We start from the raw sequence: 45,144 nt of genomic DNA, 5'->3' as shown, positions 1-45,144 counted from the left end.
CGCGCGCCGGGGCTCCGGCGGGGGGGGCGGGCGGGGGCGGGGTCGGCCACACGCCCCACCCCCGCCCGCGCGCGGCGGGGGGTGTGGAGGAGCCCCCCCGCGCCGCGCGGGGGGGCCCGGTACCAGACCAGGTAGACGGCGAGGGCGACGGCCACCACCGCCCGGTCCAGCCAGATCCTGGCCCGCCACACCCAGAGCCCGGCCCGCCCGGTGCGCAGCCCCATGGCGTCACGTACGGCGCCGACGGAGCCCCGGCACGCCGTACGGACCCGTACCGCGGCCCGGCCCGGGCCGCCCAGCCAGGTCGCGAGCGCCACCACGGCGCCGGAGACGGCGATCATGCGGGCCGCCGTCCGCAGGAAGGCCGTCAGCGCGTCGAAGACGGCGGCCGCGGCGGGCTCCGGGACGCCGCCCGGTAGCCGGTCCAGATACAGGCTGCGGAAGACGGCGAGCGCCGGAGCGAGCAGCAGCGCACCGGCCGCCACCGCGAGGGCAGCGGTGACCAGGGCGCGCCTTCTGCGGACTGAGAGGAGGACGCCGCCCGCCGCGAGCAGCACGGTGACGTACGGCAGCCAGAGGGCGCCGGTCCGCAGCAGCCGGAAGGTGGTGCGCGCACGGCCCATTGCCGCGGAGTCCAGCACGGTCAGCCGGGTGTGCACCGTGGGGATCTTCGACGCGAGCGTCAGTCCGCTGTCCACGAGACGCTTCTTCGCGGCCTCCGTCACCGGGGACAGATCGATCGTGAGGGCGCTGCCCCGGTCGCTGGTCAGGGCCCGTACGGCGGCGGTGTGCGCGGTCCTGTTGAGCTGGACCCAGAGACCGGTGAACGCGTCGCTGCCGACGAAGTCCGCGACCGTGCGGTGCACCAGGTTCCTCAGCCCCGAGGTGATCGGCTGGTGGAGTGCGCCGATGGCCAGCTCGATCTCGGCCCGTTCCGCGGGCCCGACCGACTTGAGCAGTGCGTCGACGCTGACGTACTTCATGATGGCCTCCGTCGCCCGGTCGGTCACGGCGGACCGTACGGCGGGATCGGCGGCCAGCGGCCGCATCAGGGCGACATAGCGGCCGGTGTCGCCCACGACATCGCGGGTCCAGACGGCGACGGCCGAGACCGGGGTGAGGATCCCGGCGGCCACGATCAGCAGGACGGCGAGGAACGACCGCATCAGGCGGCCCGGCGGGCGCCGCTCAGGCGTCGCGGTCCGGGCCCGGAGCTCACCGGGCTCACCGAGTCCGTGGGTACCGTCGTCCGTCACGTATCCAGGGGAAGGCACCGGCCGGAAGCCCGCACTCCGGACGGCGCCATTCGGCCATTTCCGCCGCGCGCCCTGCCCGCACCGCGCCACCTGGCCTTGTCCCCGGGCGTCCGGGCGAGGCCGGATCCCGCACTGGCCGTTCCGCTGATCGCCCGGCGCTGGGACGATGGCCGGAAAACGGGAGGAACACATGGCAGAGGTCTTCATGCGCCGCCTGACCCGATGGCAGGCCGAACAGCAGCGGGAGGCCGTCGCGGACACCCATGTCGAGGTGTACCGGGGGCCGCGTGGCGAGGAGTTCCACGACCGCGGTCAGTTCCTGGAGCGCTTCGCCGAGGACATGCAGCGTCCCGGCTTCGACATGATGGTGGCCGACGGCCCGACCCTGGCCGGATGCGCGTACGGGTACGTCCTGGACCGGGACGGCGGGTTCTGGGAGGGCTTCCGGGGTGTGCTTCCGGAGGCGGTCGAGGAACTGACCGCGTCCGGGCAGGTGTTCGTCCTGGCCGAGCTGATGGTGCAGCCGTCCTACCGGCGGCAGCGGATCGCCACCCGCCTGGTCGGGCAGTTGCTGGTGCGTTCGCGGGCCGCGCTGGTCACGGCCCTGGTGGAGCCGGGGAACGAGGCGGCCAGGGGCGCGATGCGGCAGTGGGGCTGGACCCCCTTCGGCGACGTGCGGCCGAGCGAGCCGCCGGAACCGCTGGAGCCGGCCCGGCCGCGGCCCACGTACGAGGCATGGAGCCGGGCCATCGAACACGCGGGCAGCGCGGGGTAGGAGGCGGGGCGCGGGGCGGTCGGCCGGTGGCCCGGGGTTCTGGGCGTACGGGTGCGGGGGGTTCCGGGCGTATGAGCGGGGGGGGGCGTACGAACGGGGGTGCGGGGGGTTCCGGGGCGTACGGGTACGGAGGCAGGTACGGCTGCCGGGGTCGGCGGCTTCCGGGTCCAACTGCCGTGCTACAGCCAGCCGTTGCGCCGGGCCAGTGCACCGCCGGGCCCGGCCGCTGAGAGGCGGTGGCGCCCGGCCCGGCCGCTGAGACGCGGTGGCGCCCGGCCTCGCCTCCCCCGGCCTTCCCGCCGCTCCCGGGCTACAGCCCGGCGGCGGTGGCCGCCTCGCGGAACACCGTCTCCAGCATCGGACGCGTCAGCAGCCCGGTGTTCACATTGCGCCGGCTCGGGTGGTAGCAGCCGAAGAGCCTCAGCTCCTCGCGGCCGTCCGTACCGGCGAGCACCACCTGCGCGCCGTGGCCGAACACCGGTCGTGGCCGGGGCAGCACCCAGCCCGCCTCGGCCAGTACGGGCAGCAGGGCCTGCCAGCCGAATCCTCCGAGCACCACGACCGCACGCAGCCCGGGACGCAGCAGTGCCAGCTCCGCCGCCAGCCAGGGCCGGCAGGTGTCGCGCTCCTCGGTGGTGGGCTTGTTCTGCGGCGGCGCACAGTGCACCGGGGACGCCATCCGTACCCCGCGCAGGGTGAGGCCGTCGTCGGCGCCGGTCGCCGTGGGCTGCGAGGCGAGGCCGAGCGCGTGCAGCCCGGCGATCAGGAAGTCGCCCGCCGGGTCCCCGGTGAACATCCGCCCGGTCCTGTTCCCGCCGTGCGCCGCGGGCGCCAGGCCCACCACGGCCAGCGCGGCATCGGCGGGACCGAAGCCGGGGACCGGCCGTCCCCAGTACTCCTGGTCCCGGTACGCGGCCCGCTTCTCCACGGCCACCTGTTCCCGCCAGGCCACCAGGCGGGGGCAGGCACGGCACTCCACCACCTGCGCGTCCAGCGCACCGAGGTCGGCGCAGCCGGGTGCCCGCAAGGCGGGGAAGCGCCGGTCGTCGGCGCTCGGCTGCGGCTCTGACACTCCGTACTCCGACTCGGCCATCCCGCCACGGTACGGGGCCCCGGCCCACCTACCGGTCCCGGCGGCGCGGAAATCCTGTCGCGCACCCGGGAGACGTACCGCTACCCTCGCGTGGCTCGCGGTGACAGCCGGGCAGCCCGGACACTCAGCGGAATTTCAGCGGAAGAAGAGGCAGACGATGCGCCAGTTCCACGGATTCACCAGGTCGTCGTCCCTCTCTCCCACCCCCACTGAGGACCTCTGTGCCCGACACCCCGAATCCCGGCACCCCGAATGACGGAACTCCGAATGACGGAACTCCGAATCGCGGAACCCGGAATCCCGGAGCCACTCTCAACCTGGGCGTGCTCGCCCACATCGACGCGGGCAAGACCAGCCTGACCGAACGGCTGCTGCTCGACAACGGCGCCATTTCCGAACTCGGCAGCGTCGACGCCGGCAGTACGCAGACCGACACCGGCGACATCGAGCGGGAGCGTGGCATCACGATCCGTTCGGCGGTGGCGCCCTTCGTCGTGGGAGGTGTGGGAGGCCGCCAGATCAATCTGGTGGACACCCCGGGCCACCCCGACTTCATCGCCGAGGTCGAGCGGGCGCTCTCCGTGCTCGACGGTGCGGTTCTCGTGCTCTCCGCCGTCGAAGGCGTACAGGCGCAGACCCGTGTCCTGCTGCGGTCGCTGCGCCGGCTGCGACTGCCGACGCTGCTCTTCGTCAACAAGACCGACCGCCCGGGTGCGCGTACCGACAGCCTGCTGGCCGACATCCGCGCCCGGCTCACACCGGACGTCCTCGCCATGGCCACAGTGTGCGGCGCGGGCACCCCGGCCGCCCGGACGGCCGTACGGTCCCTGGAGCAGCCGGAGTTCCGCATGGCCGCCGCCGAGGCGCTCGCCGAACACGACGACGCCCTGCTCGCCCGGCTCGTGGCGGGCGAGCTGCCACCGGCCGACGAGGTACGGACGCTACTGGCCCGGCAGTGCGGGGCCGGAGTGCTGCACCCGGTCTTCTTCGGCTCGGCCCTGACCGGCGAGGGCGTCGCCGCCCTCACGGACGGCATCACCGCACTGCTGCGCCCGCCACGGCCCGCCCCGGAGCCCTCCGATCCCGCCCCGGCGGCCGGAACCGGCCCACGCGGCACGGTCTTCGCCATCGAGCGCACGGGGGCGGGCGAGAAGATCGCGTACCTCCGGCTCTTCTCGGGGGAGGTACGCGAACGGCAGCGCATCACCGGCATCCGCCGTGAACCGGGCGGCCGGCAGACCGAGTTCAGCGGCCGGATCACCCGTATCGACGTCGTGGGCGCCCCCGGCGGCCCGGACACCCGCGCGGCGCACGGCACCGCGGGCGGGAAGTCCGGCCGCGAGGCCCACGGCACCGCAGGCGGGAAGTCCGGCCGGCGGCTGACGGCGGGCAGTATCGGCCGGGTGCACGGCCTGCCCGGTATCCGGGTCGGCGACCAACTGGGCACATCCACGGACCACTTGGCGCAGCAGACCCACTTCTCCCCGCCAAGCTTGGAAACCGTCGTACGGGCATCGGTCCCCGGACATGAGGCGCGGCTGCACGCGGCCCTGCTGGCGCTCGCGGACGAGGACCCGCTGATCCGGACCCGGCCGACCGGTGGCGGCGCCACCTCCGTACTGCTCTACGGAGCCGTACAGCAGGAGGTGCTCGCGGCCCGGCTGGAGCGGGACTTCGGCCTTGAGGTGATCTTCGAGCCGGTCCGCCCGGTGTACTTCGAGCGGCCCGAGGGCAGCGGCGAGGCACTCACCGACGTCGGCCGGCACGGCCCGGACGCCGTCCTGGCGACGGTGGGCCTGCGCGTCGAACCGGCCCCGCCCGGCGCCGGTGTCACCTTCGCGCGCGAGACCGAGCGGGGCACGCTGCCCCGCGCCTTCCACCGCGCCATCGAGGAGTCCGCGCTGCGGACCCTTCAACAGGGCCTGTACGGCTGGGAGGTGACCGACTGCACGGTCACACTGACCCGGACCGGTTACGTGGCACCGCTCTCCGTCGCGGCACACTTCAGGCAGCTCACACCCTTGGTCCTCATGCGCGCACTGAAGCAGGCGGGCACCCGGGTCTTCGAGCCGTGCCAGACCCTGGAGGCGGAGATCCCGGAGGACACGCTCAACGTCGTCGTCAGCTGTCTCGCCCCGCTCGGCGCCCAGATCACCGGCTCCGCAGCGTCCGGCCCGTCCGGCTCGTCCTGGCTGGTCACGGCGGAGCTGCCGACCGGTCGCGTGCAGGAGTTCCAGCGGGCGCTGCCGGGGCTGACCCACGGCGAGGGAGCGGTCTGGTCCCACCCGGGCCGGGCCCGTCCCGTACGCGACCGGCCACCGTCCCGGCCCCGCACGGACGGCAATCCGCTGAACCCGGAGGAGTACCTGAGATTCCTCGCGGACCGGAGCCTTGCGGACTGAGTACGGGGCGGTGGGCGGGTGGGGACGGAGCCGTACCCACCCGCCGAACCACGGCACCGGCCCCTTCCGCTCAGCCTTCCGCCTCCTGCTCGGGGGTGTTCGACGCCGGCCGGGGGACGGTGTCGAGGGGGTGGCTGGACGCATTTCGCCCGGGACGAGTGGGGTTCGACGGGGGCTGGGCGGTGCGTTCCGGGTTGATGTGCCAAGGGATGTGGGTGGTCGGAAGGGGTGAGGGAAGAGGAGGCGGAGGCCCCAGGAACACCTCTGGGTTGCTCACTCCGGCGACCTCGGCCAGACCCTCAAGGTAGGGACGCGCCTCATGCTGGAGCACCTTGAGGTCGTAGCGGAATTCATCGTTGAAGGGCCACAGCGCCTCGTGCTGGTCCGGGTGGTGCTGGCCGTACCACTCGAGTTCGTGGTGCCACTTTGTGGTGAAAGGCCGTATGACCTTGTTGAGGAGGTCGGACGAGTAGTGCTCGACGGTCTCGACACCGTTGAGGGCCGCTCTGCCCGGGCCGGCAGGGCGGGTGACGTCACGCCGGAACGTGATCCAGGCATAGAGCGAGTTGATGGCCGCGCAGATCGAACCTCGTCCGTCCTCCAGCGGCTGGGCCACGATCCTGTCGGCCGCCTCATGAAAGAGCTTCTTTGCCAGGAGCCGCTTGTCGCCGTCGAATTTGATGGTGACTGTGCTCCCGGGGCCGCAGTACAACTGCGCCGATTCCAGGCGGAAGGAGTTGCGGTACAGGGCCCAGGCGATTGCCATCGCGGCGCCGGCCACCATACCTACAGCCATGAACTGGTTCTCAGCGCCCTGCCGGCTGATCGTATGGACTTCCATACCGACAAGACCGCCGAGCACCAGACCGGCTAAGCCCCAGCCCGCAGCCCGTACTGCGGCGGGCAAGCGAACTCGTATACGCGCCAACGTCCCCCCTCATGAACCGTGTTGTACGTACCGCTACCTCCCGAACGTATCTGCTCCAGGCAGAACGTGTCAGGGCTTCCTGACGGGCGTCTTCCCGGCTGCAGGGGTGGGGGGCTTCCGGCCTTGTGATACCCGTCAGGCGGGGGGCCGCGGTGGAACGACGAGGTCCGTGCCGGACAGTTCGGCCAGTGAGACGGCGACGGATCCGAGCGGCTCCTGGAGTGCGTCGAGCGCAGCGCGCATCTCGCCCGAACGTGCCCAGAGCCGTTCGTGCTCGACGGGGCTCATCCCGTCGGGACATGCGGCCTCGTGTATCTGGAGTGCCGTGTGCCAAGTGGAGAGAAAGGGGCGGAGGTGCGTGTTGGCGAGAGCTGAGGCGAGATGGGGAAGCGCTGCTCCGGTGGGGTTTTCCGCAGCCATGCGGTGCAGCACCTGGCGCGTCGTACCAAAAATGGAATGGAGCGAGTTGAGAGCCTCCCGCAGGGAGCCCTGATCCGGTTCGAGGGGTTGTACGCCCACTCTCGTGATCAGTTCGATTTGAAGGTCGAAGGCAGCTGTGCGCTCGGCCCGGCCGACACCGCTCATCCTTCTGTCCGTCACAGTGCTGGTGGAGGGGCTGTTGGCGGCGGGGACCGTGGACGTGGTGCTTCCAGCGAGTGCGGCCAGAGCATGGAGCAGAGCACGCCGGAGGTCTTCGTGGCGGGCCGGATCGGTGTCGTGGCGTCGCACCGCACGGGCGAGCAGTGGGTGAATGGTCCAGGCTGCTTCGCCGGTGACGGACGGCTGGACGAATCCTTCTCCCAGAAGTGTCTCCAGCGCCTCTGCGATCAGCTGGGGTGCTTCCCAGGGGTCGTAGGGGCTCACCGCCAGCAGCGCTTGTTCGATGACAGGCTGTGTGAGGGGAGCGGGGCAGGCGAGTGCCAGAAGCCGCAGGACATCGTCGGCGGGGCTCCGGGAATCGAGTGACCGGGTGAGCAACTGGGCCGTCAGTGGCCTTCGGCCCGATGGAAAGCGAGCGTCGGATGCTGGAGTGGGCACAGACAGAACGTCTGTGAGCGAGTTGTGCAAGCGGTTACGAATATGGCTGAAAGTGCCGGAAACCGTGAGCTCTGCGACCAGGTCGAGAGCATGGGGGTGCCCCCCGAGATCGTGGACGAGGGAGAGGGCTGCCGATCGGTCCGGGGTCGCCTGCGGCGCGCGACGTGAAACAACCAGGTGGTAGCCGTCGCGTTCCGGTAGAGGACCGATATCGATGGCCTCGGCGAAGGAGGGATAGCGCCGCGAGCGTGTGGTGATGAGGGTGGACGCCAGCAGATGGGGGCCGCGCAGCAGATGCAACTGGTCGGCGGAGAGGCCGTCGGGAACGCCGTCCACCACCCAGAGGCATGGCGCGTTGCGCTCTCCCATTGCCACGGCGAGACGGCTGAGCAGGCGTGGGAGCGGCACAGAGTCACGTTCCGGGCCGAGGACGGAGGCTACGGTGATGATCTGTTCCAGGTAGGCATCCATCGTGTCGGACGGTGTCCCGGCCTGGCAGCCATGGAGATCGAACCAGAAGATGCCGCCGGGGAAGGCGGGACTGAACCTCAGCGCGTACTCCTGGGCGAGCAGCGACTTCCCGATACCTGGCATGCCACGCAACTGTGCGGCGCGGCCGTCGCCGCCCTGCCCGCTGACCAGGGGTGCGCGATGCCGGTGCAGCGCGGTGTGGATCCGCCACTGCTCGGCGAGTCGGCCAGTGAAGTGCGGGGAGCCGGGACGGGCTGGAGCGGGGAGCCAGGGAACGTACGGCACCGCTGCCCCAGTCCCCATGGGCTGATCGAGTGTGGCGCTGTAGGCAGCGACGCTGGCGGCGAGTTGCTGCGCCGACTGATTGTCGAGGGGCCACGGCCAGTGTCGTGCATCGCGCAATTCGACCGGGTGTACGTGGGCAGCCGCCGGTTCAGGATTGACCACCAGGATGCGGCGGCGCGGGTCTCCCTCACCTAGGCCGGTCAGGTAGGCGTAGGTGAGTTCCCATTGGCATGCTCGGCGGTGCGGATACTCATCGGAGTACAGGGCCAGGAGGACTCGGGAGCGTGCCAGGGCACGAGTGATGGTCGAGGTGATGGACGCGAAGTCGTCCACGGCGCTGTCGTCGACGAAGACCCGCAGCCCCTGGTCTCGAAGAGCGACAATCAGTCCCGCTGCCCTTTCGGCATCGGACCGGCTGTAGCTGACGAAAACGTCCCATCCGTCGGTCGGAGCACTGAGCGACGATTCTCCGCCGGCCATCAACGGGCCTCCTTCATGCCGGCGCCGACTGCCTCAGTCCGATACGCGGCAGACGGGGCCGTAGACATGGCTGTTCTGGTGCATTCGTCCACCGAGCTGCCAGTACGTTGGCGTGGCCGACGGTCGACTATACGACCCCGGGTCTGTTCCTCTTGAGAAGGACGGCAACCTACGGGCACAGTCGTACGGCAGGATATCGCCACCGCAACATCCCGCATCAGCGACCACCCATGTGCGCAATGGGGACTGCGTCTACTCAGAAGAACCGACGCCAGTGCCTTCCCCCCATTGAGTTGATGCGGGGTGGAAGCGCACAGGTCCTCCCGAGCGGATTCCGATCCCTCCACACGGTGTGGCGCACCGTGGCGATGAGTCGAGTCAACTGTCTCCTCGGGGGTCGGGTGCTCGCTCGCCCATGACGGAGCCTGGGCTCAGCATGACGTGGGGGAGGCCGGGAAACGATTTCATTCCTGTGGACCGTTTGAAGTCATCGTCCGATACTCCGGTGCCATCGGACCTCGCCTTCGTGCCATGCGCCGGTGGGCGTGAGCCCGGCGGCCGTGGCGACGGCGGCGGATGCCCGGTGTTCGGGGTGGATATGAGCGATGACGGTGTGCACCGGCTGGCGGCTGAGCCAGGCGACGAGTCCCCGGCTTGCTTCGGTGGCGATGCCCCGCCCTTGCCACGGGGTTCCGACCACCCAGGCGATCTCGGCGGTGGAACCGTGGCCGGAGGCGCTGACCGTTGCCTGGACCGTGCCCGTCAGGCAGGACTCATCGCGAAGCCGGATCACCCAGTTCAGCCACGAGACGGCCGGATCGGGAGAGCCTGCGGTCATGCGCCGGTAGCGCGAGCGCAGGGCCGGCGGGGAGTCCGGAGCGCCGCCGGTGAAGGCGTGCAGGGCCGGATCGGACAGCACGCCCGCCATCTCATCGGCGTGCTGGACCTGGAGCGGCAGCAGGTCCAGCCGCCCGGTGCTGATGGCCTGTGCTTCGAGGGCGCTCACGCGGTGATCTCGGGGCGTTCGTCGAACTGACCGCGTAAGAAGCGGGTTCCGGCGCGGGCGAGGGCGACGAGAAGGGCTGTGTTCACGGCCCGCCACCGTTGCTGGGCGGACTCGATGACTTCGAGGGCCATGGCCGGGTCGGCGTCGCCGACCGCGCGGACGGGGGCGCGCACGCCCCGACGGGCGCCATCGCGCTTGATGGCCATCCCCATGCCTCTTCCCCCCCTCGATCGCCCAGTGGGACGAGACGATATGACAACGGCCGCGGACAGGGCGCCCCCCCCACTCACCCCCGCTCCCATACGGCCCGCCTCCGGCCCGCACACCGTGGAGCAGGTGCGGCGTTCTCACCCCACCGGCTTGTCCAGGACCGCCTTGCGGTGGCTGAAGGTCTCCAGCGAGTAGCGGCCGTGGTAGCGGCCCATTCCGCTTTCGCCCACGCCGCCGAACGGCAGGTCCGGGATGGTGAGATGGGCCACCGGGAGGCCGAAGCCCAGGCCGCCCGATGAGGTTTCCGTGGTGAGGCGGTCGCGGGTCAGTACCGAGTCCGTGAACGCGTACAGCGCAAGCGGCTTGTCCCGGTCGTTGATGAACGCGATGGCCTCGTCGAGCCCTTCGACCTCCACGACGGGCAGGATCGGGCCGAAGATCTCCTCGGCCATGACCGGCGAACCGGGCGCCACTTCGGCGAGCACCGTGGGCGCGAGATAGCGCTGCGCGCGGTCGCTGTCGCCGCCGACCACGACCCGGCCCGAGCCGAGCAGGCCCGTCAGCCGGTCGAAGTGGCGTTCGTTGACGATGCGGCCGTAGTCGTCGGAGGCGGCCGGGTCGGCGCCGAACAGTTCCCGTACGGCCGAGGCCAGCTCACCCTCCAGCTCGCGGGCGGTGCCGGGGTCGGTGAGGACGTAGTCCGGCGCCACGCAGGTCTGGCCCGCGTTGAGGAACTTGGTCGCGACGAGCCGGGCGGCCACCGCCGCGAGGTCCGTGCCCCGGTCGACGAACGCCGGTGACTTGCCGCCCAGTTCCAGGGAGACCGGTGTCAGATGCTCGGCGGCGGCGCGCATCACGATGCGTCCCACGGTGCCGTTGCCGGTGTAGAAGATGTGATCGAAGCGCTCTTCGAGCAGGGCGGTGGTCTCCGGTACCGCGCCCTCGACCACGGTCACCGCGTCCCGGTCGAGGTAGCGGGGCAGCAGCTCCGCGACGGCCCGGGAGGTGGCGGGGGCCAGTTCGCTCGGCTTGGCCACGACGCAGTTGCCGGCCGCGAGGGCTCCGGCCACCGGGGCCAGCAGAAGCTGGACCGGGTAGTTCCACGGCGCGATCACCAGGACGACACCCAGCGGGTCCAGCACGGTCCAGGCGGCGGCCTTCCCGAGATGTTCCGGTACGTCGACGGGTTCGGGCCGCAGCCAGCCCTCAAGGCGTTCCAGGGTGTGGTCGATCTCGCGCACGGTGAAGTCGATCTCCGTACGGGACGATTCGCGCTCGCTCTTGCCCAGGTCGGAGTGGAGCGCGGCGGCCAGCTCCTGACGGTGCCCGGTCAGCAGCGCCCGCAGGCCCCGCAGCTGTTCGGTACGCCAGGAGAGGGTCCTGGTCCGGCCGGTACGGAAGGTGGCACGCAGCCGGGCGACGGCTTCGGCGGGCTTCTCGGCGGGTCGGCCGGTGGGCTGCGCGGTGGGCTGTGCGGACGGCTTCTTGGCGGGTTCCACGGGTGCTCCTTGTTCGGTACGGAGGCTGGGCCGGTTTGTTCAGTACGGAGGGCTGGGGCGGTTCTTGGACGGCCGGTTCTCGGGGAAGAGGGGGCCGGTTGGCTCTGGGCGGTCGGCCTTGGGCTGGTTGGCGGTGGGCTGGTTTGCGGGCGGACCGGTCCCGGGAGGTCTGTTCCCGGAAGGGCCGATCTCCCGGAAGGACCGTCCCAGGAAAGCCGGTTCGGGTATTTGTATGTACCAATAATGCGGCTGCGTGGCTTCTTCCCGCGCCGGGTCAGCGGCCTCGCCGACCCCGCCCGGCCGGAGATGCGCGCCCCGGGCAACCGTTTCGTCATTCATTCGGGTACGCCGTGTGGCATTCGGTCTCAGCGGGCGGGACCCGTACCCCCCTCTTGCCCAAGGCTCGGGGAGACACCCGTGCTGTCCGGCGCGGGGAAGGAGATGGGACGCGATGGGTACCGATCACATCGACACCGGGTTGTTGAGGGAGCTGACCGAGCAGTCGCAGGATTTGAACAGCGACGCGCTCCGGGTGACGAACTCCGCACTGGCGGACTTCGCCGAAACGGCCGAATCTTCGAGCCGCCGCTGGTGGCAGCGCCGGGGCACCCTGCTGGGCGCCGCAGGAGCGGCGACCCTGCTGGGCGCCGGACGCGCGGCCGCCGCGTCGAGCACGGACGTCATGGCACTCCAGACGGCCGCTTCGATCGAGAACCTGGCGGTGAGCGTCTACCACACCGCCGCCGGGCTGCCGTTCATCAAGAGCGGCAACAAGACCGTGCTGGCCTTCATCACGAAGACCGCGCAGCAGCACACCGCGCACGCCCAGGCGTTCAACGCCGCCGCCAAGAAGGCGGGCGGCAAGGAGCAGACGGGCACGGATCCGAAGTACGCGGCGGTCGTCAAGAAGACCCTGCCGACGATCAAGAACTCGGCGGACGTGGTCAAGCTGGCCATCACGCTGGAGGACGTCGCGGCGCAGACGTACACCAAGAACATCGGCCAGGTCCACGACACCAGCCTGCGCCAGCTCTTCGCCTCGGTCGCGCCGGTGGAGGCCCAGCACCGCGCCACGCTGCTCGCCGTGCAGGCGCTGCTCGCCGACGGCAAGCAGAGCCTCATCGCGATCCCCACGGACGTCGCGAAGCTGCCCGCCAACATCGGCAGCGTCGGCTTCCCGGACGCCTTCTACCCCACCAAGATGGCTTCGCCGGTCAGTGAAGGGGCCGTCAAATGAGCAGCAGCAGGGGCAGCTGGGAGCTGCCGATCAGCGAGGGCGAGATGTCCCGTCTGACGAGCGAGATGGACGAGGCCCACCGGGAGCTCCTTCCCGTGATGACCGCCTCGGCCCGTGAGCTGTCGACGGAGCTGAAGGACCTGGAGAGCTCCGCTCCCGACCGTCGCCAGGAAGAGCGTGTGCATCTGGCGCGCCGTCGCTTCCTGACAGGTGCCGGGGCATCGGCGGCCATGCTGGCGCTCGCCGCCTGTGGCGGGAAGCCGGGCGACACCCCGGCCGGCGGGAGCGCCTCCGGCTCCGCATCGACCGGTGCTTCCGCCTCCTCGTCGGGCAAGGCCGGGCAGTACACGGGCGACCTGAAGGTCGTCGCCCTGGCGACAGCCCTGGAGAACCAGGCCGTCGGCGCCTACCAGGCGGCTCTCAAGGCGGCCAACGCGGGCAAGCTCGGCAAGGTGCCGCCGGCGGTCGCGACGTTCATCCAGACCGCCATGGCGCAGCACAAGGACCACGCCGACGCGTGGAACGGGGTGCTCTCCAGCGCGGGCAAGCCGAAAATCACCGGTGTGCCGCTCTCCGACCAGCCCACCGTCACCAAGGAGCTCGGCCAGGTCAAGGACGTCACCGGGGTGGCCAAGCTGGCGCTCCGGCTGGAGGACCAGGCCACCGAGACCTATGTGTTCGCGACGTCCAACGTCAAGAGCATGGGCGGGGTCAACACGGCGGCGACCATTGCTCCGGTCGAGGCCATGCACGCAGCGATCCTGCACTTCGTGCTGGGCCAGTACCCGGTGCCGGACGCCTTCATCGGTACGAAGAACGCCGCCAGCCCCAGCCTGCTGACGGTCTGACCCCGCGCGACCCCGCGCGGCCGGCACGACCCCGCTCCGCCCCTCCGGCTCCCGGCCGGGTGCGTCACCCTCCTCCATGACGCACCCGGCCGGGGCCGGATCGGCCGTTCCGAGACCACCGGAGACCCGATGCTCACCCGTAACCGCAGACCGCGTGCGGCGGTCGCCGCTGTGACGCTCTGCCTGCTGACCGCCGTCACCAGCTGCTCGGACAGCGGATCGAAATCCTCCTCGTCGTCGTCCACCACGCCCACGAACGCGGCTTCCACGGCGAGCGGCAAGGGCCACCAGATCACGATCAAGAACTTCAAGTTCATGCCCGCAGCCCTGACCGTCTCCCCGGGGACGAAGATCACGGTGACGAACAAGGACTCGACGACCCACACCGTGACGGCCACCGGCAAGAAGGCGTTCGACACCGGTGACATCGCCGCCGGGAAGACGGTCACCTTCACCGCGCCGTCCGGCAAGGGCAAGTACCCCTACATCTGCACCATCCACCAGTACATGAAGGGCACGCTCACGGTCAGCTGACCTCGCGGCCGGGACCTTTCCCGTACGGATCGTCCCGGTACGGATCGTCCCCGTACGGATCGCGCCCGTACGGCCTGCCGAATCTGCCCGTACCGACCGTGCTCGACCGACTGCCTGCCAAGACCGTGCCGGGAAGGGGCCCCATGCCGTCCGATCTCTCGTCAGCCGCGCCGCCCGGCCCGGCCGGCCCCGTCCGCCGGGTGCTGCGGGCGCTGCTCTGTGTGCTGGCAGCGGCGGGGCTCGCCGTCGACGCCTATGTGCACGCGCACCTCGCCGACCAGTACGACCCCGTCTCGGCCGGCATCAGCCAGGGCGATCTCTTTCGTATCGAGGCCGGTCTCGCCTCACTGGCGGCGCTGCTCGTGCTGGTCTGGCGCCGGGCCGTGTCGGACGTGTTCGCCTGGCTGGTCGCCGCGGGCGGGCTCGCGCTGATCCTGATCTACCGGTTCGTCGACGTCGGGAAGCTCGGCCCGGTGCCCAACATGTACGAGCCGGTCTGGTTCTGGGACAAGACGCTCGTGGTGATCGCGCAGGCCGTGACCATCGTCGCGGCCACCCTGCTGCTGCTCACCGGCGCCTACCGCCGCAGGTTCACCGCGCGCCGCCGGAGCCGTCGCCGGGTCGAGTGACGGCGGACGGTTCGGCCGCCGGCCCGGCGGATGCCTGCGGGGCCGGTGCGGTCTGTGCCGCGGGCCGGACCGCGGACCGTGCCTTGCGCAGGGTCACCGCGCTGAGCAGGGCCACCGCGACCAGGCAGCCGCAGTAGAGGGTCAGACCGTTCCAGGCCCCTGCGGAGTACGCGATTCCGCCCACGGATCCGCCTACCGCGCTGCCGATGTAGTAGAAGAACAGATAGACCGCAGCACCCTGCACCCCCAGCACGGCGGACCGTCCGCCGACCCAGCCGCTGGCCACCGCGTGGGCCGCGAAGAAGCCCACGGTGAAGATCACCAGGCCGGGGATGACGGCACCGAGCCGCGGTACGAGCATCACCGCGAGGCCCGCGAGCGTGACGAGCAGCGCGGGCAGCAGGACGCGCGGCCTGCCGTACCGGTCGACCAGCCGGCCCGCCGCGGCCGAGGAGAACGAGCCCGCGGTGTACGCGATGAAGAGCAGCCCGGCCGTCGTCTCGGAGAGATGGAACGGCGCATCGATCAGCCGGAACCCGAGGTAGTTGTAGACGGTGACGAACCCGGCCATCGCCAGGAAGCCGATCAGATAGAGCCTGAGCAGGGCGCTGTCCGGCAGCGCCCGGCCGATCGCGGACGCGAGCGCGCGCGGCCGTGCCTCCCGGCGTACGAAGCGTACGGAGGCGGGCACCGTCAGATGGAAGACCACCGCGCAGACCGCCGCGACCGCGCCCACGGCGCCGATCGCCCAGCGCCAGCTGCCGGTCAGGTCCAGCACACCGTCGGCGACGAGCCGGCCCGCCATCCCGCCGATCCCGTTGCCCGCCACATAGAGCCCCATGGCCTGGCCGAGCGACTCGCGGTGCACCTCCTCGGAGAGATACGACATCGCCGTGGCCTGGAGACCGGCGAGCGCGAGGCCCTGGAGCACCCGGAAGACCAGCAGCACCGGGTAGTTGGGCGCGAAGGCCGCCGCGATACCGAGGAGGGCTGCCGCGCCGAGCGAGAGGCTCATCATCCCGGTCCTGCTCCACGCGTCGGAGAGGGCGGTCAGCGGCACCACGGCGACCGCCATGGCGGCGGTGGAGACCGAGATGGTCAGCGACGAGGCCGCGGGCGACAGAGCGAAGTGCGCGGAGAGGGAGGGCAGCAGGGCCTGGACGCAGTACAGCGTCATGAACGTGGTCAGCCCGGCGGCGAACAGCGCCCCGGTGGCCCGGCGGAAACCGGGCGTCCCACGCGTGTGCGCGGCAGGCGGTATGAGCGGGTCAGTCACCGGACGACGGTAGGCCGGGGGTCGTTCATGCGTCCAATGCATGGATGCCCGATATATGTTCCGTATATGGAACAACGCCCGGACCGGGCCACCGGTCGCCCCGCACCCGACCCCGTACGGCCTGCTGTTCCGACTCCTGTACGGCCGGCCGCCTCGACCCCCGTACGGCCCGACGCCGCGCCTCCCGCCCCCTTGGCGCCGGACGGGGCGCGGCTGCCCGCGCCGCTGCTGGGGATGTGTCCCGATCTCGTGCGGTTCGTGACGGTGGCCGGACTTGAGCATCTCTCCGCGGCGGCGAGCGAGCTGGGCACCCCGCAGTCGACGGTCAGCCGCAGCGTCGCCCGGCTGGAGGCGGCCGTCGGCACCCCGCTCTTCGACCGGGAGGGCAGGGGGCTGCGGCTGACCCGGCAGGGGCGCGCCTTCCTGGCCCGGGTCCAGCGCGGTCTTGAGGAGATCGCGACGGGGTGCGAGGAGCTGCGGCTGGCCACCGACATGCCGGGCACGGTCGCGCTCGGCTTCCTGCCCGCGCTCGGTTCGGCCCCGGTTCCGCTGCTGGTCAGCTGGTTCCGCGACCGGCACCCCCAGGTCCGCTTCCAGCTGGTCCAGGACAACGCGCAGGGGCTGCTCGACCGGCTGCGCGCCGGTGAGGTCGATCTCTGTCTGACCTCACCGCTGCCCGATGAGCCGGGCATCACCACGCTGCCGGTCGCCGCCGAGCCGCTGAGTCTCGTCGTACCTGCCGGTCACCGGCTGGCGGGGCGGGACCGGGTCCGGCTGTCCGACGCGGAGCACGAGGACTTCGTGATGGCCACCTCCGGCTATGGTCTGCGCCGCCTGGTCAACAGCCTCTGCGCCGCGGCCGGTTTCCCGCCGCGCGTGGCGTTCGAGAGCGCTGAGATCGCCACGATGCGCGGCTTCGTCGCGGCGGGCCTCGGCGTCGCGGTGCTCCCGCCGTCGCCGGTCCGGGTACCCGGCCTGGTGGACCTGCCGCTCGACGATCCGGGGGCCACCCGAACGGTCGGCCTGACCCGGGTGACGGCCCGCACCCGTACCCCGGTCGTCGCCGACTTCATCGACCTGGTGCTCAGCCGGGCCCAGGAGTGCTTCGGCGCACCCGCCCCCGACCGGGAGCCGCCGGACGGCCCGTGAGTGCGTCGGGGATCACCCGTAGGGGCGGGGGCTACCCCCCGCCCGATGTGTCGTGCCAGTCGTATGGGCCCGGGAGACCGTTTCAACAACCCTTGTGTCCATGACCAGTTACGCCCTCAGGGGCCTCATCGGCACCGTGTCCGCGGCAGCCGTCGCCGCCGCTCTCACCGCCATATCCGTGCCCGCCGCCCACGCCGCCCACGCCGCGACGGCGCCCGCTCCCGTGCTCACCTGGCGGGACTGCGCCCAGCCCGGCGGCCCGGCAGGCCAGGAGTGCGCTGAGCTGCCCGTACCACTCGACTACCGGCACCCGGACGGGCCGCGGCTCACCCTCGCGGTGTCCCGGCTGCGCAGCGACCGGCCCGCGGCGCGGCGCGGGACGCTCCTCGTGATCCCCGGCGGGCCCGGCGGATCAGGGGTGCAGCGGCTGACGCAGAAGGGGGCCGCGCTGCGGGGGCAGTTGGACGGGGCGTACGACATCGTCAGCCTCGACCCCCGTGGCGTCGGGGGCAGTTCCCGGGCGGGCTGCGGTCTCGACGCGGCCGACCGGCATCTGGTGACGGTACGGTCCTGGCCCGCGGCGGACGGCGGGATCGCGGAGAACATCGCGAGATCCCGGCGGACCGCCGATGCCTGCGCCCGCAACGGCGGCCCGGTCCTGCGCAGCCTCACCACCGCCAACGAGGTCCGTGACATCGACCGCTTCCGGCAGGCGCTGGGCGAGGAGAAACTGTCGGCGTGGGGGCAGTCGTACGGGACGTACGTCGGGGCCCAGTACGCGCAGAAGTATCCGCAGCACACCGACCGCTGGGTCCTGGACAGCAACGGCGACCCCGACCCGTCGCGCGTCGCCCGCGGCTGGCTGGCGAACATGGCGGTCGGCGCGGACGACCGGATGCCCGACTTCGCGGCCTGGGCAGCGGATCCCACCAGGGCGGACGACGGGCTGCGACTTGCCCAACGGCCGGACGAGGTGAGGCCGTTGTTCCTCTCGCTGGCCGCCAAGCTGGACCGGGAGCCCAAGGAGACGACCACCCCGGGCGTGCCGCTCACCGGCACCCTGCTGCGGCAGGCACTCCAGAACGCGCTCTCCGACGACGCCGCGTTCCCGCAGCTGGCCCAGCTGATCAGGGCCGCGCAGGACCCGGCCGCGACACCCGTCCTTACGCCTGATCTCTCCCAGGCGATGCCCGACGCGGACGCCGCGGTGACGATCGGGGTGATCTGCAACGATGTGCGCTGGCCGGACCCGGTTTCCTCGTACGGGCCCGCGGTCGCGGCGGACCGGGCCGCCCATCCGCTCACCGCGGGGATGCCGGCCAACATCACGCCCTGCACCTTCTGGAAGGACGCACCGGCCGCGCCGCCCGCCCGGATCACCGACCGGGGGCCGTCGGACATCCTCATGATCCAGAACCGCCGGGACCCCTACACGCCGTACGCGGGGGCCCTCAAGATGCGGGCCGCGCTCGGTGACCGGGCCCGGCTGGTGACCGTCGACAGCGGCGGGCACGGTTCGTATCTGGGCACCGGGAACGCCTGCGGGGACCGTACCGTGACGCGGTTCCTCACCACGGGGCAGCGGCCGGCGCACGACACGGAGTGCGCGGGCTGAGAACGGCGGCCGGAGCGGAGCAGGCCGGGAAGACGGAACCGGCCGGGGAAGCGCCCCGGCCGGTTCCGTACGGGTGCCTCAGTCGTGGGCGGCCAGCAGGTGGTCGAGGCGGGCGTCCGGGAACGCCCGCTGGAAGGAGTTGGCCTGCCACTTGTCGGGGAAGAGCGCCAGCACCTCCTTGTCGCGGACCCGGGTCAGCGCCTCGCCCTGGACCAGCCGCGCACTGTTCAGCGCGTCGCCGCCCGCCGCGTCCGTCGACCTGGCCAGGTGGTACGGCAGGAACTCAAGACGGACCGGCGAGGAGAACTCGCCCGCCATCCGGTGCGTCACCACGTCGAACTGCATGGGCCCCACCGCGGCCAGCACCGGCGACTGGTCCCCGCGCCGGTCCGAGACCAGCACCTGGACCACGCCCTCCTCGTCGAGCTGGGCGATACCGCGCCGGAACTGTTTGGAGCGGCTGATGTCGACCGGGCGTACGGCAGCGAAGTGCTCGGGCGCGAAGGTCGGCATCGGCGGGAACATCGCGGCCGGCCCGTCGTACAGGGTGTCGCCCACCCGGAGCGCCGCCGCGTTGCCCAGGCCGACGACGTCACCGGGGTAGGCGGTGTCGACCATGGAGCGGTCCTGGCCGAAGATGCTGTGCGCGTACTTGGTGGCGAACGGCCGCCCGGTCGCGGCCCGGGTGACGGTCTCACCGCGCTGGAAGACCCCCGAGCACACCCGCAGGAACGCGATGCGGTCCCGGTGCGAGGGGTCCATGTTCGCCTGCACCTTGAAGACGAGCCCCGAGAAGGGCGCGTCGACCGGGCGGGCGCCGCCGCCCTCCAGCTCGCGGGCGTGCGGTGCCGGGGCCAGGTCGACGATCGCGTCGAGCAGCAGCCGTACCCCGATGTTGGAGACCGCCGCGCCGAAGAAGACCGGTGTCGACGTGGCGCCCAGGAAGGACTCCGGGTCGAACTCGGCGCCCTCGGCCTGGAGCAGCTGGAGCTCCTCCGTCGCCTGCTCCCAGCGGTCGCCCTCCTCGGTGGCCGCCCGGTCGGCCGTGATGATCTCCTCGTCGGCCTGGTGGGCGCCGCCGGGGGCACGGGTGTAGCGCAGCATCTGCTCGGGGGAGCGCGCGTCGATCAGACCGCGCATCTCGCCGGCCTCGCCGACCGGCCAGGTCACCGGTGTGGGCCGGACGCGCAGCTCGCGCTCGATCTCGTCCAGCAGCTCCAGGGCCTCCCGGCCCGGCCGGTCCCACTTGTTGACGAAGGTGATCACCGGGATGCGGCGGTGGCGGCAGACGTCGAAGAGCTTGCGGGTCTGCTCCTCCAGGCCCTTGGCCGCGTCGATGAGCATCACCGCGCAGTCGACGGCGGCGAGCACCCGGTAGGTGTCCTCGGAGAAGTCCGCGTGGCCGGGAGTGTCGAGGAGGTTGAGCACATGGCCGCGGTGGTCGAACTGGAGGACCGCCGACGTCACGGAGATACCGCGCGCCTTCTCCATCTCCATCCAGTCGGACGCGACCGCGCGCCGCCCCGACTTCCCGTGCACGGCGCCCGCCTCGGTGATGGCGTGCGCGTGCAGGGCCAGGGCCTCGGTGATCGTCGACTTTCCCGCGTCGGGGTGGCTGATGACCGCGAAGGTCCGCCGCCTGGCGGCCTCGCCCGCCACTCCGCTCACACCCGTTCCGCCGGGGGCGTCCCCCTTGCCCGCGGAAGTCCCGTACGTCTGCACCCTCGCCACCAGTCCCTCGTCCGTCCGAACCACCAGTGTGCGGCAAGGCGCGACCCGCCCGGGACCGGCCTCCGGCGTGGCCGGGTGCCGGGTGCCCGCTGTGGGACCCTCCAGGGGCGGGGCAGGGGCAGGCCGCCGGGGAAGCACCAGGGACGAGGACAGCGGATGAGTGCACGGTTCGAGGAGATCGACTGGCGTCCCACGCCGCTGGGCGACATCAGCCTGCGGCGCCGCAGGGACCCGGCGTCGGGCGACGACGTGTACGAGGTGAAGCTCGGGGACGAGTTCCTGATGTCGAGCCTCTTCACCCTGGGTGAGACCGAGCTCACGCGGCTCGGCCTCACGGGACTGCCGGACACCGCGCTGGACGTCGCCGTGGGCGGCCTCGGCCTCGGCTACACGGCGCGGGCCGCGCTCGACGACCGGCGGGTGGCCTCGCTGCTCGTCGTCGACGCCCTGGGCGAGGTCATCGACTGGCACCGGCGCGGACTGGTCCCGCTCGGCGCCGGGCTGGCGTCGGACCCCCGGTGCCGGCTGCTCCACGGCGACTTCTTCGCGCTGGCCACCGGAGCCGGCGGCCTGGACCCGGAGGAACAGGGCCGGCGCTTCCACGCGATCCTGCTCGACGTCGACCACTCGCCGCGGCACGTCCTGCACCCGAGCCATGCGGCGCTCTACCGCCCCGAGGGGCTGCGCGCGCTCGCCGGACTGCTGCGTCCCGGCGGCGCCTTCGCCCTGTGGTCGAACGACCCGCCGGACGCGGAGTTCACCGCCGTACTCGCGGAGGTCTTCGCGCGGACGGAGGCCCATGTCGTCACCTTCGGCAACCCGCTCCAGGGGGGAACGTCGACCAATACGGTCTATGTGGCGCGCAGGGGCGAGCCCGGCGAGGCTTAGGGGCTGTCCGGCGGGCAGCCCCAGGGGGAACGGAGCGGGAGGCCATCGGGAACTGGCTGTTCCACTCTGTCTCCGGCACGGGGCCCAGCGGCGGGCCCGTGAGGAGGAGAGCCGGTGGACACCCCCCTGAAGATCGTTCTTGTTTCCGGCAGTACGCGCCGGGATTCGGCCAACACCGCGCTGCTCGCCACCGTCGAGCGGCTCATCACGGAGCGGGCCGGTGACGTCGAAATCCGCTGGCTGCGCGTCGGCGAACTGCCCCACTACGAGCGGGATCTTGAGCTCTCCGGAGCCAGCGAACCCGTCCTGGCCGCGCATGAGGCGGTCGCGTCGGCCGACGCGCTGGTGATCAGTACCCCCGCGTACAACGGCGAAATGCCGGGAGCGTTGAAGAACGCCCTGGACTGGTTGTCGCGTGCGCAGGGCGGCGCGGAACAGGGGGCGCTGCGCGGTCGGCTCACCGCTGTCCTCAGTGCCTCCCCGGGCGCTCGCGGGGCAGGCGACGCGCAGGCCACACTGAAAACGGTGCTGGGGCGTTGCGGGGCGCGCGTGGTGGAGCATCCGCCGGTCGCGATCGGCAACGCGCCGGCGCTGCGAGGGGCGGACGGGTTGGTCGCCGACCCCGATGTGGTGACCGTCCTGGGTGGTCTGACCGACGCCCTGCTCGCTGCGGTCGGGCCCCGCGAGACGGTGCCGGTGTGAAGCGGCCTTCGGGGGCGGGCAGCGGCCTGGCCGCTGCTGGGGCCGCGGGTGCGGTTACCGGTACGGGCGTTGGCGCGGATACGGGCGCGGAGCCGGACACCGCCGAGCTGGGGCTGCTGCGCACGCTGCGGGAGGACCTCGACGTGGTCGTCGCCCGTGACCCCTCGATCCGTAACCGGCGTGAGGGCCTGCTGCACGCGGCACTCCCCGCGCTCTGGGCGCACCGGATCGCACACCGGCTGCACCGCCGGGGGATGCGGCTGCCCGCCAGGCTGGTGGCGGCGGCGGCACGGCGCGCGACAGCGGTGGAGATCCACCCGGGGGCGCGCATCGGACGCCGGGTCTTCATCGACCACGGGGCGGCCGTCGTCATCGGGGAGACCGCCGCGGTCGGCGCCGACTCGACGCTCTACCACCAGGTGACGCTGGGAGCGGTCGGCTGGTGGAGCGATGTGCTCCGCCCGGTGGGCGAGCGCCGCCACCCCGTGGTGGGCCGGCATGTGGTGCTGGGCACCGGCGCCACCGTCCTCGGCCCTGTGACCGTCGGCGACCACGCCGTGATCGGTGCGCAGGCGCTCGTCCACCGGGATGTGCCGGCGGGGGCGCGGGTGCTGGCCCCGACCGCGGTGGTGCATACGGCGGGCGGGGGCCGGCGGCCCGTGTCCGAGAGCTATGCCGTGACCGCGTCCGCCGGTTCCTGGTAACCCCCGCGGGGGCGTCCGCCCCTCCTCAGCAGAGCTTCCGCCCCTCCTCGTGCGGCCCGTGAGAGCGCCGCGCGGCCCGACGACGTGGAGAACACAGTGAAGAGCACCGAGAGCACCGAGAGCACCGAGAGCACCGAGAGCACCGAGAGCGCTGGCAGCACCGAGAGCGCTGGCAGCACCGGCAGCACCGGGCTTCCCCGTACGACCGAGAACCCGCGCACCACCGAGCAGTCCCGCGACACCCGTCGCCCCCGTATCGCGGAGAGCATCGAGGACCTCGTGGGCGGTACGCCGCTGGTCCGGCTGCGGGTCGAGGGCGCCGTACCCGGCGCCACCGTGCTCGCCAAGCTGGAGTCGGCCAACCCGCTCTCCAGCAGCAAGGACCGTGCGGCGCTCTCGATGCTGCGGCACGCCGAGCGCCGTGGCGACATCGCCCCCGGCGGCACCGTCATCGAGGCGACGAGCGGCAACACCGGTATCTCCCTCGCCGCCTTCTCGGCGAGCCGCGGCTACCGGTGCGTCATCGTGCTCCCCGACAGCGCCACCGCCGAGCGCGTGGCGCTGCTGAAGGCGCTCGGCGCCGAGGTGGTGCAGACCCCGCAGGCCGACGGATACCCGGGCGCGATCGCCAGGGCGGAGGAGCTGCACGCGGTGACGCCCGGTGCGTGGTTCCCGTGCCAGCACGAGAACCAGGACAACGTCGCCGCCCACTACGAGACCACCGGACCCGAGATCTGGGCCGACACCGCGGGGCAGGTGGATGTGCTGGTGTGCGGGGTGGGGACGGGCGGCACGCTCACCGGTATCGCCAAGTACCTGAAGGAACAGTCGCCTTCGGTGCATGTCGTGGCGGTGGAGCCGGAGAACTCCCCGGTCCTCTCGCGCGGCACCGCGGGCCAGCACCGTATCCCGGGGCTCAACGGCGGTTTCGTCGCGCCCACCACGGATGTCTCGCTGATCGACCAGGTGATGACCGTCGGCGACGAGGAGGCGCTGGACGCCGCCCGTGAACTCGCCCGCAGCCAGGGCATCTTCGCCGGGGTCTCCGCGGGCGCGGTGGCCCACGCCTGCGCCCAGCTGGTCGCCAAGCCGGAGTACGCCGACAGGACCGTGGTCACCGTCTTCCCCGACACGGGGGAGCGTTACCTGAGCCTCTGGGGCGCCTCCTGAGCCGCCGGACCACCTCCGTCCCCTTCTTCTTCCCCCTTTCTTCCCCCCCTTTCTTCCCCCCTCTTCGGAAAGGCTCGACATGCCGGTGATCACAGTGGACTGGTGGCAGGGCAACGACCGTGCGCAGCGCGCGCAACTCGTCAAGGAGGTCACCGACACCGTCAGCCGCGTCGCGGGCTGCCCCACGGCGGCGGTGACCGTCCTGGTACGGGACGTGGACCGCGGCTACTGGGGTATGGGCGGCGAGCTGGCCGACGCGGGCGACGCCCAGCCGCCCGCCGGTACCCCACAGTCCGCCGGTGCCCAGCCACCCACGGACCCCCGGCCGGCCGGCGCGGAACCGCCCAGGGGCGGGGTGTCGTGAACTTCCGTCAGCTCCACCCCAACATCAAGCTGCGGATGGGCGTCGGCTTCGTCCAGCGGCTGCTCTCGGTCATGCTGGTGCCGCTCATGGTCATCCACCTGGCGGCGCTGTACGGGGCCGCGGCGGCCGGTGTGCTCACCCTCCTGGTGGCCGCTGCGGGCATCGCGAGCAACTTCGTCGGCGGCCATCTCGCCGACATCGTCGGCCGCAAGCCACTGCTCGTCGCGGGTGAGGCGGGCGCCGCCGTCTCCTTCGCCGCGCTGGCCCTCGCCAACTCGCCCTGGTGGCAGTCGGGTGTGGCGACCTTCGTGTTCTACCTGGTCAACACCTGTCTCTCCGGGGCCGCCACCCCCGCGGCCGACGCGATGATGGTGGACGTCTCCACACCGGAGAGCCGCCCGCTCGTCTACACGATCAACTACTGGTCGATCAACATGGCGTTCACCGTCGGCGCGCTCGTCGGCGGCTTCCTCTACGGCGGGCACTTCGCGCTGCTGCTGACCGGCGGCGCCGCGCTCTCCGTCCTCACCGCGTTCGTCACCTGGCGGTGGCTGGCCGAGACCGCGCCCTCGCTCGACCCGGCACTCGCGGGCACACCGGACGCCGTCGAGCCGCCCGCGGGCGGCATCATGCCGATGCTGCGCGGCTATCTGTCGGTGGCGCGCGACCACGTCTTCTTCCGGCTGCTGGTCGCCGCGGTCCTCACCCGCTCCATCGAGGTGCAGATCAGCTACTACATCGCGGTGCGGCTCTCCGCCCACTTCCCCCGGCAGACCCTGGCCGGCCTCGGCGCGTGGACCCCGAGGCTGGACGGGGTGGCGATGCTCGGCGTGCTGCGGGCCGTCAACACCGCGCTGGTGGTGGCGCTCGCCCTGTTCGCCAACTCCCTGTTCCGCAAGTTGTCCGACCGGGCCAGGCTCTACGTCGGCATCGCCCTCTTCACCGCGGGCTACATGGTGTGGGCGGTGAGCGACTCCGGCTGGGTGCTGATCGCCGCCGCGGTCGTCCTCACCGTCGGCGAGGTCGTCAACGTCCCCGTGAAGCAGGCCATCCTGGCCGACCTGGTGGACCCGGCGGCCCGCAGCAAGTACATGGCGGCCTACGGCCTGAACGCCCGGATCGGGCTGCTCGTCGGATCGCTCTTCGTCACGCTCGGCGCGCTCGTGCCGCCGCTCGGCATCAGCCTCCTGTACGGGATGTTCGGGGTCGCCGCGATCGTGCTCTACCGCTCGCTGCTGCGGCTGCGCGAGAGCCGGGCCGCCGTGCCCGTGAAGGCCACCGTGGCAGCGGCACCCCAGCCGAAGGGAGCGACCTCATGACCGAACGACGCGACGCCGGACGGCTGCTGATGGTCATGCCGTACCACCAGCTCGTCCGCAAGGCCGTCGACGCCGGATTCCGGGTCTGGTCGATCTGGGACCCGTCGCTGCGCGACGCCGGATATCTGCGCGAAGTCGCCGAGCACTCAGAGGAGTTGCTGTTGGTGGACTTCGACGACGAGGACGCGCTGTGCGCCCTCGTCGAGGAGACGGCGCTCGCCCACCGGGTCGGCCATGTCCTGCATCTGGGCAGCGAGGCCAGCATGGTGCCGGTGGTGCGGGTCGCCGAGCGGCTCGGGCTCTCGCCCAACAGCGCCGAATCGGTGCGGCTCCTCAACGACAAGGCCGCCACCCGGGAACTCCTCAACCGCAACGGGGTCTCCCCGGTGCGGGTGGCCGAGGTCGGGCGATGTCCCGATGTGTACGAAGCGGCGCGGGGCATCGGCTTCCCGTGCGTCGTCAAACCGGCCAGGTCGGCCGGGAGCCGGGGTGTCGCGCTGCTGAACTCCCCCGCCGACCTGGCCGGCTGGGCGGACCGGATCGAGGCGGCGGGACTGACCGGCCCCTTCGTGGTCGAGGAGTATCTGCGCGGGCCCGAGTACAGCGTGGAGACACTCACCGTCGCAGGCCAGCACCATGTCGTGGGCATCACCGCGAAGGAGACCAGCGGCCCGCCGTGCTTCGTGGAGCGCGGCCACATCCACCCGGCGCCGCTGCCCGAAGCGGACACCGCGGCGGTGCGGGCCACCGTCGCCGCGCTACTCGACCTCGCCGACTACGAATTCGGCCCGGCGCACACCGAGGTCATCCTCACCGCCGAAGGGCCCCGGGTGGTCGAGTCGCAGGCGCGGCTCGGCGGGGACCGTATCCCGCTTCTGGTGGACGTGGCGTACGGCTTCGACCTGGAGGCCGCCATCTTCCGGGCGCTGGCCGGCGACGAGGTGCCGCGTACCGTGTCCGGCCGGTACGCGGCGGTCGGGTTCTTCGAGTTCACCGCCGGGACCCTGGCATCCGTGACCGGCCTCGCGGATGCGCGGGCCCTGCCGTACGTCCACGCCCTCACCTTCCGGTTCCGGCCGGGCGATGTGCTGCCGCCCACCACCGACTCCGCGAGCCGCCACGGCCATGTGGTCGTCGACGCGTCGACGCCCGCCGAGGCCCGGGCGCGGATCGCCGCCGTGCGCGCCGCCATCCGGGTCGAGATCCACCGCGACGACGCCCCCCTGCCCACCTCGACCCCCGAAGGGGCCCTGCGATGACTGCGAAGACCCTGCTCCTGGTCGGCGGCACCGACCGCCATCTGGAGCGTGCGAAGGAACTGGGCGTGCGTGTGGTCATGATCCAGCACCCCGACAAGCTGACGACACATCAAACCGCTGCCGCCGACGCGCTGCTGATGATCGACTACACCGACTGGGAGACCGTGCGTCCGCTGGCGGGCGCCGCACACCAGGTGTGGCGGTTCGACGCAGTGGTCTCGCTCACCGAGGGCGGTCTCGCCGTCGCGGCCCGGCTGCGCGAGGAGCTGGGTTTCCCCGGCACCCCGCACGCGGCGACGGTCCGGCTGCGGGACAAGGGCCGGATGCGTGCCCGGCTGCGGGAGGCCGGTTCCCGGCTGACGGTGGAGTGCGAGCAGGTCACCGACCGGGCCTCGCTCACCGCCTTCGGGGAGCTGGCCGGATACCCGTTCATCGTGAAGCCGACCGACACCACGGCCGGTTTCGGGCTGATACGGGTGGCCGACGCCGCCGACGCCGACCGCGCCTGGGCCCGTATCGAGGAGCTGAGGGGCGGGCGCACCGACCGCGGCTCGACGCTGTACACCGTGACCGCCTTCCTGATGGAGGCGTACATCGAAGGACCGGAGTTCAGCGTCGAGGCGTTCAGCTTCGCGGGCTCGCACACCGTGATCGCCGTCACCGAGAAGCTCGTCGACGAGTCCCACTTCGCCGAGCTGGGCCACGCCGTACCGGCGCGTCTGACCGGCGACGACCATGCGTCGCTCACCGGGGCCGTGGTGGAGTTCCTCACCGTGATGGGCGTGACGGACGGCCCGAGCCACACCGAGGTCCGGCTCTCCGGGCGCGGCCCGGTCGTCATCGAGGGCCACAACCGGGTCGGCGGCGGGCAGATCGGTGAACTGGTCCGCGAGGCATACGACTTCGACCTCACCTCGTACGGGGTGGCCTGGCCGCTCGGACTGGTGCCGGAGCTGACCGGGGCGCCCCGCGCCCGGGCCGCGGCCTGCACCCGGTTCCTGCTGCGTGACCCCGGGCGGGTGGTGGCGGTCGGCGGGGTGTCCGACGTGGCCGCGCACCCCGGGGTGCTGTCGGTCGAGGTGGCGGTCGAGCCCGGTGACACGGTCCGGCCGGTGCGCGACAACTGGGACCGGCTCGGTCATGTCGCGGTGCGCGCCGCGGACACCGACGCGGCGGTCGGGCTGTGCGAGCGGCTGGCCGCCGACCACATCCGGATCGAGGTCGCGGGTGACCGCGCCCTGGCGGGGGTGACCGCATGAGCGTCCTGGTCCTGCACCGCAACCCGCTGGGTCCGTTCCCGTTCGACGACTGGCTGTCCGACGCGCCGGGCGGCGTGGTGCTGCTCGCCGCGGGCGACCGGATCCGCGCGGCCGGCGAACGCCTGCCGGACGGCCCGGGGGGCTACCGGCATCTGGAGGTGCTGCCCGACTTCGAGGACGGCGAGCGGGTGGTGCGGCGGGCCCTGGAGCTGGCCGCCGAGTTCGGCGTACGCCAGGTGGTCGCGTTCCACGAGGGCGATCTCGAACTGGCCGCCGCCGTACGGGAGAAGCTCGGTCTGCCGGGGGCACGGCCGGAGCAGGTGCGGCCGTTCCGCGACAAGGCGCTGATGAAGGAACGGGCCGTCGCGGCCGGGGTGGAGGTCGCCCCGCACACCGTGCCCGCCGACGCCGACGATGTCGCCCGTTTCGTGGCCGGGCACGGGCTTCCGGTGGTGCTCAAGGACCGGGACGGGTTCGGATCGCGGGGCCTGCGGGTGCTGCGCGGCGAGGACGAGCTGGCGCGGGCGGTGGCCGAGGTGTTCCCCGTCGGCGCCGCGCCCCGCGACGACCTGCTGCTCGAAGCGTGGGTGCCGGGCCGGATGTGCCATGTCGACGGGCTGGTCGTGGACGGGGTCACGGTGCTCGCCTGGCCGTCCCAGTACCAGTACGAACTGGCCTCGTTCCAGGCGGATCCGGGCGCCCGGGTCGATCTCACGCTGGAGCCGGACGACCCGCTGACCGGGCGGCTGCTGCGGATGGCCGACACCACGCTGGCGGCGCTGGACGGCCCGCGCACCCACGCCTTCCACCTGGAGGCGTTCCACACCCCGGACGACCGCCTCGTGCTCTGCGAGGTGGCCGCCAGGCCCGGCGGTGCGCGTATCCGTGAGGTGCTGACCGCGCTCTTCGGCGTCAACCCGGCCCGCTGCGCGGCCCGTGCGGAAGTGGGCCTCGGCGACCTCGGGATCGCGGTGGAGGCCGGGGAGCGGCCCGCGCCCCGGTGCATGGCGGGGCAGGTGCTGCTGATGAAGCGGCCTGGCCGGGTGACGGGTGTGCCGTCGCACCCCGGTGACCCGTGGGTGGAGTTCTTCGGGGTGTTCGCCGAGCCGGGCCAGGTGCTGGACGGTGCGGCGGGATCGGCCGACTTCCTGGCGGCGGCCGTCCTCTCGGGGCCGACGCGGGAGGAGTGCGAGCGGCGGCTGCGGGCGCTCGGGGCGCGGTTCGAGACGGAGACGGTGATCGTCTGAGGGGGCCGCCCGAGGGAGCACGAACACCCTGTACGCGGACGGGCGCGGGCCGTTACCGGGGGCTGGTCGCCGAACGGGAACCATCGGGGAACGGGCCCTGTGACGATCTGTTCGTCCTCCTTCCACACCGCGTGAACAGGAAATGAAGAGCCGATGCCCAGTCACAGAGCCACCGTCCTCTTCGGAGCACTCGCCACCGTCCTCGCCGTCGCACTCGGCACCGGCGCGCACGCCGGAAACGCACAGCACACGGTGGTCAGCGCGACGAACGCCGGTCCCGGCCGCACGAACGCCGGGCCGGGGCTGACCCCGTACACCAATGCGGGGCCCGGTACGACGACGGACACGAATGCCGGCCCGGGCGCGACCGTCGACACCAACGCCGGTCCGGGCGCGACGACGGACACCAACGCCGGTCCCGGCACCACGGCCAGCGGCGCCCCCGTCGTCTGAGCCGGACGCCGGACGCCGGACGCCGAGCGCAGGCCGCCGAGCGCCGACAGCCGGACGCCCTCGCCGAGCGCAGGATGCCCATCGCCGGACGCCGCTCGCCGAGCGCCGGACACCGGACATCGGCCGCCGGAGGCCGTACGCGTCCGGCGCCGAAAGCCGTACGCACCGGCCGCCGGTCATCGGCCACCGGTCACCTGTCACCAGCCACCGGACCGCCGCCCCGACCAGCGGCCGCGTCGGCCGCCCGGCCGCCACCCGCACCACCCTGAGGCGCCCCCCGCCGCCCGGCCGGGGGCGCCTCAGGCTTTCGGCCGTCCGGCCGGGGCGCCTCAGGCTTTCGCCGTGCGGTCGTGGAACGCCTCAGGCTTCACCGTCGGCCGCCCCGTGACCGGTACCCGCATCCGCTCGAAGAGTTCCTCGGCCCGCCGTCCGAACTCCGTTGCCTCCGCGCCGAATCCCAGCGCCACGGACGCGGCCGCCATCCCGGTGAGCGCCCGCGCCTGCTCGAAGCGGTAGCCGATCGACTCCGACGACCGGTGGGCGTGCCGGTGCAGGGCGAGCGCGGTCTCCGGTTCGCCGCGCCGCAGATGCACGAAGCCCGCGATGTTCTCGATCGTGGCCCGCCGGATCGGTGTGCCGCGCGATCTCGCCAGCGTCAGCGCCCGGTCCAGCCTGCTGCCCGCTCCCTCGGCGTCCCCCAGGCGGTGGTGGACGTCCGCGGCCAGCACCAGGGTCAGGGCCAGGTTCTCCGGCATCCGGCTCTCGTCGACCATCTCCTCGGTGTCCGCCACACAGCGGCGGGCGGCCTGCGGATCGCCCCTCTGCAGATGGGCGATGGCGAGGTCGTTGAGCGCGGCCACCTCGTTGTCGCGGTCGCCGAGCCTGCGGTAGATGGCGCGGGCCCGCTCGGCGGCCCGGGTCGCCTCTTCCAGGTCACCGAGCCAGGTGCTGACCGTACTGAGGTTGCACAGCGCCGTCGCCTCCTGGCCCGCGTTGCCGGTCGCCACATGAAGGGCGACGCTCTGCCGCAGATGGTGCCGTCCGGTCGAGAGGTCGCCCAGCGACATATGGAGCAGCCCCAGCAGATCGAGGCTGAACGCCTCGCCCCGCCGGTCGCCGATACGCCGGGCGGTCTCCACTGCCTCGTGCGCCGATTCGGCCCCCTCCCTGAGACGGCCCAGCTTCCACTGGGCGGCCGCCAGGTTGGAGAGGCTCATCCGGAGGGCCAGCGCGTCGCCGAGGGCGCGGGCGGCGGCCACCGAGACCGTCGAGACCTCGTGGAACTCCTCCGTACGGCTGCGCAGGTTGAGATGGAAGACCACATTGCGCGCGAGCCCCACGGCATGCCGGTGGAGCCCCCACTCATGGGCGATGCGCACGGCGGCCTTCAGCGAGTCCAGCTCCCGGTCGAACCAGGCGCGGGCGCGCTCCGGGGTGTCGAGGCGCGGCAACTCGGCCTCGGCCGCCGGCTCCCGGCCGGGCGCCGGGTACTCCGCGCGGCCGGGGAAGAGCACGGCGCAGGCCCGCTCCGTCGCCAGGAACCAGAAGTCCAGGAGGCGTTCGAAGGCGGTGACGTCGGCCGTCCGCGTCCCGTCGTTGCGCAGGCTTCTCGCGAACGCCCCCACCAGGTCGTGGAAGGCGTACGAGCCGACCTCGTGCTGCTGGAGGAGGTGCATGTCGAGCAGGTTCTCCAGGACCTCGTCGGCCTCCTGGATGCCGACCTGGAGCAGGGCCGCCGCCGAGTGGACATCGGCATGGGTGCCGGGATGCAGGCCGAGCAGGCGGAAGGCGGTCCGGTGCCACTGGTCGAGCGCCTGGTACGACAGCCGCAGATTGACCGCGACGCCCCGGTCCCCGGAGTGGAGTTCGTCCAGACGGCGCGACTCGTCGCTGAGCCGGTCCACCAGATTGCGGACCGTCCAGCGCGGCCGGTTGCGCAGCCGGGCGGTGGAGATACGCAGGGCGAGCGGGAGATGGCCGCAGAGCCCGGCGAGCGCCGCGGTGGCCTCCGGGTCGCTGTCGGCGAGGTCCTGGCCGAGGGTCCGGGCGATGAGGGCGGTGCTGTCCTCGCGGGTCATCTCACCGAGCGAGATCCAGTCCGCCCCGTCGAGGTCGACCAGCCGGACCCGGCTGGTGACGAGGACCAGTGCGCCCGGCGACGCCGGGAGGACCGGCTTGATCTGGGAGAGGTCGGCCGCGTTGTCCAGGAGGAGCAGGATGCGGCGGCCGGTGAGCGTCGACTGCCACAGCGCGTCCCGGCCCGCGTCGTCCTCGGGCACCCGCTCGGGCGCGACGCCCAGCGCGCCCAGCAGGGTCGAGATGACCGCTGCGGGCCGCAACGGCTGCTCGCCCGGGGTGTACCCCCGCAGGTCGATGTGGAGCTGGCCGTCCGGGTAGCGGTCGGCCAGCCGGTGCGCGGCGTGCACGGCGAGCGTCGTCTTGCCGGAGCCGCCCATGCCGTCGACGGCGACGACCCGCAGTCCGTTCGCCGGCTCGGGCGCGGTGGCGTACGCGAGGAGCCTGCCCAACTCGGCCTGGCGGCCGGTGAAGTCGCCCAGGTCGCTGGGGAGCGTACGGGGCCCCGGAAGGTCGTCTCCCGGTTCGGCGTGGCCGGTGTCGGGCGGCGCGGGGCGCCGGGCGCGTTCCGGGGCCGCGGCCTCCGGGGCTTCCTGGAGGATGGCCTGGTGGAGGGCCTTGAGGTGCGGGCCCGGGTCGACCCCCAGCTCGTCGCGGAGCATCGAGCGGACCGCCTCGTACTCCTTGAGGGCCTCGGCCTGCCGCTGTGACCGGTAGAGGGCCAGCATCAGCTGGCCCCGCAGCGTCTCGCGCAGCGGGTGGGCGGCGACGGCGGCCCGCAGATCGCCCACGAGTTCGGCGGCCTCCCCGTCGTCGAGGCGTATCCGGAAGAGCTGTTCGGCGGCGGTCAGCCACCGCTCCTCCAGCGGGGTGGAGGCGACCGCGATGACCTCGCCGCCGTCCCCGGCGAGCACCGGACCGCGCCACAGGGCGAGGGCCGCCTGGAGCAGACCGCGGGCCCTGACCGGGTCGCCTTCGGCGAGCGCCTGGGCGCCCTGCCGGGCGGAGCGGGAGAACACCCGTACATCGAGCTGCTCGTCGGGGACGGCGGCGCGGTAACCGGGGCCGTCGGTGAGGAACAGGTCCCGGCCGCCCGGTATCCGGCTGCGGAGCGCGGCCACCGCCTTGCGGATCTGGTGGGAAGCGGTGGTGGGCGGTTCCTCGTCCCAGGCCGCGTCCACCAGGCGCGCCACCGGCACCACATGACCGTTCTCCAGCAGCAGCATCGCGAGGACGCGCTCGTGCACCGGCCCTCCGGCGTGCACGCGGTTCCCCCCGGCCCAGCATTCCAACGACCCGAGGACATTGAAATGCGCCACCGGGTCTTCCTTCTCGTCCATACCCCGTCCCCCCTTGTGGACGCCAAACACCCTGGCAGGAGAGGCGTCCGGGGAGAGTCTAGGCGGTTACCCCCGATCGGGATCCGGACAGGAGGTGATCGGGAATAACCGCACGCACACTCTTAGCGACCACCAGGAACCGTCCGGCTGATCGTTGTTGACCGGCCCGCGGCCTCCGGTGTGGTGCCTCGCAAAGGCGGCGGAACGCCCCCGTACCGGACGTAGCGGAAACGTACCGGGGCGGCTCCGGCTCCACCCGCGTGGCGCCGTGCCGGAGGCCGCGGGTCCATGGAGAACGGCCGTACGGAGCCTGGGGATTCGGCGGCCCGGCTCCGACGGGGGACCCACGGAGCGAGCGTCACGGTGCCGCCGTCCCGCGTCGGGTGAGCCCCCCACCTAGTCCGTTCCGTAGACCCGTTGCCGTGTCCGTTCCGCAGACCGTTGCCGTGTCAGGACCACGCCACGGCACCTCGTGCCACGAAGGATCCCATGGAGACTCAGACCCACCCGACAGTCCGGGCGGCCGCCGCCCCTCTCCACGAACCGGCCCTCTTCGACCTGCTCAGACGTGAGGCCGACGCGCACCCCGGTGCCACCGCGCTGGAACACCCGGGCGGCCGCCTGACCCGGCGCGGACTCGTCGGCGCGGCGGAGGCACTCGGGCACCGGCTGGCCCGCCTCGGCGCCGGGGCCGATGTCACCGTTGGCCTGTACGCGGAACCCTCGGCCGACCTGGTGATCGGGGTGTGGGGGATCCTCGCGTCCGGCGGTGCCTATCTGCCCCTGTCGCCCGAGTATCCGGAGGAGCGCCTACGGTTCATGGTGCGCGACTCCGGGACGCGGCTGCTGGTCACACAGTCCCACCTGGCCGACAGGGCGCGGGCCCTCGCGGGCCCGCAGGCGACCGTGATCGTCCTGGACGGGCCCGCGGGTGAGCGGCCGGCCGGGCCGTCGGCGGCCGGTGAGACGGCCGCCCCACTGTCCGCCGCCCGGCCGCAGGACCTCGCCTATGTCATCTACACCTCGGGTTCGACCGGGCGCCCCAAGGGCGTGATGATCGAACACCGCGCTGTCGTCTCGCAGTTGACCTGGCTGCGGTCGACCGGCCATCTGGGCCCCGATGTGCGGATCCTGCAGAAGACCCCCATGAGCTTCGACGCGGCGCAGTGGGAGATCCTCGCCCCCGCCGTGGGCGGCGCGGTGGTGGCGGGCCTGCCGAACGTCTACCGGGACCCCGACGCGCTGGTCGCCCTGGTGCGCGAGCACGGGGTGACGACGCTCCAGTGCGTCCCGACGCTGCTCCAGGCGCTGCTGGAGACCGACGGCTTCACCGGGTGCGCCTCACTGCGCCGGGTCTTCTGCGGTGGCGAGGCGCTGACCACCGCGCTGGCCGGGGAGTTCGCCGCCGCGCTGCCCGGCGTGTCGCTGGTCAACCTCTACGGTCCGACGGAGTGCACCATCAACGCCACCGCCCACGTGGTGGCGTCCGGCCCGCCCGAGAGCGGCGCACCGGCCACGACCGTGCCGATCGGGACGCCCGTGGACGGGGTCACCGCCTTCGTACTGGACGACCAGGGCCGGCCCGTCGACATCGGCGAGAAGGGCGAACTCCACCTGGGCGGCGCCCAGGTGGCCCGCGGCTATCTCAACCTCCCGGAGCAGACGGCGCAGCGTTTCGTACGGAGCGCGCTCTCCCCCGACGGCCCGCTCTACCGCACCGGCGACCTGGTCTCCTGGAATCCGGACGGCACCCTGCAGTTCTCCGGCCGCATCGACAGCCAGGTGAAACTCCGCGGCTACCGGGTCGAGCTGGAGGAAGTCGCGTCGGCGGTCGAGGAGCACACCTGGGTCCGCAGGGCCGCCGCCGTCGTGACCAGCGCACCCGGCACCGGCTGGCAGACCCTGGTGGCCTGCGTGGAGCTGAACCCGCGCGAGGCCGCCCTGATGGACCAGGGCAACCACGGGTCGCACCACCAGTCCAAGGCCAGCCGCCTCCAGGTGCGGGCCCAGCTCTCCCACCCCGGCGTCCGGACCGACGAGGAGCTGGCCGGGCTGCCCGCGGTGGCCCTGCCGGGCGCGCAGGGCAGCGCCGCGCAGCGCGCGGAGGTCTTCGCGCGCAAGACCTACCGCTTCCACGACGGCACCGAGCCCGTGACCCGGGACGACCTCGTACGCCTCCTGTCACCGTCAGCAGATCCGGCACCGGCACCGGCGGCAGATCCGGCACCGGCACCGGCACCGTCACCGTCTGCGGCTACGACCGCGACATCCGCCCCCGCCCCGGCCGCACGCGGTCTCGACCTCGACTCGCTCGGCGAGCTGCTGCGCTGGTTCGGACCGTTCCACAGCGAGGAGCGGCTCCTCCCGAAGTACGCCTACGCCTCGCCCGGTGCCCTCTACGCCACCCAGATCCACCTGGAGACCGACGGGAGCCGTGGCCTCGGAGCGGGCCTGTACTACTTCCACCCGGCACGCCACGCGCTGGTGCGCTTCGCCGACGCCCCGGGCGGCGGCGCCTGCGGGACCCGCGTCCATCTGCTGGGCCGGCGGGCCGCCATCGCCGCCGTCTACAGCAACAACATCGACGAGGTGCTGGAGTTCGAGGCCGGGCACCTGCTCGGTGTACTCGACCGGGTGCTGCCCGCGTACGGCCTGGCCGTGCGCCCGGCGGGCCTGGACACGGCGTTCCCCGCGCTGGTGGGCGCGGCGGCCGACGACCACTACATGGGCGCCTTCGACCTGGTGCCCGCCACGGCCGGTGCGGGCACCCCCGCCGCGGACCTCGCCGTCGACCTCTTCGTCCAGGCGCACGGCGACCGGGTCGCCGGGCTCGCGGAGGGAACGTACCGGTACTCCGGCGGCGAACTGCACCCCATATCCGCCGATGTGGTGCGCCGCCGCGATGTGATCGCCATCAACCAGGGCGTGTACGGGACGGCGTCGTTCGGCATCTCCGCCGTCAGCCGGGAGGAACGCCCCTGGCTGCGTTACGTGGTGCTGGGCCGACTCCTCCACCATCTCCAGTGCAACGGGCTGCGGCTCGGTCTGATGTCCTCCGGCTACTCGTCCCGCAGCGGAAACCCGCTGCCCGCCGCCCTGCGCCTGGACGACCTGCTGGCCGGGGCCGGCATCGCCCCGGGGCCCTCGTACTTCTTCATCGGCGGCCGGGTGAGCGACGAACAGCTGACGTCGCAGGGGATGCGCGAGGACTCCGTCCATATGCGCGGCCCGACCGAGATGATCCGCGACGACCTGGTGCGGCTGCTGCCCGACTACATGATCCCGGACCGGGTGCAGGTGGTGGACGCACTGCCGCTCACCGCCAACGGCAAGGTGGACATGGCCGCCCTCGCGGCCTCGGACGCGGTGCGCGACGCGGGGGCGCCGGGGGAGCCGCATGTGGCGCCCGCGACGGACACCGAGCGGAGACTCGCAGCCCTGTGGGGCGCGGCGCTCAAGTACCCGGACGTCTCGATGGCGGACACCTTCTTCGCCCGCGGCGGCAACTCCCTGGTGGCGGTCACCCTCACCCATCGCGTCAACCGCGAGTTCGGCACGGCGCTGCCCCTCCAGGCCCTCTTCGAGTGCCCGCGCCTCTCCGACCTGGCGGCCCGGGTCGTCCAGGACTCGCCCGCGCCCTCGTCCCGGCTGCTGCCGCTGCACGACAACGGCGCGGGGAAGCCGGTCTTCTGCTGGCCGGGCCTCGGCGGATACCCGATGAACCTCCGTACGCTGGCGGCCGATTCGGCGGCGGGCGGACCGTTCTACGGCATCCAGGCGGCCGGCATCAACGAAGGGGAGCGCCCCTTCGCCACCATCGGCGAGATGGCGGCGGCCGACATCGCGGAGATCCGCGCCGTGCAGCCCGAGGGCCCGTACACGCTCTGGGGGTACTCCTTCGGCGCCCGGGTCGCCTTCGAGGCGGCCTGGCAGCTGGAGCGGGACGGCCACAAGGTGGACGAGGTCCTGCTGATCTGCCCCGGCAACCCGACGGTGGAACTCGCGGAGGGCGAGCGGTACTCGCGCGAGGCATCCCTCACCAACCCCGTCTACACCGCCGTACTGCTCTCGGTGTTCCTGGGACGCATCGGCGGCCCGGAGCTGGCCGAGTGCCTGCGCACGGTGCGCGACGAGGAGGGCTTCGTGGCGTTCGTCCACGGAGCGGTCCCCGCGCTCGACCCGGGCGTGATCCGCCGCATCACCCGGATCGTGGCGGCGACCTACGAATTCGACTACACCTTCGCCGAGTTGCTGGAGCGCCGGCTCACGGCCCCCGTCACCGTCTTCAAGGCGTCCGGCGACGACTACTCGTTCATCGAGGGCCACTCCGGCTACTCGGCGACACCGCCCACGGTGGTCGAACTGACCGGGGACCACTACCAGGTACTGCGGGAGAAAGGGGTCGCGGAACTCGTGGCGGCGATCGGCTCGCGCTGAGGGGAGCGCGCGTACCGCAGACTGGCCCTCAGCACACCACACTTCACCAGCAGGCTGGGGGCCACATGACGGAACAGCCCGACGGGAACAGGGACGGGAACCAGCGTGTCGGCCGGCCGAAGAAGCCCTTCCTCTACGTCGTCGTCTGCGCGTCCGGGATCGCGGGCGGGGTGGGCGAGCTGATCGCGGCCGCACAGGAGCAGGGGTGGGACGTGGGGGTCGTCGCCACCCCCCAGGGGCTCGGCTTCATCGACGCGCAGGCGGTGGTGGCGCAGACCGGGTACCCGATCAGGTCGGCCTGGCGCGCCCCGGGGGACCCGCGTCCGCTGCCGCCGGCGGACGCCATCGCGGTGGCGCCCGCCACGTTCAACACCATCAACAAATGGGCGGCCGGTATCTCGGACACCCTGGCACTCGGCATCCTCTGCGAGGCGTTCGGCGCGCGCGTCCCCACCGCCGTACTGCCCTGTCTGAACGGGGCCCAGGCCGCCCACCCCGCGTACCGCAGGAGCGTGGAGGCGCTGCGCTCCATGGGCGTCCTGTTCAGCGCGTACGATCCGGGCCGGCCCGGGGCCCCGGACCCCGCGGCCGGCTTCCGCTGGACCGAGGCGCTGGAACTGCTCGGCACACCCTGACGGGTCGGGGGCTCAGCGCCGGGACATGTACAGGTCGAGGGCCTTGTGCAGGAAGCGGTTGAGGGGGAAGTCCCACTCGCCCAGATACTCGACGGCGTGGCCGCCGGTGCCGACCTTGAAGCGGAGCAGGCCGAGGAGGTGGTTGTCCTCGTCCAGGGTGTCGGTGATGCCCCGCAGGTCGTAGACGCCCGCGCCGAGTGCGTGGGCGTCGGACATCATGCGCCACTGGATGGCGTTGTTCGGCTGGACCTCGCGCTTACGGCTGGTGGAGGCGCCGTAGGAGTACCAGACGTGTTCCCCGACCGTCAGCATGGTGGCCGCCGCCAGGATCTCGCCCTCGTGGCGGGCGAGGTAGAGCCGCATACGGTCGGGGTCCTCGGCGGTCAGTACGGTCCACATGCGCTGGAAGTAGGAGAGCGGGCGGGCGATGAACCTGTCCCGCTCGGCCGTCTCGGCGTAGAGGCCGTAGAAGGCGGACAGGTCCTCGTAGCCGCCCCGTTCGACGGTGACGCCGGCCTTCTCGGCCTTCTTGATGTTGCGCCGCCACTGCTGGTTGAAGCTCTGGTGCACCTGGTCGAGCGAGCGCCCCGCGAACGGCACCTGGAACACATAGCGGGGCTGGCCCACCGCGAAGCCGTCCTCGCCGCCCGGCTCGGTCTGCTGCCAGCCCATCCGGCGCAGCCGGTCGGCGATGTCCAGGGCCCGGGGGTCGTGCCAGGTGGGGTCCGCGTCGCGCAGCCGCCCGGCGGCCGGGTCGGCGATCGCGGCCTTGACCGCCTCCGTGTCCCAGCGCCTGGTGACCACGGGCGGCCCCATCTTCACCGAGAAGGCCCCGCGTCTCTTCAGATGGGCGAGCATCGGCTCCAGCCACCGCTCCAGATCGGCCGCGTGCCAGTCGATGACCGGGCCTTCGGGCAGATAGGCGAGGGAGCGCCTGAGCCTGGGCAGCGGCCTGAACAGCACCAGGCCCGCCCCGACGAGCCGGTCGTCGGCGCCGAACCAGCCCAGGCTCTCCGCCCGCCAGTCCGGCTTCACCTCGCCCCACGACGGAACCTGCATATGGCTCGCCGAGGGCCGGGACCTGATGAAGGCCAGGTGTTCGTCGCGGGTGATGCCCTTCAGCCGAAGACTCATGTGCAGCGCTCCTCTGCCCGGTCGGCCTCTCCCGAGGCGCAGGGCTCGTTCAGGTCTCTCCGTACGCAACCATGTCAACGCCACACACCCGGTGTCACAGCGCGCCACGCCGCACGGCCGGGTCCGGGGCCGCGGACGGGGGGCCTGGGGCGGAAGCGGGATCAGCGGCTGGTGACGCTCATGACCAGCGGCGGGAAGGGGCGCACGATCCTGGGCGGCCGCCCGGGTCAGCCGGTGTGGGTCACGCCGCGGATGATGATCGCGACTTCCTCGGCGAAGGTCTCGGCGGGGTCGCCCTCCGGTTTCCCCCGGAGGATCCGCTCCGTCGTCGGATAGCGCCCGGTCGCCAGCCGGCGGCCGAGGTAGTCCCCGACCGACGCCTGCCACTGTGCCTCGTCGGCGCCGCTCTCCCGGCTGACGCGCCGTTCGGTGACCTCGTTGCGGACGGCGCCGACGAGGTAGGCGTTGAAGACACCGAGGGCCGCCATGATGCGGCTGTTGCTGTTGCTGTTGCTGTTGCTGTTGCCGTCGCCGTCGCCGCCCTCCGGGCTCAGGGCGCCGGCCAGGGCGGTGGCGGTGGCCTCCATCACCGTCAGGGCGTTCGGGCCCAAGTGCGGCCTGCCGCCGATCAGTTCGACGAACCACTCGTGCCGCAGGGCGCACTCCCGGGTGGTGACGGCGATCGCGGTGAGTGTCTCGTCCCACTCGGGGGAGTCGCCGATTCCCGCCGCGATCTCGCCGTAGACGGCATCGGCCATCAGGTCGAGCAGCTCGTCCTTGGTGGCGACATAGCCGTACAGCCGCATCGGGCTGACCCGCAGCTCGGCGCCGACCTTGCGCATCGAAAGGCCGGACAGACCCTCGGCGTCGGCCAGGGCGACAGCGGTCGCCACGATCCGGCCCCGGTCGACGGGGACCACCGTGCGGCCGCGCGGTTCGGGGCGCTCCCAGATCAGCTCCACACGGTTACCGTACGCCGTCATCGTTCCGTACGATGTACGGTAATTTCCGTACGCTGTACAGAAATGGGATGGCCGGAGGGCAGCATGGACACCATCAACAGGGTCCCGATCAACAGGGTCCCGACCAACAGGGTCCCGATCGGCAGGGTCACGACCGACGCCGAGAAGAGGCCGAGGATCGCCGTCGTCGGCGGTGGTATAGGCGGCCTGGTGCTGGCAGCGATGCTGCACCGGCAGGGCATCCCAGCCACCGTGTACGAGCGGGACACCGGCCTCGACGCCCGCGCGCAGGGGGGCTCACTCGATCTGCACCCCGGGTCGGGGCAGCGGGCCCTGGCGGAGCTGGGGCTGGCCGACGCGTTCCGGGCCGAGGCCCGGCCCGAGGGCGAGGCCCTGCGGATCCTCGATCCGGCCGGCAGCACCGTGGGGGAGCACGCCCCCGAGCCGGGCAGCGGCACCCGGCCGGAGATCGACCGCGGCGCCCTGCGGAAGCTGCTGATGTCCGGGGTGCCGGACAGCGCCCTGCGCTGGGGGCGCCATCTGACCGGTACCGAGGAACTGCCCGCGGGCGGCCACCGGCTGCTCTTCGCCGACGGCGGCCACGGCGACTGCGATCTCCTCGTCGGAGCGGACGGTGGGCGCTCCCGTATCCGCACCCTCCTCACGGACGCCCGGCCGGTCCATCTGTCCGCCTACCTCCAGCTGACGATCGCCGACGCCGACCGGCGGCAGCCGCACGTGGCGGACTTCGTCGGACCGGGCAGCCTGATGGCCCTGGGCGACAACATCAACCTGGGCGCGCAGCGGTCCGGCGACGGCTCCATCCGCGTCTCGGTGACGCTCCGCACCGATGATGGCTGGATCGGCCGCCAGGGGTTCGGCGGCGCGGAGTGGGCCCGAACCGTGGCGCGTCTGCATGGCCTGTTCCCCGGCTGGGCCCCCGAGTTGACCGGGCTGATCGACGCCTGTGACCCCGGATCGCTCATGGGGCGGAACATCGAGGCCCTGCCGGTCGGCACCCGGTGGCGGTCCCGCCCGGATGTCACCCTGCTGGGAGACGCCGCACATCTGATGCCCCCGGTGGGTGAGGGCGCCAACCAGGCGATGCTGGACGGCATCCTGCTGGCGCGGGCCATCGTGGAGAACAGTGACGATCCGGCTGCGGCCGTCGCCGCCTACGAGGCGGAGATGTTCGACCGTACGGCGGAGATCGCGGAAGGGTCGGCGCAGACGGAGAGGATGGGCCTCGCGCCCGACGCGGCGGAGCGGCTGAAGTCCTTCTTCGCCCAGGGGTAGGGCAGGGTGACCTGCCCTCCGGACCGGGCCGGGCATCCGAGGGCGGTGCAGGCCCCTGGACCGTACCCTCGCGGAGGCCGCCGCGCTCAGCGGCCCCTCGTCGCCGTTCCTCAGCCGGGCCGAGAACGACCGGAGCCCGCCCCGGCACGCGGTCGCCGCAAATCGTCGCAGACGCGCTGGAGACCACGGCCGCGCAACTGCGGGCCGCCGCCGGCACCCCGCGCCGGGCGGACGTCGTACGCGCCGACGCCGACCACCTGGAGATCTCGGAGGCCCGGCCGGAACCCGCCTGACCGGTGAGACCGCGAAGGCCCGGCCGGATCCCGCCTGACTGCGGCGGTGTTCCGGCCGGGCCCCGCTGCGCTGTGCGATGCGGTCCCGGGCAGCCCGGGAGCCGGGTGGGATCAGGCTCCGCTGTGGCCGAGCATGTCCTCGCGCTCGACGACCTTCACACGCTCGCGCCCCTCCGCCTCGCCCAGGGACCGCTCATGGCTGTCGAGCCGGTACCAGCCGTCCCACGTCGTGTACCGGATGCCGCGCTCCCGCAGGAAGTCGGTGACGGCGTCCGGCTCCGGCAGGGCGGCCCCGGGCAGCCGGCCCGCGGTGTGGTCGTCGAGGAGGCAGGCGACCGTCTCGTTGGCGTCGCCCTTGGTGTGGCCGATGAGCCCGACCGGCCCGCGCTTGATCCAGCCCGTGACGTAGACGGAGGTCTGGTGGCTGCCGTCGGCGGCCAGCACCCGCCCGGCCTCGTGCGGGACAGTGCCGGACGCCACGTCGAAGGGCAGCTTCGGCAGCTCGTCCGAGCGGTAGCCGACCGCACGGTAGACGGCCTGGACATCCCAGTCGGTGAAGCGGCCGGTGCCACGGACATTGCCGGTGCCGTCCAGCTCGGTGCGCTCGGTGCGCAGCCCGGCCACGCGCCCGTCCTCGCCGATGATCTCCTCCGGGGACTCGAAGAAGTGCAGGAAGAGCTTGTGCGGCCGGTCGCCGGTGTCCCGGATGGCCCAGTTCTCCAGGGTGGAGGCGACCATGTTGGCCTGCTTGTCGCCGCGGCGGGTGGCGATCGAACCCTCGTCGTAGTCGATGTCCTCGGGGTTGACCACGACCTCGATGTTCGGCGAGTGGTCGAGCTCGCGCAGCTCCATCGGGCTGAACTTCGCCTGCGCGGGTCCGCGGCGGCCGAAGACATGGACCTCGACGGCCTTGTTCTGCTGGAGCCCGGCGTGGACGTTCGGCGGGATCTCGGTGGGCAGCAGCTCGTCGGCGGTCTTGGCCAGGACCCGTGCGACGTCCAGGGCGACATTGCCGACCCCGAGTACGGCGACCTTCTCGGCCTCCAGCGGCCAGGTGCGCGGGACGTCCGGGTGGCCGTCGTACCAGGAGACGAAGTCCGCGGCGCCGAAGGAGCCGTCGAGGCCGATCCCGGGGATGTCCAGGGCGCGGTCCGCCATGGCCCCGGTGGAGAAGACGACGGCGTCGTAGAAGCGGTGGAGGTCGTCCAGGGTGAGGTCGCCGGGGTAGTCCACATTGCCGAAGAGACGTATCTGCGGCTTGTCCAGCACCTTGTGCAGGGCGGTGATGATGCCCTTGATCCGCGGGTGGTCGGGGGCGACCCCGTAGCGGATCAGCCCGAACGGTGCGGGCATCCGCTCGAACAGGTCGATGGAGACGCCCGGGGCCTGGGCGGCGTCGGACTTGAGCAGGGCGTCGGCGGCGTAGATGCCGGCCGGACCGGCACCGACGATCGCGACACGGATGGGACGAGACATACGGGACGTTCCTCCAGGCAACGCGGACAGGTTCGACAGGCCCGCCGGGCGGCGGCGGGCAGCGGGCGGCAGCGGTCGGAGGGCCTGCGGCCCCCCACAGTCATGACCCCCACGTCCGGTCCACCTGGGGATCCCCTGACGGGATCGATGCCACCGCCGCCGCCGTGAGCCGGACAGGCGTGTCACCCGAAAGCATATGGCACCGGGTGACAGAATCCCCTGGCTGCCCACCATCCGGGCCGCCCATGCCCCTGGCCGCGCACGGTCCGGGCCGCCGGTACGCAGTCCCGCCCAGGAGGAACCCGAATGCCACCCAGCCCGGCCGTACGCACCGCGTCCGCCGGCCTGCGCGCCCGCAAGAAGCTCCGGACCCGCGACGCGCTCTGCCATGCGGCCCTCGACCTGTTCGGCTCCCGCGGCTTCGACGGCACCACGCTGGACGACATCGCGGCCGCGGCCGACGTCTCCAAGCGGACGCTGCTGCGCTACTTCACGGGCAAGGAGGACGTGCTGCTCGGGGTCTTCCGGGAGATGGCCGTGATCACTCTGCGCGAGCTGGACCGCAGGCCCCCGGACGAGCCGCCGCTGACCGCGCTGCGGGCGGCCACGCGCCAGGCGCTCACCGAGGTGGCGCGGGCCCTTCCCGCGTACCGCTCGACGCCGGTCTGCCTCGCCGTACTGCGTCTGGTGGCGGTCACGCCCGGCCTGCTCGTCTCCCTCCACCAGGTGCTGCTGAGCGAGCAGGACGCACTCGCCGGGGTCCTCGCCGCACGGGAGCGCCTCGCGGATCCGGCCGACCCGCGGCCGCAGCTCCTGGTGTCGATGCACGCCTGCGCCCTGACGGTCGCCGTCCGCACCTGGCAGGCGAGCGGCAGTCATGGCCTCGACTCCCTGCTGCACGGCGTGGACGTATGCCTGGACAACCTCGGCCCGTCGGTCGCGGGGCCATGGGCGCCCGCACCGCCGGCCTGCGGTCCTGACGCGTGCCCGATGTGCGGGCCCGCTGTCTGAGGTGCGGGCAGGGCGCCCGAGGAGACGCCGGGGCTCCCTGAGAACCGCCCTGGCCGGAGCCGAGGCTCACCCGAATGGCTCAATCGGGCTGGTGGCCGGTGCTGTGCGGGAGGAGCGTCGAAATGACGCCGGACAGCGTGACGACCCGGCGAAGGAGGCTCTCATGGCTCAGCCCGCAGGCCCCTCCGGGGCGCCCACGCCTCACCACGCACAGCCCGACAGGGGCAGCGGGAGCAAGTGGGCAAGTGGTGGAACCCTGTTCGCCGGTGTGCTGCTGTTCGTGGACGGCGTACTCGCCGTGCTCAACGGCATCGTCGGTATCGCGAAGGACCACGTCTACACCCGCGTGGGCCACTACGCGTACGAGTTCAACCTGACGGCCTGGGGCTGGACCCATCTGGCGATCGGTGTGGTCCTCGCCCTCACCGGCCTCGGCATCCTCATGGGCGTCCCGCCGGCCCGCTGGCTCGGCGTGTTCATGGCCGCGATCAGCATCGTGGCGAACTTCATGTGGCTGCCGTACCAGCCGATCTGGGCGTTCATCGCCATCGCGATCGGCGTCTTCGTGATCTGGTCCCTGCTGACGGACCACAGCAGGACGCACCACCACCGGTGAACACCGGGCCGTGACGCGTCGGAGCCCCGGGCGAGCGGCCC

36 protein-coding genes are annotated in these 45,144 nt (G+C 72.4%); 23 read left to right on the top strand and 13 right to left on the bottom strand.

Annotation, left to right across the window (positions count from 1 at the left end; all coding sequences use genetic code 11):
* A partial coding sequence (locus ACFXBC_RS23185) for a hypothetical protein (protein WP_385027539.1) occupies positions 1–1,256 on the bottom strand: 1,256 nt, incomplete at its 3' end.
* Between the two features lie 190 nt (positions 1,257–1,446).
* Here ACFXBC_RS23185 and ACFXBC_RS23180 point away from each other — a divergent pair.
* On the top strand, positions 1,447–2,031 hold the full coding sequence (locus tag ACFXBC_RS23180; protein ID WP_385027536.1) for a GNAT family N-acetyltransferase: 585 nt from the start codon (positions 1,447–1,449) through the stop codon (positions 2,029–2,031).
* A gap of 310 nt (positions 2,032–2,341) precedes the next feature.
* On the opposite strand, the gene ACFXBC_RS23175 is transcribed toward ACFXBC_RS23180, so the two are convergent.
* On the bottom strand, positions 2,342–3,124 hold the full coding sequence (locus ACFXBC_RS23175) for a uracil-DNA glycosylase (RefSeq protein WP_385027533.1): 783 nt from the start codon (positions 3,122–3,124) through the stop codon (positions 2,342–2,344).
* 323 nt (positions 3,125–3,447) lie between these two features.
* Here ACFXBC_RS23175 and ACFXBC_RS23170 point away from each other — a divergent pair, with 323 nt between their 5' ends.
* Entirely contained in the window at positions 3,448–5,526 is a 2,079-nt protein-coding gene (locus ACFXBC_RS23170; RefSeq protein WP_385027530.1) for a GTP-binding protein, read from the top strand.
* 70 nt (positions 5,527–5,596) lie between these two features.
* Here ACFXBC_RS23170 and ACFXBC_RS23165 read toward each other — a convergent pair whose 3' ends face one another.
* From ACFXBC_RS23165 to ACFXBC_RS23145, 5 genes are all read right to left on the bottom strand, one after another.
* The gene (locus tag ACFXBC_RS23165) at positions 5,597–6,322 is read right to left on the bottom strand and encodes a hypothetical protein (RefSeq protein ID WP_385027527.1); all 726 of its coding nucleotides are present in this window, start codon (positions 6,320–6,322) and stop codon (positions 5,597–5,599) included.
* A gap of 267 nt (positions 6,323–6,589) precedes the next feature.
* A complete protein-coding gene (locus ACFXBC_RS23160; RefSeq protein WP_385027525.1) occupies positions 6,590–8,728 on the bottom strand; it encodes a TIR domain-containing protein in 2,139 nt (712 codons plus the stop codon).
* Positions 8,729–9,215: 487 nt separating this feature from the next.
* Positions 9,216–9,734: a GNAT family N-acetyltransferase gene (locus ACFXBC_RS23155; RefSeq protein WP_385027523.1), complete on the bottom strand. Its 519-nt coding sequence runs from the start codon at positions 9,732–9,734 to the stop codon at positions 9,216–9,218.
* A complete protein-coding gene (locus ACFXBC_RS23150) occupies positions 9,731–9,940 on the bottom strand; it encodes a hypothetical protein (RefSeq protein WP_385027520.1) in 210 nt (69 codons plus the stop codon). Before ACFXBC_RS23150 ends, ACFXBC_RS23155 begins: the two co-directional genes overlap by 4 nt.
* A gap of 141 nt (positions 9,941–10,081) precedes the next feature.
* Positions 10,082–11,443 carry an aldehyde dehydrogenase family protein gene (locus ACFXBC_RS23145; protein ID WP_385027517.1) on the bottom strand — a complete coding sequence of 454 codons (1,362 nt, stop codon included), beginning with the start codon at positions 11,441–11,443 and terminating at the stop codon, positions 10,082–10,084.
* Between the two features lie 451 nt (positions 11,444–11,894).
* Here ACFXBC_RS23145 and ACFXBC_RS23140 point away from each other — a divergent pair, with 451 nt between their 5' ends.
* The 4 genes from ACFXBC_RS23140 (at position 11,895) to ACFXBC_RS23125 (ending at position 14,691) form a co-directional block, all read left to right on the top strand.
* Positions 11,895–12,680: a ferritin-like domain-containing protein gene (locus tag ACFXBC_RS23140; protein ID WP_385027515.1), complete on the top strand. Its 786-nt coding sequence runs from the start codon at positions 11,895–11,897 to the stop codon at positions 12,678–12,680.
* Positions 12,677–13,528, top strand: coding sequence for a ferritin-like domain-containing protein (locus tag ACFXBC_RS23135; protein WP_385027512.1), 852 nt, complete (start codon positions 12,677–12,679; stop codon positions 13,526–13,528). The genes ACFXBC_RS23140 and ACFXBC_RS23135 overlap by 4 nt, the downstream gene beginning before the upstream one ends.
* Before the next feature lie 129 nt (positions 13,529–13,657).
* The gene (locus ACFXBC_RS23130) at positions 13,658–14,062 is read left to right on the top strand and encodes a cupredoxin domain-containing protein (protein WP_385027510.1); all 405 of its coding nucleotides are present in this window, start codon (positions 13,658–13,660) and stop codon (positions 14,060–14,062) included.
* Between the two features lie 143 nt (positions 14,063–14,205).
* Positions 14,206–14,691, top strand: a complete 486-nt coding sequence (locus ACFXBC_RS23125; protein WP_385027507.1) for a hypothetical protein — start codon at positions 14,206–14,208, stop codon at positions 14,689–14,691.
* On the opposite strand, the gene ACFXBC_RS23120 is transcribed toward ACFXBC_RS23125, so the two are convergent.
* On the bottom strand, positions 14,654–15,967 hold the full coding sequence (locus ACFXBC_RS23120) for an MFS transporter (protein WP_385027504.1): 1,314 nt from the start codon (positions 15,965–15,967) through the stop codon (positions 14,654–14,656). The genes ACFXBC_RS23125 and ACFXBC_RS23120 overlap by 38 nt on opposite strands.
* A 66-nt stretch (positions 15,968–16,033) precedes the next feature.
* Between ACFXBC_RS23120 and ACFXBC_RS23115 the strand changes: the two genes are divergently transcribed.
* A complete protein-coding gene (locus ACFXBC_RS23115; RefSeq protein ID WP_385027501.1) occupies positions 16,034–17,116 on the top strand; it encodes a LysR family transcriptional regulator in 1,083 nt (360 codons plus the stop codon).
* A gap of 100 nt (positions 17,117–17,216) precedes the next feature.
* Positions 17,217–18,731, top strand: a complete 1,515-nt coding sequence (locus tag ACFXBC_RS23110) for an alpha/beta hydrolase (RefSeq protein WP_385027498.1) — start codon at positions 17,217–17,219, stop codon at positions 18,729–18,731.
* Positions 18,732–18,809: 78 nt separating this feature from the next.
* On the opposite strand, the gene ACFXBC_RS23105 is transcribed toward ACFXBC_RS23110, so the two are convergent.
* Positions 18,810–20,462 carry a peptide chain release factor 3 gene (locus tag ACFXBC_RS23105; protein WP_385027496.1) on the bottom strand — a complete coding sequence of 551 codons (1,653 nt, stop codon included), beginning with the start codon at positions 20,460–20,462 and terminating at the stop codon, positions 18,810–18,812.
* A 156-nt stretch (positions 20,463–20,618) separates the two neighbouring features.
* Here ACFXBC_RS23105 and ACFXBC_RS23100 point away from each other — a divergent pair, with 156 nt between their 5' ends.
* From ACFXBC_RS23100 to ACFXBC_RS23055, 10 genes are all read left to right on the top strand, one after another.
* Positions 20,619–21,350, top strand: coding sequence for a spermidine synthase (locus ACFXBC_RS23100; RefSeq protein WP_385027493.1), 732 nt, complete (start codon positions 20,619–20,621; stop codon positions 21,348–21,350).
* Positions 21,351–21,464: 114 nt separating this feature from the next.
* Complete coding sequence (locus ACFXBC_RS23095; RefSeq protein WP_385027490.1) at positions 21,465–22,052, top strand: NADPH-dependent FMN reductase; 588 nt, start codon at positions 21,465–21,467, stop codon at positions 22,050–22,052.
* 113 nt (positions 22,053–22,165) lie between these two features.
* Positions 22,166–22,756: a serine O-acetyltransferase EpsC gene (epsC, locus tag ACFXBC_RS23090; RefSeq protein WP_385027545.1), complete on the top strand. Its 591-nt coding sequence runs from the start codon at positions 22,166–22,168 to the stop codon at positions 22,754–22,756.
* Between the two features lie 255 nt (positions 22,757–23,011).
* On the top strand, positions 23,012–23,926 hold the full coding sequence (locus ACFXBC_RS23085; protein ID WP_385027542.1) for a PLP-dependent cysteine synthase family protein: 915 nt from the start codon (positions 23,012–23,014) through the stop codon (positions 23,924–23,926).
* A gap of 79 nt (positions 23,927–24,005) precedes the next feature.
* Positions 24,006–24,290, top strand: coding sequence for a 4-oxalocrotonate tautomerase family protein (locus tag ACFXBC_RS23080; protein WP_385027487.1), 285 nt, complete (start codon positions 24,006–24,008; stop codon positions 24,288–24,290).
* Entirely contained in the window at positions 24,287–25,609 is a 1,323-nt protein-coding gene (locus tag ACFXBC_RS23075) for an MFS transporter (RefSeq protein WP_385027484.1), read from the top strand. Before ACFXBC_RS23080 ends, ACFXBC_RS23075 begins: the two co-directional genes overlap by 4 nt.
* Positions 25,606–26,868, top strand: a complete 1,263-nt coding sequence (locus ACFXBC_RS23070; protein WP_385027481.1) for an ATP-grasp domain-containing protein — start codon at positions 25,606–25,608, stop codon at positions 26,866–26,868. The genes ACFXBC_RS23075 and ACFXBC_RS23070 overlap by 4 nt, the downstream gene beginning before the upstream one ends.
* Complete coding sequence (locus ACFXBC_RS23065; RefSeq protein WP_385027478.1) at positions 26,865–28,127, top strand: ATP-grasp domain-containing protein; 1,263 nt, start codon at positions 26,865–26,867, stop codon at positions 28,125–28,127. The genes ACFXBC_RS23070 and ACFXBC_RS23065 overlap by 4 nt, the downstream gene beginning before the upstream one ends.
* Positions 28,124–29,374 (top strand): hypothetical protein, encoded by a 1,251-nt coding sequence (locus ACFXBC_RS23060; protein ID WP_385027475.1) that lies wholly within the window; start codon positions 28,124–28,126, stop codon positions 29,372–29,374. Before ACFXBC_RS23065 ends, ACFXBC_RS23060 begins: the two co-directional genes overlap by 4 nt.
* A gap of 153 nt (positions 29,375–29,527) precedes the next feature.
* On the top strand, positions 29,528–29,827 hold the full coding sequence (locus tag ACFXBC_RS23055; RefSeq protein WP_385027472.1) for a hypothetical protein: 300 nt from the start codon (positions 29,528–29,530) through the stop codon (positions 29,825–29,827).
* A 329-nt stretch (positions 29,828–30,156) separates the two neighbouring features.
* Here ACFXBC_RS23055 and ACFXBC_RS23050 read toward each other — a convergent pair whose 3' ends face one another.
* The gene (locus ACFXBC_RS23050) at positions 30,157–33,243 is read right to left on the bottom strand and encodes a BTAD domain-containing putative transcriptional regulator (protein ID WP_385027469.1); all 3,087 of its coding nucleotides are present in this window, start codon (positions 33,241–33,243) and stop codon (positions 30,157–30,159) included.
* A gap of 489 nt (positions 33,244–33,732) precedes the next feature.
* Here ACFXBC_RS23050 and ACFXBC_RS23045 point away from each other — a divergent pair, with 489 nt between their 5' ends.
* Complete coding sequence (locus ACFXBC_RS23045) at positions 33,733–37,680, top strand: amino acid adenylation domain-containing protein (RefSeq protein ID WP_385027466.1); 3,948 nt, start codon at positions 33,733–33,735, stop codon at positions 37,678–37,680.
* Between the two features lie 65 nt (positions 37,681–37,745).
* Complete coding sequence (locus ACFXBC_RS23040; protein ID WP_385027463.1) at positions 37,746–38,315, top strand: flavoprotein; 570 nt, start codon at positions 37,746–37,748, stop codon at positions 38,313–38,315.
* 12 nt (positions 38,316–38,327) lie between these two features.
* On the opposite strand, the gene ACFXBC_RS23035 is transcribed toward ACFXBC_RS23040, so the two are convergent.
* Together ACFXBC_RS23035 and ACFXBC_RS23030 are read right to left on the bottom strand one after the other, a co-directional pair.
* Positions 38,328–39,449: a lipid II:glycine glycyltransferase FemX gene (locus tag ACFXBC_RS23035; protein WP_385027460.1), complete on the bottom strand. Its 1,122-nt coding sequence runs from the start codon at positions 39,447–39,449 to the stop codon at positions 38,328–38,330.
* Between the two features lie 227 nt (positions 39,450–39,676).
* Complete coding sequence (locus ACFXBC_RS23030; RefSeq protein ID WP_385027457.1) at positions 39,677–40,411, bottom strand: TetR/AcrR family transcriptional regulator; 735 nt, start codon at positions 40,409–40,411, stop codon at positions 39,677–39,679.
* Positions 40,412–40,495: 84 nt separating this feature from the next.
* Here ACFXBC_RS23030 and ACFXBC_RS23025 point away from each other — a divergent pair, with 84 nt between their 5' ends.
* Positions 40,496–41,707, top strand: coding sequence for an FAD-dependent oxidoreductase (locus tag ACFXBC_RS23025; RefSeq protein WP_385027453.1), 1,212 nt, complete (start codon positions 40,496–40,498; stop codon positions 41,705–41,707).
* 404 nt (positions 41,708–42,111) lie between these two features.
* Here ACFXBC_RS23025 and ACFXBC_RS23020 read toward each other — a convergent pair whose 3' ends face one another.
* Entirely contained in the window at positions 42,112–43,476 is a 1,365-nt protein-coding gene (locus ACFXBC_RS23020) for an FAD-dependent oxidoreductase (RefSeq protein WP_385027450.1), read from the bottom strand.
* A 306-nt stretch (positions 43,477–43,782) separates the two neighbouring features.
* Here ACFXBC_RS23020 and ACFXBC_RS23015 point away from each other — a divergent pair, with 306 nt between their 5' ends.
* Entirely contained in the window at positions 43,783–44,487 is a 705-nt protein-coding gene (locus ACFXBC_RS23015; RefSeq protein WP_385027447.1) for a TetR/AcrR family transcriptional regulator, read from the top strand.
* Positions 44,488–44,650: 163 nt separating this feature from the next.
* The gene (locus ACFXBC_RS23010) at positions 44,651–45,103 is read left to right on the top strand and encodes a hypothetical protein (RefSeq protein ID WP_385027444.1); all 453 of its coding nucleotides are present in this window, start codon (positions 44,651–44,653) and stop codon (positions 45,101–45,103) included.
* The last annotated feature ends 41 nt before the right edge of the window (positions 45,104–45,144 follow it).

The organism is Streptomyces sp. NPDC059398 (assembly GCF_042751845.1).
GTDB lineage: Bacteria > Actinomycetota > Actinomycetes > Streptomycetales > Streptomycetaceae > Streptomyces.
This window is presented reverse-complemented; position numbering and strand designations above follow the sequence as displayed.

Coding starts and splice junctions, on each gene's coding strand:
- ACFXBC_RS23180 (WP_385027536.1), top strand. CDS start 1,447: ATGGCAGAGGTCTTCATGCGCCGCCTGACCCGATGGCAGGCCGAACAG.
- ACFXBC_RS23175 (WP_385027533.1), bottom strand. CDS start 3,124: ATGGCCGAGTCGGAGTACGGAGTGTCAGAGCCGCAGCCGAGCGCCGAC.
- ACFXBC_RS23165 (WP_385027527.1), bottom strand. CDS start 6,322: ATGGCTGTAGGTATGGTGGCCGGCGCCGCGATGGCAATCGCCTGGGCC.
- ACFXBC_RS23160 (WP_385027525.1), bottom strand. CDS start 8,728: ATGGCCGGCGGAGAATCGTCGCTCAGTGCTCCGACCGACGGATGGGAC.
- ACFXBC_RS23150 (WP_385027520.1), bottom strand. CDS start 9,940: ATGGCCATCAAGCGCGATGGCGCCCGTCGGGGCGTGCGCGCCCCCGTC.
- ACFXBC_RS23140 (WP_385027515.1), top strand. CDS start 11,895: ATGGGTACCGATCACATCGACACCGGGTTGTTGAGGGAGCTGACCGAG.
- ACFXBC_RS23135 (WP_385027512.1), top strand. CDS start 12,677: ATGAGCAGCAGCAGGGGCAGCTGGGAGCTGCCGATCAGCGAGGGCGAG.
- ACFXBC_RS23130 (WP_385027510.1), top strand. CDS start 13,658: ATGCTCACCCGTAACCGCAGACCGCGTGCGGCGGTCGCCGCTGTGACG.
- ACFXBC_RS23125 (WP_385027507.1), top strand. CDS start 14,206: ATGCCGTCCGATCTCTCGTCAGCCGCGCCGCCCGGCCCGGCCGGCCCC.
- ACFXBC_RS23115 (WP_385027501.1), top strand. CDS start 16,034: ATGGAACAACGCCCGGACCGGGCCACCGGTCGCCCCGCACCCGACCCC.
- ACFXBC_RS23110 (WP_385027498.1), top strand. CDS start 17,217: ATGACCAGTTACGCCCTCAGGGGCCTCATCGGCACCGTGTCCGCGGCA.
- ACFXBC_RS23100 (WP_385027493.1), top strand. CDS start 20,619: ATGAGTGCACGGTTCGAGGAGATCGACTGGCGTCCCACGCCGCTGGGC.
- ACFXBC_RS23080 (WP_385027487.1), top strand. CDS start 24,006: ATGCCGGTGATCACAGTGGACTGGTGGCAGGGCAACGACCGTGCGCAG.
- ACFXBC_RS23070 (WP_385027481.1), top strand. CDS start 25,606: ATGACCGAACGACGCGACGCCGGACGGCTGCTGATGGTCATGCCGTAC.
- ACFXBC_RS23065 (WP_385027478.1), top strand. CDS start 26,865: ATGACTGCGAAGACCCTGCTCCTGGTCGGCGGCACCGACCGCCATCTG.
- ACFXBC_RS23060 (WP_385027475.1), top strand. CDS start 28,124: ATGAGCGTCCTGGTCCTGCACCGCAACCCGCTGGGTCCGTTCCCGTTC.
- ACFXBC_RS23055 (WP_385027472.1), top strand. CDS start 29,528: ATGCCCAGTCACAGAGCCACCGTCCTCTTCGGAGCACTCGCCACCGTC.
- ACFXBC_RS23050 (WP_385027469.1), bottom strand. CDS start 33,243: ATGGACGAGAAGGAAGACCCGGTGGCGCATTTCAATGTCCTCGGGTCG.
- ACFXBC_RS23045 (WP_385027466.1), top strand. CDS start 33,733: ATGGAGACTCAGACCCACCCGACAGTCCGGGCGGCCGCCGCCCCTCTC.
- ACFXBC_RS23040 (WP_385027463.1), top strand. CDS start 37,746: ATGACGGAACAGCCCGACGGGAACAGGGACGGGAACCAGCGTGTCGGC.
- ACFXBC_RS23035 (WP_385027460.1), bottom strand. CDS start 39,449: ATGAGTCTTCGGCTGAAGGGCATCACCCGCGACGAACACCTGGCCTTC.
- ACFXBC_RS23025 (WP_385027453.1), top strand. CDS start 40,496: ATGGACACCATCAACAGGGTCCCGATCAACAGGGTCCCGACCAACAGG.
- ACFXBC_RS23020 (WP_385027450.1), bottom strand. CDS start 43,476: ATGTCTCGTCCCATCCGTGTCGCGATCGTCGGTGCCGGTCCGGCCGGC.
- ACFXBC_RS23015 (WP_385027447.1), top strand. CDS start 43,783: ATGCCACCCAGCCCGGCCGTACGCACCGCGTCCGCCGGCCTGCGCGCC.
- ACFXBC_RS23010 (WP_385027444.1), top strand. CDS start 44,651: ATGGCTCAGCCCGCAGGCCCCTCCGGGGCGCCCACGCCTCACCACGCA.